Origin of the sequence: Clostridium chromiireducens, assembly GCF_002029255.1 — a bacterium.
Lineage (GTDB): Bacteria > Bacillota > Clostridia > Clostridiales > Clostridiaceae > Clostridium > Clostridium chromiireducens.
The window spans coordinates 1-53849 of the sequence record NZ_MZGT01000039.1 but is presented as its reverse complement, the minus strand read 5'-3'; the positions used below and the strand labels follow the sequence as shown (position 1 = coordinate 53849).

Genomic DNA, 53849 nt, shown 5'->3' with positions numbered 1-53849 from the left:
TAGAAATACTTATAACAGTATTGAAAAAGAATGACTTATTCCCCTAAGTAAGTCATTCTTTTTCGTTTTAAAGTATTTTATTATCAATATTAAAAACATAAATATAAATAAAGCACTAAATAAAATCAATCACCTTTATTGTCCTTAATTTTTTCTGAGACAAAGTCCAAAATTAACTGTCTATGCTGTGTCTTTATATCATTATATTTAAAAGCTATTCTATTATGTCTAGAATCATTAGTGTAATCTAACCTAACTTTTTCACATAGTGCCATAATTTTTTCATTCCTCAAAGATAGAGATACAACAGCGAATTTAGTGTCTATTTCATTCTTTGGAACTATGAAATAGACTCCACCTGCACTAATATCTACCGTATATGTTTTTCTAAATGCCCTAAGATATCTTGATTCTACATTGTTTAGTTTTAGATAACTTGTTTCTGGTGGAAGTATTGAATATTCAATATCAATAACAATTGGAAGCCTTTCGAATTCCCTTCTATCAATAGCTAGAATAAACTTCGGAATAGTAATTAAAACAGCTTGTTCAAAATCACTTTGGCTAGTTCCTATTACAATAGAAGCACATTTTATAGCTTGACGTGCATGAACTAAGATCAACTTAACCTGCTGGTCTTTACTTAGCCTTACAAAATTCTCTTGTCTCACATCAATGGTAAGACCTAAACAGTTTTCAGATACCTTTTTTACTTTTCCTTCAAACAAAGTTTTATTGGGTGTAATAAATTTAATCATGTCATTTTCATTTATAATACTCACATCTATTAGCCCCATATATAACCCTCTCCTTTTTCTCAAAATAAAATAAACGCTCTTATATTCATATACATATATAGATATCAAATACGAAAATAATCCTTTTTTTTATATTTTACCCATAGAAATTTATTCAACCTAATACAATAATAACATATTTTTGACATCAATTAAATTTATTATCATATATTTGTCTATTCATAAAATATTATAGATTTTATTTTATAATTTTAATTCCAGTTTGCGCTGGAATCATATCATGAATATATTTAGCATCATCTATGGAAAGTCGAACACACCCGTGGGATACCGCTTCACCTAAGCAATCATCAATAACTTCTCCTATTTCATTATATGGGACGCTATGAAATAGATAATTCCCGTTTATTTGTGTAAAATACTTTACATGTATCTCATTTATTCTTAATTCTTTCCCTTTTAAGCCACTATAAAAATTGCCTTCTATAGTTGGATTTTCTGGCGATCCTATACTACACGGAAATACTTTTATATTTACCCATGAATCTAACTCTTTATGATAAATATAAACTTCCCTTTTTGATTTACTTACAGCTATAAAGTAATTTGTATCTGAATTTATCTCTTTAGAATTCAATTGTGATTTTATCATTTCATTCACATTAATTACCTTTTCTGTTTGCTCATCATTCTTAATCTGTGATTTTATAATATTTGATTTAGGTTTAGCATCAATATTTAATAATTTTACTGCTGTCTCCTTACCCACAATACCATCCTGTTTTAAGCCATTTTTAGATTGATATTTAATTATGGCATTATAAGTTTCCGTCCCATATATACCATCCTCCTGAATATTATAGCCCTCAACAGTGTTCAGCAATCGCTGTATACTTTTTACAACGTCGCCCTGAGAACCTAGTGAAAGTATCTTACCACTATTTTGTAATGCCAATATTGTAGTAGAATTCTTTATGGTATCACTGGTGGTATTTATCGTTGCGGCATGAGCATTAGTTTTTATACTACATCCTATAATAATTTCTGCCACTGCCAAACTTAAAATTGTTTTCTTCATATTATTTATTCCCTTTTCTCTTTTGCTCTTTATTTTTCATTTTTATCTTATTTGTGAATTATAATCCTCTATATCCTTAAAATGCATAATAAGGACACACATTACTTTAATTCGTAATTCTATATAAAAATCTGACAAAAAAATTAATAATTCTGTTCAATAGATCCTTTGTCCATTATCTTGAAACTTGAACTTCTCTAGATAAATATATTTATTTAATCAAAAAACAAGACCAGGGCTTATTCTTAAACCCTGGTCTCATTGAGAAATTAGTGTACTTCTATTCAACTTTCTCTACCAAATTATTATCAATCAAAACCTTCAAAGAAAAACTTCGAAGCGTATTATCAAAGCTTATTGTTATTTTATCTTCCTTAAGTTCCTCTATCTCTCCCATTCCATAAGCCTTATGAGCTATCTTATTTCCTACTTCATAGCCATAAGTCTCCACAGGCATATCATTCAACTTCCCTTCGACTATAAACCTTGAAACTTCTTTAAATTGCCCTTTTCTGTTTCTTGGTGAAAATAAATAAAGGTTATCTATTGCCCGGGTTATTCCAACATAAAATAATCTTCGCTCTTCTTCAATGTTATCTTTTATGCTATTTGAATGAGGAATTGTTTCTTCTACGCAGTTTATAACATATACATTTTTAAACTCCATTCCTTTTACGCCGTGAATAGTGCTTAGAATAACTCCCTCTCTTTTTGTATTCTTCTTACTTGCCTCTATACTTTCTTTTACTTCTTCTACATGTTCTAAAAACTCAAAGATAGTCTTATAACCTTCTGCTGACAATTTAAATTCTTCAATTATATCTTCTAAATCTTCAATACTTTGACTAAATTTTTGAGCATAATCTCGTAAGTGATCTATGTATCCTAAATCCATAACAATATACGCAATCGCTGAGGATAATGATATCTTGTTTAAATAGAGTATATCTTTTCTTAAATCATCAAGTTTTTTCTTCTGAAAAGGTGGTGTATCACTTTTATTTATTAATATAGTGAAGGGACTTTCTTCTTCCCTGTAATTTCTTATATATGCAGAGTTACTTTTACTTATATATCTAAATGGTCTGTTAATTATTTGCAAGAAACTGTCCCTATCAAATTCATTAATTGATAATTTTAAATAACCTATTAAGTCTTTGCATATAAAATGTTCAAAAAAATTATATTCTCTATCTAATAGTGTAAAAGGAATCTTCCTCTTTGTTAAATTTTCAACAATCGTCATTGATTCCATATTAGTTCTATATAATATAGCATTATCTTCATATGAAATACCAAGATCTTTATTATTACTTATTATCTTTTCAATACTCTCTGCCTGCATTCTCTCATTATAAGGGCTGGACCATTTTATTATTCCTTCGCTATCCCTATTCCATTTTATTTCCTTATCATTTCTCTCTTTATTAAAGCTAATTACTGACTTCGATTTATCAACTATATTCATTTTGCTCCTATAATTAATTGATAAATAATACTTTTTGCCATTCTTAAACATTTTATCGAAACTCACCATATATTCTGGCTTAGATCCTCTAAATGAATAAATGCATTGATCCTCATCTCCAACAGCAAAAAGACAATTGTCTTCGCCCCCATTAATCAGCTTTAAAAAATCAATTTGCATTTCATCGCAATCTTGAAATTCATCAACAAGCACATATTTAAATAATTTCCTATAAGATAACAACATTTTCTCATCTTTTTTTAGTAACTCTAGCACTTCTATAGCCAGATCATCAAAATCTTTTTTATTATTTTCATGTTTATAAGCTTCATATTTTTCTAAAGATTCTTCAAAAATTTCTTTTGTAAGGGAAGGTTTAAATTCCTGCAAAGAAACTCTCGATGTTTTATATAAAGATATATTATTTATTGCTTCCTTTATTTTATCTTCATTAACTTCATCAAAGTATTTACTTAAAACATTACTTACAATTTTATGTACAACAGCTCCATCTACAATATCTATACTTTTTCCGCATCTTAAAAGTATCTTATAAAATAAGCCATGAAATGTCCCAAAAAACGGAGAAACATCTGCATTGAACATCTTAGCATATCTATTCTTCATGTTTTGAGCTGCAGCTTTTGTAAATGTAATTACAATTATATTTCCATTAGGTATTTTTCTATTTTTAACTAAATGATTAACCTTATTTATTATAACGGTTGTCTTTCCAGATCCTGGAGCCGCAACTATTAAGGTATTCTTTTCCTCAGCATTTACTGCATTCATTTGAAACTTATCAAGATTGTACCCCACAATTAAAATCCCTCTTTCTTTAAAATTAGACTCGCCTTTACTTTCGTTATTTCTATAATAAGTTATACCTCTTTTAGATTCTTACCAAATTTAATACACATATTTCAATTCTGTCTCAAAATCTCGAATATTAAATTTTTATATTCAAAAAATTATAATATCACTAAAATTAAGTTAATAGCAACTATATTGTAATCAAACGGTTATAGATGTACAATAGTTTTCTTATATCCTTATATCATAGTAAAATCAATACTTCCTAAGTTTAAATATTATATTTGTGTACTATAATCGTACTATTCATATAATTCATTTAATTTATTAGCTAATGCAATATCTTTGTTTGGGTACAAATGAGAATAAATGTTAAGAGTTGTTTGTACACTTTCATGACCTAATCTTTCAGATATTGCTAAAGGTGCAAATCCTAATTCAATCAATAGTGAAGCATGCGAGTGTCTAATGTCATGTATCCTAATTTGTTTCACTTTACTTAACTTACATATTCTAATTAGATGCTGTCTTAAAAAATCTGTTCCAAATGTAAATATTCTATCATTTTTGTTGTAGTCGTAAATAGAATTTATATATTCTTTTATGTCTTCTACTAATGAATCTGATATACTAATTATTCTCTTACTTTTTCGGGTCTTAGGAGGATTTATGACGTCTTTTTTTAGTAGCTTAGTATATGTTTTGTTTATGTTTATTGTTTTCTTTTCTAGGTCTATATCGTTAAATGTGAGCGCTAATAATTCTCCTCTTCTTATTCCTGTCCAAAAAAGTATTTTAAATGCTATTGTTACATTGGGATAATCGCTAAAATTAATAAATTTTTTAAATTCTTCTATTGTCCAAAATTTCATATCTTCTGCTTTATTCTTTCCCATTGAACCTGCTTTTAATGCTGGACTAGTACTTAATCCGTAGTATTTTATTGCAAAATTAAATATAGCTGATAATTGAATGTTAATTGATTTTAAATAAGTATTTGATAAACTTTTATTTTTTAATGCATTTTGCCATTTTCGTATATGGTTTGGTGTAATATCTGTAACGTTCATATTTTTGAAATAGGGTTTTATTTTATTATTTATTAAAATGCTTTTATTAGCAAATGTTGTAGTTCTCACATTAGTTTTTGCATGCTCAAGGTATAGCTCTGTAAGTTTTTCGAAAGACATATCACAATTATTTCTTTGTTTTGTTAAGAAATCTCTTTCAAATTCTTTTGCTTCACTTTGCTTTTTAAATCCTTCCTTCTTTTTCTTTTTTCTTTTGCCTGTCCAATCTGTATAATAAAATGAGCAATACCAGGTTCCCCTTTTTTCATCCTTATAAATTGGCATATTTAAATTAATCCTTTTCTTAATTTTTTATTTTTTATTAATCTATGAAACTCCCTTTGCTTTTCTATGATGCTTAATTCATTATTTAGAATTATTAAATTTTTACCGTTTATAAATGTCAATATCCCCTTAAAATTGTCACTAGAATTCATATATTTTACGAAGAAATCTTTCTTGTTATATTTTACTTTATTAGTTTTCATATATTTAACCTCCTTGAATTACTCCCAGAGGTATGTTAATCTAATAATTGCGATACCTTTGGGTATTATTGTTTTGCAATTCTGTATGCTTTGGACGGTATCAGGATTGCTTTTTACTTTTTATTCTTTTCTAATAAGTCATTCTTTATTAAATTTACAATATAATCTTGGATCGTTGTATCTTCTTGGACTGTTTTAAGTTTAATTTTCTTATGAAATTCATCTTCTAACCTTAAAGTTATTGTTTTCATTAATTCACCTCCTATAAATATATTAACTTTTTAAATGTTTAAAGTCAATACTTAAAACATTCAATAATGTTTTAAGTATATCTTTTTCCTTTGTAATTTTGTTTATATTTGTTTATTTGTATACGAACTTTCCTTTCTATTAGCTAATTAGTGTGTAGTGTCCTTGTGACCGCACGTGGTGTTTTATTTTGTGCATTGTGTGGTTGCTATCTTTATTGTTATGTAGCCTATGCGGCAACTGAGCATAGGAGCGTAGCGTGCTCTTTATACTGCTTTTTCTGTGCTAATACATTTTAATCACACTAAGTGCAATTTTATTGTGTCATTCGCCACTTTAGGGCGAATGACATTTGTTAACTCATTATTCATATATTCTCTATACAATAGATACTCTAAATATGGATAGTATTTAATCTTGTTTTAAAAGAAATGCTAATTTCTTAAATTCTGTATTAGTAAAATTAATCAGTTTTTTCTTCTTAAATTAGTCGCCTAAGCCTAGTATTACCTTAGGCGACTTCTGTATCATGTCGCAAATGTTTGGGAAATATAAAACGGTTATCCTATAATGGCTATATTAAAAGGTCTTAATGGTATTTGTTTCGGGAAATAAAGTTGTCGCAAAGTTGTCGCAACCTTCTGTCGCGAGGTAACTTCTGTCGCAAAAAGTGTGGTGATTGACTTTGGGGGTGTTCCTTTGTAGGGTGAATTATTTAGTTGTAAAGATAGTCCCTTCTATCACCTAATAAAATCGTACTAAAAACGTACTGAAATATTTTAAATTTAAAAATATTTTATTTAAAATTATGGAATTTGTGTAATATAAGTATGGAATATTAATGATTATCAATTCTTGTTTAAATCTTCATATAGATGTACAATAGTTTTAAGTATTTTAATTAATAATGAGATAATATACCAATTATTAAACAGAAATTATTTTATGTTTTTATTTAAAGGAGATTGTTATGGATAATAAACCCGATTTCAATGTAAAAGATGAAAGAAACTTAACAATGCTAGTTGATTTTTATGAACTAACTATGGGAAATGGCTATTTCGATAAAGGACTTAAAGATAGAATAGCTTACTTTGATATGTTTTTTAGAAGAGTTCCAGACGGTGGTGGATATTGCATAATGGCCGGCGTTGAACAATTAATTGATTACTTAAAATCTTTAAAATTCACACATGATGATATAACTTATCTAAGATCTAAACAGTTGTTTTCTGAAGAATTTCTCGAATATCTTGAAAACTTTAATTTTAGTTGCGATGTTTGGGCAGTTCCAGAAGGAAATCCTGTCTTTCCAAATGAACCACTTGTAACTGTTCGTGGTCCTGTAATTCAGGCACAATTTTTAGAGACAATGATTCTCTTAACAATAAATCATCAAACATTAATTGCAACAAAAGCTAATAGAATTTGTAGAGCTGCAGAAGGTCGTCCTGTAATGGAATTTGGCTCAAGAAGAGCTCAAGGGTATGATGGTGCTATTTATGGTGCTAGAGCTGCTATTATAGGTGGCTGTAGCTCAACTGCCTGCACTATGTCTGATAGAATGTTTAACATACCTGCTGTAGGTACAATGGCTCACAGCTGGGTTCAATTATATGATACAGAATACGATGCATTTAAAGCTTGGGCCGAAATTTATCCTGATGATTGTGTATTACTTATAGATACCTATAATGTTATAAAATCAGGTATTCCAAATTCAATAAAAGTATTCAACGAAATCTTGAAACCACTCGGCAAAAGACCTCGTGGAATCAGAATTGATTCTGGTGATATCACTTATTTGACAACAAAGTGCAGGCAAATGCTTGATGAAGCTGGTTATCCTGATTGTGGCATCGTAGTTTCCAATTCTCTTGATGAACATATTATAAAAGATGTATTAGACCAAGGCGCATGCATAAATTCATTTGGAGTTGGTGAACGTCTCATAACCGCAAAATCTGAGCCAGTTTTTGGAGGCGTATATAAATTAGTTGCTTTAGCTGGAGACAACTCAATTATTCCTAAAATAAAGATCAGCGAAAACGAAGAAAAAATCACTAATCCTGGATTTAAAAAGATCGTTAGAATATTTGACAAAAATTCTCATAAGGCTTTAGCCGATTTGATAGCTTTAAGAGATGAACATATTAATGAAAATGAACCTCTAGTAATATTTGACCCTATTCATACCTGGAAGAGAAAAAAGATCAGCAACTATTATACTAAAGACCTTCAAGTTCAAATCTTTAAATCTGGTCAGTGTATATATGAATCTCCAAGTGTTTTAGATATAAAAGAATTTTCTAAAACCGAAACTGATAAACTTTGGCCTGAAGTATTAAGATTTGAGAATCCTCATACTTACTATGTTGACTTATCGCAAAATCTATGGTCACTAAAGCACTCTTTACTTCATAAATATACTAATTCATATGAAACACAGGATTAATTTCTAGCTCAATAACTTTCTAGATATTTTTCTATAATAAGTTAAAAACTTATTTGTGCTCATATGTAAATAAGAAAGGATTAGAATATACCATCATATTCTAATCCTTTCTTATTTAATTTAATAGTTTACATTTATACTATTTTCCTCATCATATATAGATAAATTCAAAAAGCCATAATCTTCCTTTATAATCTCTTTAAAGTTTAAACTATTTGATTCAGTACACTCGTTAAAAATACATTGTGACACATCTTTTCCTTCAAACGCCTCACTTGTTATTATAGGGCACTCCTTATAACATTCAACTCTCTCTCTCGCTGTTGACCAAAATGGACACCTACTCATAATCCCCCGCCATCCTTTTCTCATCCTCGTAATCTCAAATTAATAAATTTATGAAATCATTATATTACAAATACTACAAAAAGTAAAGTTTTACAAATATTTTTATATATTTACTCCAGAAAGTTAATACTATTAAAAAAAGAGCATCTTTTATGTTAAAGATGCTCTTTTTATAAATTTTAATATTACCATTTATTTTTATTAACAGAAATATCTATTACTTCATTTTGAAATGCTCTAAGTAATGCCTTTTCTAAAACCTTTTCCTTATCAAAGTTTTCTATGTCTTTACATACTGCAAAAACCTTGTTTTTCTCGCCATTAACATTTTTATAAGTTAATGTTACGTTAGGTTTATCATATTCTACTTCTAATATCTTTATCCCCCATGATATCTGAGCAAAATCCCCATCCACTATCAAATTTGTTAATTCTTTCAACTTAGCATTGTCTTTATTTGGATCATTAACTATTATTAATTCTTCTCCAACTTTATATTTTCCCACAACAATACGCCTCCTTATTAATTCAAATATTATTTGTATTTTTATCATAGGCTATATAATTTCAAGTCTGTAATAAAAATTAGTATCTTTTCTGTGGTTTAATTTAATTGTATACTATTATTGTTCCAAAAGAATGTTAATAAATTAACATTCTTTTTCTTACTTTTATTTTAACAGACTTTTCCTAACTATACAATAAATTTTTATCATTTTTCATTTAATCTGTGTAATATTTAAGTTAAAATAATGTAAACTGAACATTAAAATCATTTTTATATATTATAGCTTAATAACACTCATTTATTTATAAATAATAATTGTTTCTAAATAACATTAATCAATATCGTTGACTATTTATTTATCTTCATGTTATAATTTCAACATAATCTTAATAAAAGTGAGGTATTAAAGATGGATTATATAGCTTCAATTTTTAAAGAAAAAAAGCTAAAGTTAACTCCTCAAAGACTTGCAGTATATAACTATTTAATTGGTACTACTACTCATCCTTCGGCCGATGTTATTTATACAGATATACATGTCCAATACCCAACTATGAGTTTAGCGACAGTTTATAAAGCCTTAAAAACATTAGTTGATGTTGGATTAATTCAAGAAATAAATGTTGGTGAAGGTAACTTTAGATATGATGGAAATTCTTCTCCCCATCCACATTTACAATGTTTAGGCTGTGGTAGGGTTGATGATTTTAAAGACTTATCTCTTGATAATCTTAACTCTTTAGCGGAAGAGCATACTGACTATAAAATTGTTTCCAATAAAGTTTATTTTTATGGGTATTGCAATAACTGTAAGTAATTTCTATTCTCGACTATAACGTTAAATAAAAGTATACTAAATGAAGTATACTTTTATTTAACGTTATAGTCTTTTTTTCTCTATATACCGTATATTATTAATATGCACCTCATTATTAACATATAATTTATTGAGGTGATACATAATGAAAATTATAATAATAAAGAAAAAACTTTTAGCAAACACAGTGCTATATTTGAGCTTATTTGCTGTAATTATAACTCTAATTTACTTTATATCAAATAATTTTGAATCTATCCAGACCATTTCCCCTATAAACATTTCCCAAGATGCACACTATGATTTAACAGGTGATGGTATAAAAGAGACCCTCGAAATGTTAAATTCACAGAATAAAATTGATTTTAACATAAAAAGTTCTAAATATGATTATTATCTTTCTAATGAAATTAAGGATAAAACACTTTTCACTATAAATAATCATTGGGAGCCTAAAGTTTTTATTCATGATATTTCAAGAGATAATATACCAGAAATAATTCTTATTGGTTCTAAAGATAATAAACCTACATCCTATATTTTTCATTGGAACAAAGATAAATTCAATCTAATATCTTCGAATCAAAATAACATATCTGGCATATTAGATTGCAAAAATTCAAGAACTCCTCAGTTCTATTCATTATTATCTTCAGAAGGACTTTCTTCATTAAAAAGTTTTATGCTTATTAATAATAAATCATTGGATACTAGCAAGGAAAATGTAACTCTTCCTTCTCTCGATTCTGCTACACAATTTATAAACTTAATTGAATTTCAATATTTGCCTGATGATCTTCCTGGCATATTTACATCTACCATTGACAAGAATAATTTATCTCTACTTTGGACTTTGGACAAAGAGAATTATTCATATACTTTCCAAAATGCTTTCTTCTATGATTATAGATGGAATGACTCTGGAGAACCATCTTCTATAAGATGGAGACTTTCTTTTGAAAAAAGTGATAAAAAAGGTTCCAATGCTGGTAAAAGTGAGCTTGTACTATTAATAGATTTAAATTTAGATCAAATTGACTCATCCTATAAAATTAATAGTATACAGAAAATTTCATAAAAATATGAAGGCCGCATTATGCGGCCTAAAGGGGGATGAGGGGTTACTTAATGAAATAAATAATTTATAATTCATTAAGTTTGTAAGAGAATGCTTTCTCTATTACATTAATATTATTGACATGTTTTTCTATTGTATACACATTTATAAAAAATATTTTTAAGATTTTTAAGCATCCTTAAGTTCCCCTCTTTTATAAGCTTCAATGATACTATCTATAAATTTTATTCTATCTGGATGAGCATAGCTTCTTAATGCCATTAGAAATTGCAAATTCACATCATTTTCACTAATATTTTTGCTTGCACTATGCCTTCTATTACTTTTGTCCCCATTTTGATTTTCAGTGCTCTTTGAGCTCACAGTATTTGCATTTGACGTACTTGAATGCTCCTTTGGTGTTTGATTAACATTCGGAAACATATTCCTACTAAAATCATTACTTTGAGTATTCATATTACCTTGGAAAAGGTTATTATCTAAGTTTAATCCCATCATTTGAGCTAACGAGCTTAAATTCCCCATATTGAATCCATTTGTATTCATTGAAGCTAACATATTCCCCATATTATTCATATCAACATTTCCTCCTAACAACCCCATCAGCTGCATAGGATCTATCCCAAAAGGAGTACTAGTATTATTTCTGCTGCTGGTATTGTTATCTGTTTCGTTCCTTATTGTATCTTGTTCTCTATGTTTACGCTTAGACATCTTAAATTCCTTTCAACTATAATTGCCTCTTTTTAATATATGTATATTATCATAAAAATGTTTATGTTTTTGGCATTTTTTTAGAGGGCTTGAAGCCCTCTATCCATTATCCTAGCAGCAACAATTAGATTCTTGATTTCCACCGAATCCTAAAAAGCTTCCACCGCCACATAATAAGAATAATAAAATAATTAAATATGATTTATTACAATTTAGCAATCCTGAACCACATGCTATTAATAAGAATATGATTGGTGTACAACCACTTCCACCTAATAGCCCTCCTCCAGAATAATTAGAAGATGTTGAGGTACAGCAGCACTCTTGTCGTCTCTTCTCACAGCAGCATTTATTCTTCTTTCTAGACATATTTATCTCTCCTTCCTAAATATTTCAAATTTTAACAAGTTGTAGCACAACCGTTATTGAAAGGACTTATTCCTCCGCCAAAACCTTGCCCACAACCAAAGCAATTATTTAATCCATTGCCAGCAAAGCTATTATTGCAAAGGAATAATATTACTAGTATAAACAAGTATGGTGAACAATTATTTAAGAATCCACTACCTCTGCCATTGTTTCCTTGATTACAGCAGCAATCATTTTTCTTCTCACAGCAACATTCCTTTTTCTCACAGCAACACTCACAACAATTATTCATTCCTCTGCCGTAGTTATTTCTTCCACAACCGCAATAGAATAATATTAATAAAATCCAAATCCAGCTACCAAATCCACCATTACATTGCCCTTGTCCAAAGCCACCCATTCCACCTGGAAATCCTCCGATTCCTGGCCCACCGAAGCTTGGACCGCAACTATAATTGTTAGACATTGAATCAGAACAATCATCATCACATGAATTTAAACCATTTAGGATATCATTCATCTCCATTTTTATTCCTCCTTGGAAATATTTTTTCTTTTTTATACTATATATTATTCCTACCCAAAACTTTTGACACTATTTTTTATAATTTATAATTTAAATTATTTGTACAGTTATTAAGAACAAATTATCAAATAATGTCTGAATTTTAGATAAAAATAACCTCCTACAAATATTATATTTGTAAGAGGTTATTTGTTTACTATTATATATACATATATCTAAAATTTTTTATTAATCTAAATCCGTCGCGAATTCCAAGAAAAGATTATCAATTAACTGGTCTCTTCCATCCTTATTTAAAGATGAGAAGAAATATAATTTATCTTCAGGATTTAACTTCAATGTTTCTTTTATTATCTTTTCGCTTTTTTTCAAATCATTTCTTGTAAGCTTATCACTTTTAGTAGCAACAACTCTAACGTCATATCCAAAGTGTTTACTCCATTCATACATCATTATATCATCACCTGTAGGCTTATGCCTTGAATCAACAAGCAGCACTACTCTCTTTAACTGTTCTCTATCAGTTAAATACATTTCAACAGTTTTTCCCCAGCTATCTTTTTCTGCTTTTGATACTTTAGCATATCCATACCCTGGTAAATCAACTAAATAGAAATCATCATTAATAAGAAAAAAGTTAACTAATCTTGTTTTTCCAGGGGTTTGACTTACTTTTGCCAGCTTCTTTCTGTTTGTTAAAGAGTTAATCAATGAACTCTTTCCAACATTAGACCTTCCAACAAAAGCAACTTCCACTCTATTATCAATTGGATATTGATCTCTTTTTACTGCCGATGTTATAAATTCAGATTTTTTAATTCTCATTAGTATCCTCTCCAATTAGCGCATTTTTCAATACCTCATTAACTTCCTTAGCAGAAATAATATTTAAACTATTTCTAATTGAATTTGGTATCTTATCTATATCTTTCTCATTTTCCTTAGGAATTATTATAGTATCCACTCCAGCTCTAAATGCTGCTAATGATTTTTCTTTTAAACCACCAATCGGAAGTACTCTGCCTGTTAATGTCACTTCTCCTGTCATTGCTACATTATGCTTAACCTTCTTACCTGATAATGCAGATACAAGTGCTGTTACCATTGTAACTCCTGCTGATGGGCCATCTTTAGGGACAGCTCCCTCTGGCGCATGAATATGAATATCTTTTTCCTTATAAAAGGCTTCATTAATTCCAAACTTAATTGCATTAGCTCTAACATAACTATATGCAGTTTTTGCTGATTCCCTCATGACATCTCCCAGTTTACCTGTAAGTTCAAGTTTTCCTGAACCTGTCATAACCATAGCCTCTATAGGAAGCGTATCTCCACCATAAGCTGTCCATGCCATTCCCGTTACTACTCCAATTTTGTCCACCTTGTCAATTTTATCAGAATCGAATGTTCTTTTTCCTAAAAGTTCTTGAACCACGTCATTTTCTATTATAAACTCATTCTCTTCTTTCTTTAACATTTCCGCTAATGCTTTTCTTATTAAGGAGCTTATCTTTCTCTCTAACCCACGCACTCCTGATTCTCTTGTATATCCCTCAATAACCATTCTAATAGACTCATCATCTATTTTAATCTTATCTTCAGGTATATCCAATTCTTTAAAAATCTTTGGAATCAAGTGATTCTTAGCTATATTGAATTTCTCTTCATAGGTATATCCTGATACTTCAATAACTTCCATTCTATCTAAAAGTGGTCTTGGAATTGTTTCTAAAGTATTAGCTGTTGCTATGAACATCACTTTTGATAAATCAATCGGTACTTCTAAATAGTTATCTCTAAAATCTTTATTTTGCTCACTATCTAATATTTCTAACAATGCATCTGATGGATCTCCTTTATAATTTGAACTTATTTTATCAATCTCATCAAATAACACAAGAGGATTCATTGATTTTGCCTCTTTCATTGCATAAACTATTCTACCTGGAATAGCTCCAATATAAGTTTTTCTATGACCTCTAATCTCAGCCTCATCCTTCATACCACCGAGAGAGATTCTAGTATACCTTCTATTAATAGCATGTGCTATAGATCTCGCGATAGATGTCTTTCCTACCCCTGGAGGTCCAACTAAACAAAGAATTGGGCCCTTTTGAGATTTACTAAATTGTCTTACTGCTAAATATTCAATTATTCTGTCTTTGACATCTTCCAATCCATAGTGTTCATTATCTAAAATTTCTCTAGCTTTAGTAACATTAATACTTTCCTTTGTATATTTACCCCATGAAATGTCCAGTATCCAATCTAAATATGCTTTAACAACATTCCCTTCAGATGAGGTAGCACTCATGCCTTTAAGTCTAGATAATTCATAATTAGCTTTATCTTTTACTTCTTTAGTTAATTTTGCCTTAGCTATTCTCTCCTCATATTTTGCTATCTCTTTTTTGTCTTCATCATCTTCGCCTAATTCTTCTTGAATAGCTCTTAGTTGTTCCCTTAGATAAAATTCCTTTTGTTCCTTTGCAACAGTATTCTTTACTTTGTTTGCTATTTTACGTTGAATTTTAGCTATAGAAATTTCTATCTTAACTCTTTCTAAGACTTTCTCTATTCTTTTCGTCAAATTTATAGTTTCTAATATATCTTGCTTTAACTTTTCGTCAGTTATAGCGTAGGAAGCCACCATATCAACAAACTGACTTGGCTTTTCTGATACATCAATTAGTTTTACTACATCTCCGTAATTATCCTCACTAAGTTTAAGTAATTTCAAAAATTCTTTATTTAAATATTTTATATAAGCATCTAATTCTTCATTTTTAACTACGTGATCGTCTAATTTCTCTGCTGAAACCTTTATATAATTTTCTTCTTCCTCTATATATTCAACTATTTTACCTCTTTCTTGTCCTTCCACAAGAACTCTAATAGTATTATCAGACATTTTTAGGATTTGTTTTATTTTGCATATAGTTCCAATTGAATAGATTTCATCCTGATTAGGCTCTTCTATTGCTGAATTTTTTTGACCTACAAGAAATATTTCTTGTTCATCTAGCATAGCTTGTTCGATAGCTGCAATAGATTTTTCTCTTCCCACATCAAAATGTACAACTACATTAGGAAAAACAGTCAATCCTCTTAAAGGAATTAGCGGAATCGTATATAACTTTTTCATAGTACTATTTCCCCCCATATCATAATCAAATTATTTATTTTGACTTATCTAGTATACACATAATAATTATTTTTTTCAATGATTCTTCATATAAAAACTTACTACTATCTTATGTTTTATACAGAATAAGTAAAACATAAAATAGTTTCATAGTTTCAAATAATTTATTCAACATAATTAGTTCGCATATTATTTAGTTATCTATTATAACATATATAGATTAATAAGCAATAGATGTGATCTAAAATAAAAAAGATTAATAAATAATATATAACATTTATTATAATATTATTTATTAATCTAAATTTTCTTCTAAATAAAATCTATAGAGCGCTATTCCCCTCAGCAGATAGTATTTCCCTATCTCCTTCACATATGACATCTTTATCCTCTATTGCAAATTTTATAACATCCTTGAAATTAGATACTGGAATTATATCTATTTCGCATATTTCATTTAATGAGTCATCATAGTTATCTTGTGGAATAATTACTTTTTGTGCTCCGCCCTTAAATGCTGCTGATATTTTTGCCTTTACACCTCCAATTGCTTTCACTGATCCCAATATACTTATTTCACCTGTCATTGCAACGAATCTATTCACTTCTTTCTTATTTATAGCACTATAAATTGCTGTTGCTATACTTATTCCTGCTGATGGCCCATCAACCGGCATACCCCCAGGTATATTTATGTGTATATCATATTTATCTGTGCATAGGTCAAACAAATTATCTAAAACTGTAAGTACATTTTGAATTGATGAATACGCTGTACTTTTCATTTTTATTTTTTTATTATTATTAGTTATCTCTTCCTCCTCAACTATACCTGATATTTTTAATTCTCCTCTTCTTCCATTTACCCTCTTGCAGCTAACTTCAAGAGGCATTAACATTCCTATATTAGCTCCATATACTGCTAATCCATTGACAACCCCGATTTTAGATTTAGTTGGAATTTTATTACTCACTATTTTATTATATTGGCCATTTTCTAATACCCATCTAATATCTTCTAATGTTATTTCTTTTCTATCCTCATTAATTGCAATTCCGGAAGCTAGTTGAATTAAATTTATTACCTCTCTTCCATTAGTGCAGTATTTACTTACTTCTTCAATGCCATCTTGCGTTATTTCTAATCCTACTTTATTAACACAATTAGCAGCTATTTTTTCTATTTCTTCTGGCAATAATGCTCTAAAAAATATTTCTACACATCTTGATCTTATGGCTGGTATTATTTCTTCTGGCGATCTTGTAGTTGCACCAATTAATCTGAAATCTGCTGGAAGTCCATTATCAAATACTTCCTTTATGTATTTGGGCATATTAGTATCTTCTGAACTATAATACGAGCTGTCTAAAAATACTTTTCTATCTTCTAAAACTTTCAAGAGTTTATTTAATTCAATCGGATGCAATTCTCCAATTTCATCTAAAAATAATACTCCCCCATGAGCTTTAGTAACTGCGCCAGCCTTAGGTTGTGGGATTCCTGCTACGCCCAATGCCCCTGCCCCTTGATATATTGGATCATGAACCGATCCAATAAGTGGATCTGCTATTCCTCTTTCATCGAATCTCAATGTTGTTGCATCTATTTCAACAAATTTTGATTTATCGGTAAAAGGTGATAAATTTGATTTTATAGCCTCCTCAAGTACTAATCTAGCTGCCGCGGTTTTTCCGACTCCAGGAGGCCCATATATAATAACGTGTTGTGGGTTAGGACCACATAATGCTGCCTTTAAAGCCTTTATGCCTTTCTCTTGGCCTATTATCTCATCAAAAGTTGAAGGTCTGCTCTTTTCTGTTAGAGGTTTCGATAAACTTATTTGCCTAAGCTTATTTAACTTATTCAACTCCTTAGTATTTTCTCTATCAATTACAATCTCTCTATTTTTTTGCGGTTTATTTATTGAATTGCATAATACATAAACCATAAGCACTAAAACTATTATTTGTAAAATCATTAATATATTTGCCATATCCTATTTATATATTTACAATCAATAATACAAAAACTATAACATCTAGTAATTAATACTATCTTAGTAAATATATTTCCTCCTTCTATTTTTATTAATAGTATTATTTGCTTAATATTACAAATATATTCTTATTTTATAAATATAATTAAAAATAACTTTTTTATTATATTTAAAAATAATATCGCAATTATATATTATCCTCAACTCTAAACCTTCTATACCTCTATAAAGAGTTTATAATTTTCGCTCGTCTATAAATACTCATGAATTTGTTCCTTATTTATCAATTCTTATACCTAGCTATATTTTCAAACTAATCACGACAATCAAAAAAACAAGTTGGTACACACTAAATATTGCATACCAACTTGTTTTTTAATATTATTTTCTAAGCAGATTCGATGTCTTTTTTAGCCCTAGCTTTTACTAACGTAGGTCTAATTTTTCCCTCTTCTACTCTTTCAATCTTAGGTTCTTTCTTATCTTTAATCGCATCTTCAGTTATTGTTACCTTTGTAATTCTATTATCCGAAGGTATTTCATACATAACTTCATTCATTATATCTTCAATTATAGCTCTTAATCCTCTTGCACCTGTTTGCCTACTTATAGCTTCATCTGCAATAGCATTTAAAGATTTTTCATCGAAGTCTAATTTAACATCATCTAATTCAAATAGCTTCTTATATTGTTTTACAAGAGCATTTTTAGGTTTAGTTAAAATTTGAATTAATGCATCTCTATCTAAAGACTCTAATGTAACAAGTATTGGAAGTCTTCCAACAAACTCAGGAATTAAACCAAACTTTAATAAGTCGGCAGGCATAATTTCCTTAAGTAAGCTTCCAACATCTTTTTCATTCTTAGCTTGAATTTCTGCGCCAAATCCCATTGAGCTTTTTCTTGTTCTATTTTCTATTATCTTATCAACACCATCAAAAGCTCCACCACAAATAAATAATATATTTGAAGTATTTATTTGTATGAATTCTTGATGTGGATGTTTTCTACCACCTTGAGGTGGAACTGATGCAACAGTTCCTTCTAATATTTTTAGAAGTGCTTGCTGAACACCTTCTCCAGACACATCACGAGTAATAGATGGATTTTCAGATTTTCTTGCAATCTTATCTATTTCATCAATATATATTATTCCTCTTTCAGCCTTCTCAACATCATAATCTGCATTTTGTATTAGCTTTAGAAGAATATTTTCAACGTCTTCTCCAACATACCCTGCTTCAGTCAATGTTGTTGCATCAGCTATTGCAAAAGGTACATTTAGAAATCTTGCTAAAGTTTGAGCAAGTAATGTTTTACCTGAACCTGTTGGTCCTAATAATAATATATTACTCTTTGATAATTCAACATCTATATCTTCTTTATTAGTATTTATTCTTTTATAATGATTATAAACTGCTACTGCTAAAGATTTTTTTGCTCTTTCTTGCCCAATAACATAAGAATCTAAATACTCTTTAATCTCATTTGGTTTTGGGACACTCTTAGGATCAAAGTCAACAGTTTCTTGAAATTCATCTGCAATAATTTCAGAACATAAGTCAATACATTCATCACAGATATATACTCCTGGACCAGCAATTAATCTTTTTACTTGTTCTTGAGTTTTACCACAGAAAGAACACTTTAACTGTTTCTTTTCATCGTATTTAGCCATATACTCACCTCACTTAAACGTATAAATAAAACTATTTTCTTATTTATCTTTTCCTATTTTATGTGTAGTTATTACGTCATCTATTAATCCATAAGCTTTAGCTTCTTCTGCAGTCATGAAATTATCTCTTTCAACATCTGCCTTAATAGTTTCTAAAGGCTTACCTGTATTCTCACTCAAAATTTTATTTAAAGATTCTTTCATCTTTAATATTCTCTTTGCGTGTATTTCAAAATCTGTTGCTTGACCTTGGAATCCACCTAATGGTTGATGTATCATAACTTCAGCATTTGGAAGTGCAAATCTTTTTCCTTTAGCTCCAGATGAAAGTAAAAATGCTCCCATAGAAGCAGCCATTCCTATGCATATTGTTGACACATCACACTTTATATACTGCATAGTATCATAAATTGCATTTCCTGCTGTTATTGATCCTCCTGGACTATTTATATATAAATAAATATCTTTATCTGGATCTTCACTTTCTAAGAATATTAATTGTGCTACTATTAAATTAGCGCTATCATCATTAACTTCACCACTTAACATGATTATTCTTTCTTTTAATAATCTAGAAAATATATCATAGGAGCGTTCTCCTCTACTTGTTTGTTCTACGACCATTGGTATTAGTGCCATGTAAATCCTCCTTCTACTCTTTATACTTTTCCCTAATTTTAATTATATATATTTTTTATTAGTTTGTTAATTATTATTTGAATAAATTGCCAGAAAATTTTATTTCTGGCAATTATAATTCATATACTTATTTTATATTATATCTCAAAAAAAATTATTTGCAATTTTCTTTTATAAATTTAAGAGTATTTTCTAATACTATATCTTTTTCAATCATATTCTTTTGAGACTTAACTAATATTTTAGCCATTTTTTCTGGGTCCTTAGGTCCATATATTTTTCCTAATTCAAGAGCTCTTGCATTTAATTCTTCTTCAGTAGCTTTAACATCTTCTGCCTTAGCAATTGCTTCAAGAACTAGATCAGCTTTAACTTTTCTTTCTGCATTTTCTTTCATGAACTCTCTCATTTTTTCAGTTGTATTTCCTGTGAATTCCATGTATTGATCTAGGCTTAAACCTTGATATTTTAATCTTTGTTCAAGATCTTGCATCATAGAATCAATTTCTTTATCTACCATTACTTCAGGAATATCCATTTTTGAAGTTTCGATTACTGATGTAATAACAGCTTCTTCAAATTCTCTTTCAGCCTTTTCATCGTTGTTCTTTTCTAATGTGTTTTTAAGATTTTCTTTTAATTCTGCAAATGTATCAACTGCAGCTACATCTTTAGCGAATTCATCATCTAATTCTGGTAATTCTTTAACTTTAATTGATTTAATTTCAACTTCAAACATTGCAGGTTTTCCATTTAATTCTTCTTTACCATAGCTTTCAGGGAAAGCAACGTTAACTTCTTTTTTATCTCCTATAGCTAATCCGATTAATTGCTCTTCGAAGTTATCTATAAAAGTACCTGAACCTATTTCTAAAGAATAATCAGTTCCTTCTCCACCTTCAAAAGCAACACCATCTATGTATCCTTTAAAATCTATAACAGCTATATCGCCTTTTTCAACGTTTCCTTCTTTTTTAACTTCTACTCTAGCATTCTTTTCTTGCATTTCTTTGATTTGCTTATCTATTTCACTATCTTCTACTTCGTATTTAGGTTTCTTTATATCTAAACCTTTATATTCTCCTAATTCCACTTCTGGATAAGTACTAACTGTTGCAGTATAAACTAGTTCTTTACCTTCTCCTAATTCAACAACATCAATTTGTGGATAATCTACTGGTCTAATATTTTCATCATTTAATGCTGCAGAATATGATTCTTCAATTGCAAAGTTAACAGCATCATCATAAAAAACTTCTACTCCGTAGAATTTCTTAACCATTGCCATTGGAACTTTTCCTTTTCTAAATCCTGGTATGTTATATTTGCTCTTATTCTTATTATAAGCTTTAGTTAATGCCGCATCAAATTTTTCAGCTTCAACCCTTATTTCTAATTTAATCACATTTGTTTCTATCTTTTCCACTTTAGCTTTCATTTTATTCTTTCCTCCTAAATAGTGTGCATCTAATTTAACTAAGTCATTATACCATAAACCCTTAAATCTTATCAAATAATTTATTAATATTATCTTTATTGAATATAATTTCCATTTACATCTATATAATATATCTTGCCATCAACTGTAACTTTTATTCCTTTTTCTTCTTTTTCTCCAATTTGTATGCTTACTCCAGCTAATTCCCATAGTATTTTATCTTCATTTGTTTTCACATCTGTTATCCATAGATATTGCTTCGTTGCTGATTTCCCAAAATAAGGTCTATTGGTCACAAATATTATCTTATCTTCATTAACAAATTTAGGGCTAAAATTCCATAAATATTCTGGTTGCGCTTTCAATGTTGCTTCTTTTGTAAAAACACTACCACTAGTAGAAATATATTGATCTTTAGATACTACTCTACTAGTACCGTCATCTACATTATATAAGGTAATTATTGAATTAGTATCTGTTACAATCATTTGCTTCCCAGATTGACTAATATCAAAGCTTACCCCGCTATCAGTTGTATCTAAAGTTTTAAATGCCTTTCCAATTTTACTATCATTTATATAAATAGCTTTTGCAGCATTTCCACTAATTAGAGTAACATTTATATATTCTTCTACAGGCTTTTGCGGCTCTTCTTTTATTGGTTCCTTATTTATAGTATCATCATTAGTTATTTCCTTTTTTTCCGCTTCAGTCTTTTCTGAAGTATTAGTAGTATCACTATCAATCCATGCTTGTATATTCTTTTTTATGTTTGTATAATCTATAGGATTATATGCAAATTTAATCGCTATTCCAGACATAGCTAATACTACAACCAAAAAAAATATAATAATATTTCTTCTTCTTCTCTTCATTCTTTTTTCATATTCTCTACTAAAAATACTTGGTCTTCCCAAAAATGGCCCCTCCAACTCTTTTTAATTTACTGCAAAATAATAAACATATTTATTATATATTATTCCTTCCCTTAAATCTACAATATATTTAAGATTTTAATATTAAATTTATTATCTAAGTTTAAGAAGATTATTTTTTACAGCTATTCTTGCTTTTGCAATTAGTGCATTTATCCTTTTTCTTATCTCCTTTTAAACAACATCCACCGCACTGCAGTAATCCCTCTTCTTTTAATTCTTCCAATGTAAGTTTACAAACATTTTCTGAGTATTCTTCATAATCTATTGTATTTTTTAGTAATTCTTCTTTATAAATTTTAATCATAATTTTTCTCCTATACTCGATATTTTATTCTTATGTTTATTATAGTATACACTACTTTTTGTTCATAAAAACGCCTCAAATATTTTTTTGCTCAATATCTAATTCTATTATTTAAATAATTCGCTTAAATATATATGTATCTTTATAAAGATTTTTTACATTAACTTTTTAAATTTTGCATAATTATTTTATAAAATCAAATTTTTCTCTTGATTTCACCAAAAAATACATACTTTTCTTACTATAATGCTTGTCGTATTATAAAAAATTATTGTTTTTTTATCTGTTTATTGTATAATAAAATTAGTAGGTATTAATTACGCCCATACACTTTTCAGCATACCGCTGTAAAGTTTATAAACCCATATAACATGTTCGTTTTCCCTTTCTCAAATGAACATGCGAAAACCTGTATTATGAAAATACAGGTTTTCTTTTTTGCACAATGTTGCGAAATAATTTCTTCACCACTATATTATATACTTAAACTTATTATACTTCTGTTATAGGTTTTCTTTCACCTTTAAAATTATTTATTTTATTTCTTCTCTTTTCTAGCTCTGATGATACTTCCTCTACTGATATATTCATTTGGGCCATTAATACTAACAAATGATAAGTAAGATCACAAATCTCGTTTATTTGTTCTTCTTTATTATCTTCTTTACAGCTTATTATAACTTCCGTACATTCCTCTCCAACTTTTTTTAATATCTTATTAGTACCTTTTTCAAAAAGATAATTTGTATAAGAACCTTCCCCACCTTCAATTTTTCTCTTTAGTATTGTATTATACAAAGCACTTATATTTTCATTCATATTCAATCCTCCAAGCTCCTCAGCTGATATATTATAAATCTCTGTAGAAACAGCTCATATTTCCTGTATGACATGCTGCACCTATCTGTTCAACCAAAATTAAAATAGTATCATTATCACAATCTACTTTTATTTCCTTAACATACTGAAAGTGTCCAGAAGTTGCCCCCTTATTCCAAAGTTGATCTCTGCTTCTGCTGTAAAACCAAGTAGTGTTTTTTTCTAATGTTTTACTCAAACTTTCTTTTGACATATAAGCAAGCATTAAAACCTCTTTAGTTTTGTAATCTTGAACTATAGCTGGAACTAGTCCATTACCTTTTTCAAAATCAACTTGCTCTACTCTTTTGCAAATTTCCATATAAAGTTCTCCTTCCAAGACTCTAGCAATATAAGATGTATTATAACTTAAATTAACATATCATTTTTCTATTTAAATACGAACTGGAATATTCCTATCATTTAAGTATTTTTTCACTTCATCAACAGTTAGCTCTCCATAGTGAAAAAGTGAAGCTGCAAGAGCTGCATCTGCTACATTGTTCTTAAATACATCATAAAAATCTTCTAGACATCCACATCCACCAGATGCAATTACTGGAACATTAGTTATATCACTTACTGCTTTTGTTAATTCTAAATCAAATCCTTTTTTAGTCCCATCTGCATCCATAGAAGTTAAAAGTATTTCTCCAGCACCAAGCTGCGTTGCTTCTTCAATCCATTTTAACAAATCAATTCCTGTATCTATTCGTCCTCCATTTATAACAACATTCCATCCTGTATTATCTGCTCTCTTCTTTGCGTCAGCAGCTAGCACTATACATTGACTGCCAAAATAAAACGCACCTTCTTTTATAAGGTTTTTATTTCTAACGGCTGCTGAATTTAAACTTATCTTATCTGCACCTGCTCTAAGTATTGATTTTATATCATCTACAGTTTGAAGTCCTCCACCTACTGTAAAAGGAATAAAGATCTTCTCAGCTACACTTTGTACAACCTTTTCCATTATCCCCCGCTTTTCATGGGTTGCAGTTATATCCAAAAAAACAAGTTCATCTGCTCCCTGCTTATTATAATGTTCCGCAAGTGCAACCGGATCACCCACATCTACTAAACCTTCAAAGTTAATTCCTTTAACAACTCTTCCTTCTTTTACGTCAAGACACGGAATAATTCTTTTTGTATGCATGATCCTATCTCCCTTCTTTAGAAATTTCTATTGCTTCTTCTAAAGATAATGTTTTAGCATATATTGCTTTACCAGTTATTGCCCCATACAAATCTATATCAATTAATTCCTTAATATTTTCAATATCTTTAATTCCACCTGAAGCTGTGATATCTATGCTTACTGTCTCTTTTAATTTTCTAAGCATTTCAACATTAGGTCCCTCTAAAGTTCCATCTTTACTTATATCTGTCACAATAATATTCTTAACACCAAGACTCTCCATTTTTTGTGCAAAATCTATGTAGTCTAAATCACTGCCAGCTAGCCAGCCTCTTCCATATACTTTACCATCTTTACAATCTATTCCAACAGCAATTTTATCACCGTATGTTTCTATTGCTTTTTTTAATAGCTCCTCATCTTCCATCGCAATTGTTCCAAGGATTACTCTTGATACTCCATTATCCAATAAATATTTAATAGTTTCAAAAGATCTTATTCCTCCACCTAATTCCACAGGAATTTTAAGTTCTTTAGCAATTTTTATTACCAATTCATGATTTTCGTTACTGCCACTTTTTGCACCATCTAAATCAACTAAGTGCACATATTCCGCACCCATATCTTCAAATGATTTTGCTGTTTGAAATACATCCTCGGCAACTATCTCTTTCTTATTATAATCTCCTTGATACAATCTCACTGGCTTGCCATCAATTATATCAATCGCTGGTAAAATTATCATTTAATCAACTCCCCAAAATTTTTTAAAATGGCTAACCCTACAGTACCACTTTTCTCTGGGTGAAATTGAGCCCCCATAATATTATTACACCTAACCACACCCGGAATTTTATTTTCTCCATACTCACTATAAGCCACTAAATCTTCATTATTATAGTTTTGTGCAAAATAAGAATGTACATAATAAACAAACTTGCCCTCTTCTATATTATTAAACAGTTCATCTTTTCTATTATATATCAAATCATTCCACCCAATATGAGGAATTTTAATGTTATTTTCCTTATCATCTTTCATTTTAACTATATTGCCTTTTAATAATCCAAGGCCATTTCTCTCGATACCTTCAAAACCACTTTCAAATAACAGCTGCATACCAAGACATATTCCAAGAAGAGGCTTATTCTTATTAACTTCTTCCTTTATTACTTTATCTAAAGACAATTTTTCAATAGTATCCATAGCATCAGGAAAAGCACCAACTCCTGGTAATATTAATGCCTTTGAGCTTTTTATATCTTCTAATTCAGATGATATTTTGCTTTCAAGTCCAAGAAAATCTAGTGCATTCTTTACACTTTTTAAATTACCCATACCATAATCTATTATAACTATCATTAGAGCACCCCTTTCATAAGTTATTTTCTATAAGCTGCCTTTTGTGGATGGAACTCCATTTTCAGCGCTTCTAAATTTAGCTTCTTTAATAGCTCTTCCAAAAGCTTTAAATAGAGCTTCTATTTTATGATGATCATTTTCTCCATACAATATCTTTAAATGAAGTGTTATACCAGCATTAAAAGCAAATGCTCTAAAAAATTCAATTACCATTTCAGTAGACATTTCCCCTACTTTTTCTCTCTTGAATTCACAATCAAAAACCACGAAAGGCCTGTTACTTATATCCAGAGATACTAATGCTAAAGTTTCATCCATAGGCACATAAAATGTTCCATATCTATTTATTCCTGACTTATCCCCAATAGCTTCTTTGAATGCCTCACCAAGAGTTATTCCAATATCCTCAATTGTGTGGTGATCACAAACCTCTATGTCTCCTTTAGCAATTACATTTAAATCTACTTTACCGTTAAAGGCAAACAAGTTTAACATATGATCAAAAAAACCAATCCCTGTACTTATTTCGCTCTTTCCAGTTCCATCTAAGTTAAGTTCTAAATTTATACTAGTTTCTTTAGTTATTCTCTCTCTTTTTGAGCATCTATCTAACATATTAGCCCCCTCTTATAACTGCTGTGCAGCTTAATAATAATTTAATAATATAATAAACTTCTTCTATTAGTTGGCAATGCTTTGTTGATATATAAATATCTTCTTTATTCCATCTACCACTTTTCTATTCTGCATAGGAGATCCAACTGTAATTCTAAAGGTATCATCATTAAAATTTCTAATCACAATACCGTTATTTTCAAGCCCCTTTATTAAAGCTTCCTTATGTGGTGTTCTTCCATATATAAAATTACCTTTGGATGGATAAAATTCTATTTTCATCGCGGCATTTTTTTCAATCTCTTTAAGGCTTTTATACAACTCTTCTCTTTGCTCTATTACCTGTTTTGCATTATTCACAACATTTTCTGGATATCTCAAAGCAATAGAAGCCAAATTTTGTGAGAAAGAGCTTATTGAATATGGCACCTTATAGTTTAATAATTCAGGTATATTATCTTCATGAGTTATTAAAAAACCAACTCTTAGTGAGGCAAGCCCCCATGCCTTTGAAAGGGTTCTTGTTACAATCAAATTCTTGTATTTGCTTATGTAAGGAATCATTGATTTTCCATAAAACTCATAGTAAGCTTCATCAACAACAACTTTTATATCTTGAAACGCTTCTAATATAGCGATAATATCTTCTACATCAATAGCAATTCCAGTAGGATTATTGGGATTCGAAAAAACAATTAAATCTACACATTCCTTTTTCCCAAGTTCAATAAATTCTTGTACTTTAAAGCTCATTGATTTATCTATATCGTAAGTTTTAAGTTCACCACCAGATCTAGAAACAAAAAAATTATACATTACAAAGTCAGGTCCCAAACTCAATGCCTTCTTGCCATGTCTAATCTCTTTACTAATGACAAGTTCTAGCACTTCGTCTGATCCATTTCCTACAATAATATTTTTACCTTCTGTGTTCGCATATTTTGCATATAGCTCTTTTATTATCTTAAGTTCATTAGTGGGATATTTATGAAGTTCTATGTTTGTTAAGCATGACTTCATTTTCATAAGAATATTTTTATCCATTTCTAAATAGATCTCGTTGCTATCTAGCGTTATTATATATTCATCATAAGCATTTATATATTCATTATAAACTCCCATTGTTTAACCTCACTTTTACTGAATTAGCATGAGCTGTCAAACCTTCCTTATTAGCTAATGTTATAATTTTTTCTCCATTCTCTATAATTGCTTCTTGTGAATAATAAATAAATGATGATTTTTTTATAAAACTATCAACTGATAACGCCGAGAAAAATCTTGCTGTACCACTTGTAGGTAATACGTGGTTTGTTCCACCAAAATAATCGCCTATCGGTTCTGGGCAATATCTTCCTAAAAATACTGAACCTGCATTTTTAACCATACCTAAATATTTCATCGGATCATCTACCATAATTTCTAAATGCTCAGGTGCAATTGCGTTAGAAACATCAATACACTCTTCAATAGATTTGCAAATTATTGCACTTCCGAAATCTTTAAGAGAAGCCCTTATTATTTCTTCCCTTTCAAGAGTTTTGACTTGTCTCTCTAATTCAATCTCAACTTTCTCATATAATTCTTTAGATGTAGTAATTAATATGGATGATGCCAATTTATCATGTTCTGCTTGTGACATTAAGTCTGCTGCCACAAAACTCGGGTCAGATTTTTCATCTGCTATAACCAAAATCTCACTAGGACCGGCTATCATGTCTATATCAACTTCTCCAAATACAAGTTTCTTTGCAGTTGCAACAAAAATATTTCCTGGTCCTACTATTTTGTCAACTTTTTTAATACTTTCTGTACCATAAGCTAAAGCCCCAACCGCTTGTGCTCCACCAACTTTGTATATCTTGTCTATTCCTGAAATTCTTGCTGCTACCCCTATATATGGATTGATTCCCCCATTTTTATCTGGTGGTGTTACCATTATAATTTCATCAACGCCAGCAACCTTAGCAGGAATTACATTCATAAGCACAGATGATGGATAGGCTGCAGTGCCTCCCGGAACATATACCCCTACCCTTTCTAATGGAAGAACTCTTTGTCCTAAGAAAACACCTTTATCCTTAGTCATTAAGAAACCATTTGACTTTTGTTTATTATGATATTCTTCAATATTTACCTTGGCTTCTTCTAATGCCTTAATAAACTCTTCCTCAACTTCACTGAAACACTCATCAATCTCTTTGCTTGAAACTTCTAGGTTTGTAAGTTCTACTCTATCAAATGATTTAGTAAATTCAAATAGAGCTTTATCTCCATCTTTTTTTACTTTTGATAGAATCTCATTTACACTTAAAAGTATTTCTTGTTCTGTTTCTGTAACTCTACTTTTAAGTTCATTAATTAATATTTTCTTATTGCTCTCCGTAATCTCCATCAAATTTAACATATAACAATGGCCCCCCTTTAATTTGATATCAAAACAATTTACTAAAAAATCTGTTTAATTTTCATAGCAATTTATTATCATTTGTTTAAAATATATTACTTATAATTATCAACATTTCACGAATAATGTCAATTATTAATCACTTTTTTAATTCTATCTATAAATTCCCAAATCTCAGCTTGCTTCATTTTAAAACTGGCCTTATTTACAATTAATCTTGCGCTAATTTCACAAATTCTATCCAAAACTACTAATCCATTTTCTTTTAATGTTGTTCCAGTTTCCATAATATCGACTATACCATCACATAACCCTAGTATTGGTGCTAGCTCTACTGATCCTTCTATCTTTATAACTTCAACATCCATTCCTTTATTCTTAAAATAATCTTTTGCTACTTTAGGATATTTACTTCCTATCTTTATATGGCCAACTTTTTTAAAAATATCATTTTCAGGTAATGAAGCTACTATGAAACCACACTTTCCAAATCCCAAGTCTAATACTTCATAACAATTATTATCACTTTCTAGAATCGTGTCCTTTCCTACAACCCCAAGATCGGCCACCCCATGTTCAACATAAGTTATAGAATCGGCTGCCTTTACTAAAAAATACTTTATATCTTGTGTTTTGTCTTCAAACACAAGTTTTCTTCCTTTATTTTTTAATTCTGAAGGATCAAAATTAGCTTTGTCTAAAATTTTAATTGTTTCTTGTTCCAATCTTCCTTTTGTTAATGCTATGCTTATGCTCATTATTAAAATCCCCCACCCTTAACAATTTTAATTTCTTCTATATCATCCTTTGTAAACAAATCAACTATATATCCTTGGTTTCTAAGTTCTTGACTTTTCTTAATAGCCTCTATTCTATCCTTTTGACTGTAGTATATCTTATATACCTCTTCACTCGAATTATTAAATTTAACATTTGGTATTACAGAATCAATATCTATTGAGAATCCTATTGCTGGAACAGAACTTTTTGAAAAATGAATTAAATTATCATATCTTCCTCCACGTAAAAGCGTATTACCTACACCTTCACCATATCCTCTAAATATGATCCCTGTATAATAATTAAGTCTTGGAATCATTCCTAAATCAAATGTTACATTTTCTCCGTAGCCTAATGCTTCCAATTCTATATATAACTTCTCTAAATATTCGAGAGTTTCTTTTATATCGTCATTAAATGCTAGCTTTTTTGCATCCTCTAAAACTTGTTTGCTTCCAAACAACCAAGGCAGCTTATTAAAAAATATTCTGTATTCTTCTTTAATATCTAAATTTGCCAAATAATCCTCTAAACTTTTTAAATTCTTATCTTCTATAAATTTAGCGATAATTTCTTTATACTCTTCATCAATTTCTAAATTTTTAAATGCTCCATTAAAGAAACCGATATTACCTATTTCAAGCTTAAAGTCATTTAACCCCAATTTTTTCAGTGCTTCCAATGCCAATACTAAAACTTCTAAATCTGACTTTTTATCCTCTAGGCCTATAAATTCAACTCCGCAGTCTGTATATTCATTTCTTTTACCTCCAAGACTTTCATGAACTCTAAATACATTAGACGTATATCTAAGTTTTATCGGTAATTCAACATCTTTTAATTTAGTCTCCACTACTCTAGCTATTGGAATAGTCATATCTGGTCTTAAAATCAATATACGTCCCCTATTATCGAAGAACTTGTACATATCTTCTTCTCTTAAAGTTTGAGAATTATGATTAAATGTTTCATAAAATTCTAAAGTTGGTGTTATAACTTCTTTGTATCCCCATTTTTCAAAAAGTTTATCTATATCTCTTTCTAAGGCCCTTTTCACAATACATTCGTCTAATACTAAATCTCTTGTTCCCTCTGGGAGTATATTTTTTTTGCTCATTGCCCATCCACCTATCTTTTATCGCTATGCTATTGCGTTGTTTTAACATTTTACCAATTTAGCACGCTAAATTATTGTTAAATTTATCATATATTATTTCTAACTCCATGTCAACAATTCAAATCTATTTTCCACTTCTGTTTATTATACAGAAAACTTATTCATTGGCTAATTCCTTATATATTATTAACATAAATAAAAAAATACATTACATATAATAAAATAAAAACCAACATAATCACTAATTCTCCTTAGTAATTGTATTGATTTTTATTTCTTAATTATTTATTATATAAAATAGTTAGTTAAGAATATTTAAACTTAAGTAATATTTAGTATAAACTTAATTATCCCATAATATTCTTAAGAAAATTATAGTGAAAGGAGATATTTTATATTGATTACAAAAGATATTAACAATAGTGCCCCCCAAAAAACTCAAATCTACACAAAAACTTCTGAATCAGTCCAACTTGGATTTCTTCTTGCAATAGTAGGCGGTTTTTTAGATGCATATACATTTATTTGTAGGGGGGAAGTCTTTGCTAATGCTCAGACCGGTAATATTGTTTTAGTTGGAATAGAACTTACTAAAGGTGATTTTGTACAAGCTCTTACGGCTTTTTTCCCTATTTTAGCTTTTATAGTTGGTGTGCTTGTCGCCGAGAGACTCAGGGATGTTAATTTCTCATCACCATCTTTTATTACAGGTGCAGAACGTATAATTTTGATTATAGAGATCATTGTACTTATTATTATAGGATTTATCCCAAATACAGTGCCACATATATTTACAACTGTTCCTATTTCCTTTGTCTCTTCAGTCCAAATATCTTGCTTTAGGAAATTGGTTGATTCTCCTTACTGTACGACTATGTGCACTGGAAATTTAAGGTCAGCCTGTCAATCAGCCTATATAGCTTTTACAAGAAAGGATAAAAAATCTATTACAACTACTATTCGTTATGGAATAATAATATTTTCGTTTTTAGCAGGTGCATGTATTGGAGGGATACTAACCTTACAAGTTGGTGTTAAATCTATATGGTTTGCTGCATTGATACTTATTTTTTCTTTATGCTTGTATATTATAGATGAGCGTAGATTTTCTAATAACACTTCAGTTAATTAATTTGGGAATAATACTCTCTTGGAGTGAAAATAACTTTATATCAATAAAAAAACTAGACCCACATTTGTGAAATAGACATAAAATAATTTCTATTTACAAATATGGATCTAATTATTAAATTGAATACTGATATATGATTTTAATTTGATTTTTTTACATAATTTCAATACTCTGTTTATTATTGCGCAGCAACACTAAAGAACAGTGCTTTTCCGATGTTAGTTTCTTTTATTGCTTGCTTTATTATCCCAGCAGATTTTTGATCATCTCCAAGAGAAGATTCAAAAATGATCTTAAGCCCTTCTTTTTTCACATACTTAAAAACTTTTTCATTTTCTACTTGAATGTTTTCAACAATTTCAACAATATCATCTTGTCTTAATGCACAGTTAACTACTATCATTACTTTCCCTCATTTCTATTAATCTTCTGCAAAGATAATATGTACTAGTAAGAACTTATCACATATAATCATTCTTGCAAAATAACTAATCATATTTTTTCTTTATACATATAAAACTTTTAAATAATTAGTTATATCATTTAATAAATTAAATATATCATATTTAATTTACTTTTTCAATTTTTTTATGTAAAATTAATAAAATTTAAAAATAAAAATTTATTCCATTGTCTCTAAACATAACTTATTGCTGTAACCATCTTCCTCTTTACCATTTTAATACTAAAAGATTAAATCCCCCAAGAAACTTCTTGGGGGATTTAATTAGAATGTTACAACTTCAATATTTTCAATTGATTTTTTAACTAACTCATCTATATCTAATTTTTCCTCTTCTTTTCTTATAGCATCAAGCTTTGGATTAGTCTTTGGATGTTTTGGAACAAATATTGTACAACAGTCTTCATAAGGAAGAATTGAAGTTTCATACGTTCCTATTTTTCTTGCTATTTCCATAATATCTGTCTTATCCATAGCGATTAATGGTCTAAATGCAGGTCTATCGGAGCAATCATCACTTACAACAAGACCATCCATAGTTTGACTTGCTACTTGACCAATACTTTCTCCGGTACTTACTGAATTTATTCCATACTTATCCGCAAGGGCACAAGCTATTCTCATCATAAATCTTCTCATTATAATAGTTAGCTCATCTTCTCTACATTTATTTATGATTTCCATCTGTATATCAGTAAAAGGAACTATGTATAAGTTTATTTTCTCTGTATATTGGGCTAATATTTTTGCCAAATCCTTAACTTTATCCTTTGCTCTTTCTGATGTATATGGATGGCTGTGATAATATACGCAGCTTACTTCAACTCCTCTTTTAGCCATAAGGTATCCAGCAACTGGCGAATCTATCCCACCTGATAACATAAGCATTGTGCTTCCATTCATTCCATAAGGAAGACCTGCTACAGCCTTTGTGGCATCTTGAGTTGACCAGACGTAAGCATAATTATTTCTAATTTCGATATTTATTAAAATATCAGGCTTTTTAACATCAACTGATATATCGCCTTCGAAATTAGTAAGAACGTATGCGCCAACTTTTTGTGAAACTTCCATGGAGTTTAACTCAAATTTTTTATTTGCTCTATTAGTAATAATCTTAAAAGTTTTTCCTGTTGCGCTCTTTGCTTTTTCTAAAGCTACTTCTTTTATACTATTAAAATCAATTTCAACTTCTCTAACTCGGCACACTTCAAGAACCCCAAATACTTTGCTTATTCTTTTAATACTTTCTTCTATTTCTTCAGTTCTTATAAAGTATCTTCCACTATCATGTATAAATTCAGCTTGTATTCCCTCAAGTTTTTTACCTATATTATCTCTTAATTTTCTTTCAAATTTTCCTCTATTCAATCCTTTTAGAAATATTTCTGGTGCATATTTCACTAAAATAAGTTCTTTCATTATTTTTTAATCCTCCTTAAAAACGTAAGTCCTTTGCTTAAAATTTCTATTACATAATCAACTTCTTCTTCTTTATTTTCCTCTGAAAAAGAGAATCTGATTCCTCCTGATATCTCATCTTGAGTTAACCCTAAAGATTTTAGTACATAACTTCCTCCAATTTTTTCTCTTTCTTTAGAAGAACACGCTGATCCAGTAGATATATATATTCCTGATTCTTCTAAGAAATGAAGCAGCACTTCACCTCTAACGCCTCTAAATGAAACATTTAATATATAGGGTGAAAATTTTTCATTTAATGGGCTATTTATTTTAATATTATCTATCCCTTTTAGTTTCTCTATAAATTTCTTCTTTATTTCAAAAACTTTTTCATAATTTTCTTCTATAAGAGCATTAACTATTTTAGCCGCTATACCCATTCCCATAATACCAGGTATATTTTGTGTACCAGCTCTTACGCCAAATTCCTGTGATCCACCTTCTATAAGTGGACTTAGTGTATTAGGCTTCTTTATGTATATAAATCCTACACCCTTTGGTCCATGGAACTTATGAGCACTTACTGTTAAGAAATCAATATTTAATTTTTTAACATCTATTTGAAACTTCCCATAACTTTGTACTGCATCAACATGAAATTTAGCTCTATTACTATTTTCTTTTATTATTTGGCTAATTGCACCTAAATCCTGAACAACTCCTATTTCATTATTCACATGCATTACTGAAACAAGCACAGTTTCTTTGGTTATAGATTCTTTTAAATGCTCTAAATCAACTTTCCCATCTTCATTTATCTTTAAATATGTAACTTTAACATTGCTCTCTTCTAATTTTTTTATGGTATTTAAAATAGATGCGTGTTCAAAAGGCGTTGTAATTAAATGAGATCCACTTTTTAAAACACCCTTAAGAACTAAATTATTACCTTCGCTTCCACCTGAATTAAAATATATTTCACTTTCGACAGCATTTATAGTCTTAGCTAACATCTCTCTGCATTCTTTTAATTTTCTTTCACTTTTCAATCCCAAATTATGCAAAGAAGAAGGATTTCCATAAAATTCTTTCATACCTAAAGCCACTTCATCTATTACTTCATCAAAAGGCCTTGTTGTTGAACTATTATCGAAATAAACTTCCATCTAATATCTCTTCCTTTCAAGCATAAATATAAATCAACATATATTATATTATTTATATTTTTAACTTTTCTTATAAACTTACTATACAAATACATGTTTTATTATAACAAAAATTTTATATCTGCATAGTATTATTTTATATACACGAAAAATAAAGCAGTAAATAAGCTATTCTTATTTACTGCTTTAGAGAGAGAGAAAATTGTTAAGGGGTAATTAATTAGTATTTATTAGGGTAATTCTATTATATCATATTTTGACAAAAAGCAACATAATTATTTGATGTGTATTTATATTTTTCTTCTTTTTTAACTTTTTTCAAAGCCAATAATAAGTATACGAAAATTATATGATAAAACCTCTGATAACTCTTATTTCTTGCACCCATTATTTATTTCTTAAGCTAATAAGTATTCTTTTTAATTTTTTAATTAAATAACCGTAATCTATCCCTAGTATTACAATATTTTTCAGATCAAAATTACTTAGAATGTCTAGAATTTCTTCATTATCTCCTAATGTCTTTATAACAGACCTAAATTGCATAATTGTTCTCTATTCAATCCTAGTTCTGACCCTATTGCTATTGATATAACTGTAACACTCAATGAATGTAGATAAGTATTTTCGTCATATGATTGTAAATCTTAAATTCCTATATTAAATTTTACTTTTCAATTTATTTATTTCGACTTGTTGATTTTCTATTATCTTTCTATAGTTTACTTCCTTCTCTCCCCATTCCTTGCTCAGGTTATTAATTAGTGATGCCATTTCATCTGCACTCCCTACAATTCTATTGAATAACAATAGATTAGACTGGAGAATTTCAGGGATTTCCCTATGTGAATATCTTAATCTATGATCTATTTCTCCATAACCTTCTTCAAAAATTGTTCTGACTTGTATTTCAGCTATGACCTTCTCATTAGTGGGATAAAACTCCACAAGATAATGAACCGATCTGTATCCTGAAGCTTTTGATCGTACCTCTATATTCGTATCGTCAAAAACATCAATATTGTCCCCATCTCTCACATTAGCAGTTATTTCAATAACTCTCCAAGTTTTCACGATAAAATTATGTATCTCTTGCCATTGATCTTTAAATATATGTATTACTCTAATGCCTATCAAATCATTTATTTCATTTTTGTAATTATTTACAGTGAATTCAAAATCATCTCCATATTTACTTCTTCTATCTTCTGTCTTTCTTATAACTTTTTCAATTAATCCACTTGGGTCCTTTATTCTTGATTTAACTGAATGCACCATTCTCTTTGCCCTTAATATATTAGCTATAAATTCTGCTTGATTATCATATGAACTTTTATAATCTATGTAATCTTCATAAATTTCTTTAAGATTATTAATATCTATGTTATTCTTTGATATTGTTTCTTTAGCATAAGGATATTTCTTTAAAAATTCATCTATACTAAAACTTTTTTTCATTTTCTTCACTTCCTTTATTAAATTCTGTTAAACTTCCTATTATCAAAATTATACTATATCAGGCAACAATTATTTAGGATTTAACCATTCTCTTCAATAATTTCTTAATAAAATTAAATAGCTATCTTAAAATTTTATAATCATTTTAAGATAGCTTATTTAAGCCATACACTCTAAAATAATGGCCTAAAACATTTCTAAACTAATTAAATTTAATATGACAATATCCTGTTGGATTTTTTTCTAAATAATCTTGATGATATTCTTCAGCCGAATAATATTTTTCTAGTGGTCTAACCTCTGTTACCACTGGATTTTCATATTGTTCTTGTACCTTCATTTTACTTTTATTTATCATATCTAAATCCGACTCATCAATATAATAAATTCCGCTTCTATACTGAGTACCAATATCTCCAGCTTGCTTATTCAATGTCGTAGGATCAATTATGTTCCAAAACTTATCAAGCAGTGTATCTAAGGAAACAATTTTTTCATCATAGGTTATGTAACATACCTCAACGAAATCTGTATCATTTTTACATACTTCTTCGTAAGTAGGATTTTCTGTTTTTCCGTTTGCATATCCCACTTCTGTTTCTAATACTCCTGGTATCATAGCAAAATATTTCTCTACTCCCCAGAAGCAGCCTCCACCTAAAACTATTTTCTTCATATTTAACACATCCTTTAACAGCATTATAAATCCAAGCAATAACATTTTGCAATTATATTTTATCTAAAATCTATTTTTAATAAAGCACCACTATATTTTTTCTGTTTTAGAATTATTCATCCAACTTAGAATATCCTTGTATACTTCTAGTTTATTTACTTCATGTAATATATCATGATATTTATTTAAATATGTTTTTGATTCTATATTTCTGTAACCAATTCGATTTAAGAATTTTATTAATTCACAAAACTTTTTCTGGCTTATTACTACAATATCATCTTCTCCTGCAATTATTAGTATAGGAAGATTTAAGTTTTTTTTAATCCAATTTTTCTTACTATATACATTAATTATTAATGTACAAATGTTATCAAATCCATTTATCGTGAATATAAATCCACAACCTTCATCATTAGTAAATTTCTCTATTTCATTTTCTGAATTAGTCAGCCAGTTATCGTCTATTCCTCGAATTATTTTATGTATAAAAGATGATCTAAAATGATCCCCCTTTATTTTCTCTATGACCTTACACAACTTTTTAATAATTGGTATAGCACTGTTCTGAACTGGCGGCCCACATAAAATAAGTCCATCCAGCTCGTAATCATATTTCTTTAAATACGCCCTTGCTATTAACGCCCCCATACTAAACCCTAACAGATAAAATTTATAATCTCCACACCTCTTCTTCATGTACAAAGTTATTTGGTGCAAGTCTTCAACAAGATTTATATCGCCGTTCTCATAAAAATACCCATAATCATCTTTAGATTTTACACTTTCACCATGGCCTATATGATCATGCACTACACATATATATCCACAGCTCCCTAAATAATTCATAAATTCTATATAGCGCTTTCTATGCTCCATCATACCATGGCTAATCTGTAAAATCCCTTTAATTTCACCTCGTGGCACATAAAGGGTAACTCCCAAATCCACTTTATCTTTAATTGATTTAATTTTAAAATCCTCAAATTTTTTTGAATAATCAACTATCCCTTTTTCGTATAATGTTATTTTCACACAATACCTCGCAAAATCCGTAACTAATTTTTTATATCTTTCCCAATTTTTCATTATTTAAATAAAAAGATATTTATATTTATAGTTTTAATCAAAATTATGCAAAACAAAATTACCCTGAAGGCTCAACTATAACCTCCAAGGTATTTCATTACTTTAAAATTCTATACATTATAGATTTAATTAAATTTTTAGCAACTGCATTTATCTAATTGGTTCTGTTTATCTTAACATCTATTTCCGAAAAAATTCTCGATATAATGTTCTCGCCTCTTTTATTAATCAAAACTTCCCCTAACTGTTTACTTAATAATTGGATTTCATTAATTAAGCTACTAATTTCTTTATCCTTTTCAATAATACTTGTATCCTTAAGTGCCAATTGCTCCTTAAGGATTTCCACTTCCTTATTAAAGGTTTCTATATTATTATATTGAATACTCTGTAGATGATTACTTGGAATCCCAATCTCAACTTCCTTATATAATTTATGTTTTATTGAATCGAATATTTTATCCTTATAACCATATTCATTATATGATATTAATTTTCTATCAATTTCTCTTATCCCATTTGACACCCTACAAATAATATTATTCAACATATTATTTAATTCAATCCCTGTGCCATAAGTCTTATTATTTTTTTCACAAACTATAAAAGTATTAATTTTATCTTTAATATTAGACGGAATACTTAAGTTTGTATTTCTTTCATAATATACATTAAAGAAGTTTTGTTGCATTATGCAGCTAGATCTCTCATTTCTAGCTTCCATAATCACTCCACCCGATTCTCCATTTTTCCTTATAACAAATGAATAGAATTTTTTTAATAACCTCCTAGTTACTAAAGAATATGAATCATTTGTTTTATTGCTATCATGTTTTGCAGAGCTCGATATTATTGTAAACTTTAAGTTTTTTAATAATGCTGGTAGATGATTAACAAATCTCTTTTTCTCGATAATATCAATATTCTTATAGACATTTTTATCAAAAACCATATCATCTAGAAATAACTTACAGTTCATCTCACTAAGAATCCCTTTTTTATATTCTTTTAGCTTTGATTTTAACTCACACTCTTTATTTTTTGAATTTACACAATAATCATATTCAAATATTACACCAATCATAGTGATATTATCATTAATGTTCTTACTTAAGAAACCCCTTTCATCAACAAACATTAAATATTTTTTACCCATACAACTCTCCCCTTTAACAATTATTCCGTAACCTGAATATCCATTTTATCAATTAGTATATTTAGTACTTAATAAGAATATAAAATATACTTATGTACACATTTTCATAGACATACGTCTAAATTTTTCATGTTAACGTTATTATACAAAGGCAATTAGTTCATGTTAAAATTCTGTCAAGCTATCCTATCTCATATAATTCCTCCTCATTTTAATTCTCCATATAATCACTTTGTATATTAATTCTACATAAGGTATATTTTTCCTTTTTTATTAACATTAATCACAATAATAAATACAATTGTAAAATATATAAAAGATCATCTTACAATTGTATTTATTCAATTCTAAATTAGTATATGTTATGTAAATACTAACTTAGAACAATTATTAAAATTTTATATATCTAAATAGTTAATTAAGTAACCCAATATAAATAAAGATAGAGTAATTTACTTTATAAATCACCCTATCTTTTAATTTACACTCTTTTCTTTTCTTAATGGATAGTGATAAGTGAATTAGTTATTCTTTCCTTTACCTTTATTTTCTGAACTCGAATTACCATTTCCGCTTTTCTCTGACTTAGATGAATTCCCATTTCCATGTGAACTATCACTATTTTTTTCTGATGCTGCTCCAGACTTTTCTTCTTTCTTTGCAGCGTTTTCTTCCTTCTTAACACTACCGTTATTACTATTCTCCTCTTTCTTAACACTGCCAGTAGTGCTGTTCTCTTCTTTTTTAATTATGCCATTGCTTGTTTTCTCACTAGAAGAGTTCTTATTTTTTCCTGGTACAGCAATTGCAGCAGAGTCCACTGATGGTTTAGCTACTACTGCTTCTTCTTGTTCAGTATTTCCATCAGTTGTAACATCAGTGTTAGTAGATGTAGCATTTGCATCTGTATTAGTGTCAGTTGTTATATCTGTAACTGCATTACTATCAGTAGTTGTTTCACTGCTTGTCTTCATTTTTCTTAATTCTTTAGTTTTCTTTTGAATATCTTTTACGGAACTAGATTTATAATCTTCAACTTTAATTTCTGGATCTAGTGCTTGAAGCTTTTGTATAAGGTTTAGCTTCCCAGGTGTTATTCCAAGTTGTCTTGCTTCATCTCTTCTTGCAAGTGCCACTTTATTAGTTTCAACTTCTGCATCTACATTATTATTTTCTAGTGTCTGATCAGCAGTTTCTTTTAGAGATTCATTTAGTTTATCTGCAATACCATCCTTATCCGTAGATACTGTAATTTCAACTGCTGCAGATGTAGTTGCAGTTTCATCAGTTGTAATTGCATCATCTTCTTCTATATATCCATCAGAAATTGCATTTGTTATCACAGCACTTACTGCATCATCAACATTTGTATTTATTAGATCGGTACCTTCTAATACTTTTTCACCGTCTTCATTATAAGCCTCAACTGATACTACTTGATCAAAAGCATTTACTCCTAATTCAACGCTTGGATTAATATCCACACTTACATATGCTACTGGAGTTTTTGCGTATGCGTATCCGCCTCCTCCTAATCCTAAAACTGCTACAGCTGATAATGCTAGCGCTATCTTTCTTTTCATATAAATTCCCCCTAAATAATCATTTATTCTTCCTGAAAGTGTATTGGTTGAGGCATAAAATCCCGCCTTTTTCTTTACTGATCTCTCTATACGTTTTCTAGTAAGAGTGTCTAACGATAAATTCATCTCTTCATTTAATAATAAATCAGTATCAGCTATACCTAGTTTCTCTAATTCCTCAAATAACTTATCATCCAATTATAATATCCCTCCCAACACATTTTTTAATTTTTGTATACATCTCGATACTTTTTTATCAATAGTATTAACTTTAATTCCCAAATCACTAGAAATATCTTTTGAACTTTGATATAAGTAATATTTTCTTATAACTATTTCACTATCAGGTTCTCCTAATGATTTTATTGCGTTGATTAATACTGACTTGCTCTCCTTTAGCAGAAGCGAATTAGCTACGTCATCAACCATACTATATAAATCTTCTGGTAAGTCCTCTATAGGAATATGATTATTATTCTTATTTTTTCTGTACATATCTATTGCTTTTCTTTTTGCTACGACTGCCAAAAACGCTTTTATTGATCCCTTTTCCAAATCAATCCTATTTTTATAGTGGAATACTTGAAAAAACACATCGCTTACACATTCCTCAATATCCTCTTTTGAATATGTTCCTGAAAGTTTATTGAATATAATAGTATAAATAAGTGCCATATAGCTGTCCATCATCACTTTGAGGCCTTCCTCTGGTTTATCATGCAAAAGCTTAAGTAGTTCTATATCTGAAATCAAAGTGCACCTTCTTTCCCTCAAATTTCCTCTATATTATTTAATTCGCAATAACCTAACGAAATCTGACACAAGATTTCAAAAAACATATTATTTATTATTTACATAATCTTTTCTAAATAATTATATTTTCTTCTCTAAAAATACATCATGTATTAGATTCTTAAGTATTATTAACTAGACTTTAAATTTGAGTTAAAATATTAAATTTAATTTAGACAAAGTAATAGAGCAGCTAATACTAAATTCAATACTAGCTACTCCTCTCTTATATCACTCAATTAATATTCTTATTTTTTATCCTTGTTATTTCCCTTATTTTCTGTATTTGCATTGTCACTTCCATTTTGTTTTTCAGATTTAGCCGCATTATCTTTTACATTTGTAGTCTTAGCGTCATCTTTCTTAACTTCTGGATTTTTCTTTTCTTCCTTATTAGCATTCTCATTTGCTTTTGAGGCGTTATTATCTTTGTCTTTGTCTTGAGTAGTTACATCTTTATTTGTGTTTGTTTCTACATTAACATCTGTGTTAGTATTTTCTTCATTAGTAACTTCATTGTTCTTATTTTCTTTTCTTAATTCTTTAGTTTTCTTTTGAATGTCTTTTACAGAGCTATCTTTATAATCCTCAATTTTTATGTCTGGATCTAATGCTTGTAGTTTTTGTATAAGATTTAACTTTCCAGGTGTTATTCCAAGTTCCCTTGCTTCATCTCTTCTTGCAAGAGCTACATTATCAGTCTCAACAGTCGCCTCTGTATCATTTTCTTCTAATGTTTTATCAACTGCATCTTTTAAAGCTCCTTCTAATTCAACTGCCACATTATCCTTATCTGTAGATATTGTGATTTCAACTGCCGCAGATGTAGTTGTATCAGCTAATTCATCAGTTGTCGCTGTATCCTCTTCTTTTATATACCCATCAGAAATTGCATTTGAGACTACTGTACTTACTGCAACATCAATATCAGTACTTATTAAGTTAGTTCCCTCTAAGACTTTCTTACCATCTTCATTATAAGCTTCAGCTGAAACTACTTCATTAAAAGTATTTACTCCTAATTCTATACTTGGATTAATATCTAAACTAACATATGCTACTGGAGTGGTTTTTGCATGTGCATATACTCCTCCACCTAAACTTGAAACTGCGACAACCGCTAATGCTAATGCTATTTTTCTTTTCATAATAAATCCCCCTAAAATATTATTTATCTTTTGTTTGAATACATTATTTTCACTATAATAACCAGTTTTTCTTCTTATAGATTTCTCAATTCTTTTTATAGTTAGATCATCTAATGATAGATTAATATTTTTATCTAATAGTAAATTTGTCTCTCTTATATTTAGGTCATCTAACTTTTCGAACAATTTTTCTTTCAAATTATCAAATCCCTCCTAACAATTATTATTAATCGTATCTAGATACTTTCAACTGCATTTATTTCTTAACCATGGTTTGGATAAATACTCTTTTTAACTTTTATAAGCTTAATTTTGTTTTATATAATATAGTTCGCTAGAGCAATTTCAAATCTGACAAAACGAGCAGATAATTTTATTATTTTTTTAATTTAATATAATTAATATTTAAAAAAGAGCCCTTTATTTAGGCTCTCTTCTCACTGGTTTATATTTTGAATCTTTATCATTAGGATTTATATAATCATAATCTCCATTTTCAGTTTTTTTCAATCCTAATGAGGCCATTTGCTTTTTAGTAACTTTACGCTTATTCGTCATGATTATTCCTCCAATATTTCAAATTTAAAACAAAAATAATATTTATATATATATTTATATTTCCACCTTAACTCAAATTATAATTTGAGTTTGACTTGGCACATATCGTCTATATGGAATACGTACACTCACTCCAGAATCATCAAAGGTATAATCTGTTTCTTCAAGAGGTTTTTTATTTGCAATCAAATTCATTCCAATTCTATATACAGCATTTGCTATGCCTCGAGCGTCTTGAATAACAGTTCCCGTCATGTATCCCTTCTTAATGAAATCTATAGCTTCAGGTATCGCATCAACTCCAACCACTGAAATAGTTTTATTTTTATCTCCAGCATTGTATCCAAAAGATTGAAGTGCTTTAATTGCACCTATTGCCATTGCATCATTATTGGCAATTATAGCTTCAATTCTATCACCATATCGTAAAAAAATTGAAGTCATAAGTTTTTTTGCCTGTTCCTCATCCCAATTCGCAATCTGAGATGTAAGCTCTTGTGTATTTATACCAGCATCGATAATTGTTAGAATTGAATACTTTGTTCTATAATCAGTATCTAAACTCTCTTCCCTTCCCTTTAACATTACATATTCCATTATGTCATCATTATTTCTATCGATTAACTCTTTATTTTTATTCCACTCATCAATGAGAATTTCACCTTGAAATATACCTGCATCTTCTAAAGTACTTCCTACGAAGACGGCTTTCCCATAAGATTGAATTGCATCTTTTTTATACGGTTCCCTATTAAAGAAAATTACAGGAATATTATATTGCTTAATTCTAGCAACGACTTCCTGCACTGAATTTATATCAACTAATGCTAATAACAACAAATCATATTCGCTGCTCTCTAGTACTGTTTTAATAATTTCATTTTCAGTTTCCTGACTTTCATTGGCCGAAAAGGTTGTAATCTGTACATTTCCGCCATTTTCCTTCGTAATCTCTGCTAAGTTCTTAAAAATTTCATTTATAAATGGTGCATTAATGTCGTAAACTATCATTGCTACTTTAATTGTTTTTACTGTCGAATCACCTGAATTAATCATTTTTGCATATGCACAGTTACTTTCTATTGCTGTGGAAAAAACAAAAATTACAGCTATGATAGATATAATTCTTATGCCTAATTGCTTCATATTTTCATTTTCCTCCATGTAACTGTAATATACAAATTATATACTTACAATTAGTTTCAGTCATATAAAACTTATTTGTTCCATTCATTTGCAGTTTTCACTATATAAACACATATAGTTTTGTTTTTTAATCTCACTTTCTATTTTAGTATTTACTTTAGTAAAAAGTTTATTCTACGCAATTATTGATTCAACGTATAACTAAATTTTATTTTAAAATTATTAAAGCAAAAAATAGAGCTCGTTAATCAAGCCCTATTAGGTATATAATTTCCAAACATTAATTATACTTAGTTTTAACAAATTTTCAAATTATAAAAAAATTATATTTTAAATCTATAACCAGCTCCCCATACAGTTTCAATTAACTTTATATTATTATTTTCTCCCTCAATCTTCTCTCTTATTCTATTGATATGAACAGTTACTGTCGCAACATCTGCATAAGAATCAAATCCCCATATTCTGTCCAATAGAGCTGTTTTTGAAAATACTATATTGGGATTAGTTGCTAAAAATAATAATAATTCAAATTCCTTATTCGTAAATTTTACTTCTTTTTCATCAACATATACCCTCCAAGCTTTTGTTAAAATCTTCAATCTTCCAAATGTTATGGTTCCAAGCTCTGACGATTCATTCTTTTTATCTATTGATGTTAATCTATCATAACGTGAAAGGTGAGCATTTACTCTAGCTACTAGCTCACTTGGATCAAACGGCTTAACTATATAATCATCTGCTCCAAGTCCAAGCCCTCTTATTTTATCTATTGATTCCTTTTTTGCTGTGACCATTAAAATAGGTATTTCTTTGCTATTTCTTATTTCTCTGCAAAGTTGAAATCCATCCTTAATAGGCAGCATTAAATCTAAAAGAATTAAATCAAATTCCTTATTTAACGCAAGTTCTAACCCCTTATCTCCATTTTCTGCAATTTCAGTTTCAAATCCATTTATCTCCAAATAGTCTCTCTCTAATTCTGCAATAAGCCTATCATCTTCAATAATTAAAATTTTTCTCATTTTCTCTTCCCCCATCACGGTATTTACTCCAAATTATTTACTAACTTTCGTAAATAGATCCTTCATAGTTACTTATTGGTAGTGTTATAACAATTGCTAATCCATTCATATTTTCAGCTGATATTGTACCGCCATGTGCTCTTACTATATACTCTGATATAGACAGTCCAAGACCGCTGCCTTCACCTGGATTAGTTCTAGCAGAGTCCTCCCTGTAGAAGCTGACAAATAAACGATTAAGATTTTCTTCTAAAACCCCTGGCCCATCATCCTTAATTTTCAAGATAATATTCTCTTCTTTCTGGTCTATTATAATATTCACATTCCCACATTCCTTCGTTTTATACCGCACGCTATTTTCAAGTATATTAACTAGCACTCTATTCATTTCTTCAATATCAATACTGATTAAAATATTATTGTCACAACTATTTTCATAAGATAAATTAAGTCCTTTCCCTTTAAATTCGTCTACAGCATTAACAAAGAAACTTTGAAAGAAGTCGATACAGTTTACTATTTCAAAATGAAATGGAAATTTTCCTGTATCTAGCTTAGAAAATAGAAATAATTTATCTACCAACATATCCATATCACAAGCTTTATTATATATAATTTCATGATATCTTTCACGTTTTTCAGGTGTATTCGCCACTCCATCTTTTAACCCTTTTATATACCCCTTAATTGTTGTTAACGGTGTACGCAAATCATGGGATATTCCTGCCACTAACTCTTTTCTATTTTCTTCATATTTTAGCTGCATATGAACAGATTCCTGTAATCTAATCCGCATTTTATCAAAATCTGAACAAACTTTTGCAAATTCATCATTTCCTTCGTAATTCATTTTAAAATCGAGATTACCCTCTTCTATTTGCCCCGCGCCATAACTTAATAATTCTAAAGGTTTAATCACACTTTTAGCTACGCGAGATGATAAAATACCATTTGTAAATATAATGATAAGTAATGCTATAATAAATACAATTCCCATATAACTAACAAAGAAAGATCTTACTTCAGTTCTCATATGATCTTTATTGATAATATTACTTGACTTAACAGCAAGTAAAGTAATGCTTTTATTATTTTTGGTAATAGTATTTTTAATTAAACTTACCGAATTTACTTCAAGTACCATTGAATCTGATGAAGAAAGTATATCACTTTGTAATTTAGAAATAGAATCTCTATCTTCATCAGTCAAATTTGAGAAGATAGTATTTTCATTGCTTGTAACTAATAAATTATACCCCGCATCATTTAAGGTTTCTCCAAACTTTTCAAAACTTTCCTCTCTCATATCAATATTTTTTAAACTTTTGCTATATGAATTTATAGCCCTTTGTACAAAATAAGTTCCGTTTTCATCATTTAATCCCCTTATCTTCTTTCCATATATCTCTGTAAATCCTTCTAGGACACCTCCGGCAATTACTACAATTAATATCGCTGGAACTATCAACATTAAAATATTGGAGATAATAAGACGTTTTTTTATCATCATAACAAGATACCCCCTAATTTATCTTATGACACTTCACTTTCTGTTTGTTTTTCCTTAATTCTTTCAAAATCAAGAAGTAACCTATAACTATCTAGTATTCCCTTTTTTCAAACAATGCATATGCACCTGAAAAGAAAATTAAGGAGTATCCTGATAATAATCCAATAACTGTCAGTATCGACTTCACTGACATTTGAGATCCAATAAAAAACTTATATAAATTTGTGTATGAAGTAAATGCAACGGAAGATATTGATGGAAATATTAACCCCAAAGCCATTATTATGATATAAATTAATACTGAAAGCATTACTGAAGAAGTACTGCTTTTTGACAATTGAGATATTAATATTGAAAGAAAGATTATTGGAATTGATGGTAGTATGGAAATTATATACGCTGCAAAAATCCCTGGAATATTTATCACCTGCGTTCTTCCGAATAATACTCCAATGACTGAACTTATAATAAATGTTATCATTAATACGCATATTACGTAAATCAGAATCGATATCATCTTAGACACAAGAATTTCATATCTACTTATAGGCCTTGTTATTACAGCTTTAATAGTTCCATTTTCTTGTTCTGCTGCAAATAAATCTGCAACTGCCATAAAAACAATTAATGGGATTAATATATTAGTGAATATTGATAATATGTTTAATTCAAAACTAGATAATGAAACATTAATATGTCCTTCTGTAAAATTACTTATAATTCCTATAAATATAACTAATAATTCAATACAGATTAGTAATACTTTATACTTAGTTCTCTTAAATAACTTAGTGCTTTCGCTAATTATACCTGCTTTCACTGAACTCATACATCCTCCTCCTTTTCTACAACTTGACTAAGAAAATATTTTTCTAAAGTTTCGCATTCACTAAGTGCGTCCTTCATTAATGATATATTTAATAACTTTCCTTCTTTAGTTATACCAACTTTATTACACATTAACTCTATCTCGTGAGCAATATGACTAGAAACTAAGAATGTTATTCCTAACTTTGATTGCTTAATTATTATTTCCCTAATTTCTACAGTTCCTTCAATATCTAATCCATTAGTAGGTTCATCTAAGATTACTAGCTTAGGTCTAGCTAACAGTGCTAGTGCAACACCTAATCTCTGCTTCATCCCAAGAGAAAAATTTTTCACTTTCTCATTTGCATATTTAATTAGTCCAGTCTGTGTAAGAATATCATCTATTCTCGGATCTTTTATTCCTGAATAATAATTTGCTGCCAATTTAAAATTTTCCTTAGCCGTAAGATACTCATATATAGCTGGGGCTTCAATAAGACACCCTACCTCTTTTGAACTTTCCTCCATAATATCTTTTCCTAATATTTGAACACTGCCTTTATCTGCATATGACAAGCCAGTGATAATTTTCATAGTAGTTGTTTTTCCTGATCCATTTGGACCCAGTAACCCAAAAATATCTCCCTTTTCAATTTTAAAGGATATATCACTAATTCCGCGGCCATTTTTATAGTTCTTCGTTAAATTATTAACTTCAAGTATCGGCTCCATAATAATTCCTCCTCATTTTAGGATTTACTGTCTCAAAATCAAGCTATATTCCCAAAAAACTTTAAGAATATAAAGTATTTTCTCTTACAACATTAATTTTAAGACAGAATTATAACTTTAAAATATTTGTCATACAACAAAAGTACCAAATAGTAAATTTAAGATATATGATTAAAATATATCATTTATATTCTATATTTATTTTTATTTCAATCGTTTATTTTCCATTGTTTGAACTTGTTTACCTGTTGTATCAATTGAATCAGCTTTTGTAGAATTTACATTGCTAACTGCAGTATTAACAGATAGTTCAAATTCATGTGAAACTCCTTTTTCATCTTCTCCAGTAATTACGATTTTCACATCATTTTCAGATAGTGTATTTCCATCTACTTTTGCAGTCAAACTTAATGATTTTATATCTACATTTTTTAAAGTTGGTATATCACTTATTGCTTTTCTTAGTTCATCGTTTGCAAATTCACCCTTGTTATTACTTTTTTTATCATTCTGCTCCTCGACAGCAGCTGAGATTGCTAGTTTAGCAAGTTCAGGAATTTGTGCACCCTCTAGTTTTACACTAATTTCATCTCCATCTACAACAAATTGATTTTTAACATCTCCAACTAATGTATCTAGAACCATTTCTCCTAGTTTTGCCCTACTAGATGAAGCATCAATTTTTCTGTTTCCTCTTCCAATATTACCCTTGGCACTGTTCCCCATAGAATAATAATTATCCCCTTCTTTAATAACAGTCTTGCCATCTACTCTACTTGTTTCAGTATCCTTAGTGACATCACCAATTTTTACAATAATATTTGAAGAACTGTTGGTACCTTCAAGTTTTTCTACACTATTTCCTGAAATATCAGTATTTCCGTTATCCTTTACCTCAAAAGAAGTTGAAAATGTAGCATTTCTAGTCGTAACTAATTCTCTTACTGCACTTTTATAAGTTTCATACCCTGATGCTCCACTTGCAGATGCTGATACAGTAACTGCTAATAACATACATCCTGTTAATGCAGTTATAACTATGGTCTTTATTTTCTTACTTTTCATAGTTTACATCTCCCTTTATTTTTTCAGCTATTAACCATGTCGAATGTCAAAAAAAGTTTATTAACTAATAGCTTAATTGCATTATAAATAGTAGGTGTAATCTTTTTATAAAAGAAATATAAACAATTTATAAACTCTCCCACAGTAATCAATACTTTTTTTAAGTTAATAAAAAACTATAAGCAAGTTTTCACACACATGTTCAACCTTGCTTATAGTTTCATTATTGATATTCTTATTCATTTTTACTTTACAACATCTACTAATCAATCATCGAATCAAGTCTATCAAAAATTTTTTAAAACTTATAGAGAAATTATCTTATTTGACAGTCCTAACCTAAGAACTAATATACTTCTTCAGCCATAAATTAGCAACAACATCTGGACCTACGACATTTTCTCATGCATATACCTTTTAAGATTTCTTGCTTTGCTAAAACATACCCAGCTTTTACACCTTGAGTATAACATTCATTGCAACCTCTAACTCTTCCGTCGTTAAATCCTTCACTATACCCATCTCTATATCCTTGATCATAAGTGTCTGCTAATGTATCTGAAAAAGGTCCATTTCCCCTACAATAAGGTCCTCTAGCAGCTCCGGCTGTATTTGCAATTTGATTTGGATTGCCTGGTCTGTATCTTCTGATACGAGTTCTATTTTGCATTTTTTTACTCCTTTGTATTTTGATACATTTCTAATAGTATATTATGATAATTTATGTTATTTGTTATTAATAAATAGCACATGAGCTTAACTTTTTCATGTGTACGTTAATTGATTATCACAAACTTTACCAATCATAAATGTATATTATATTGTTTTAACATTCTTCCTATCTCAAAAATAACTCCCAATTCAAAATTTTTCACTCTATATAAAATTTCATTCGTCTTAATCTCTCGATAGTACGTTCCATCAAATTTAATTTCATCATATTTATTACCCATATCAAAAACATAGTCAGACTTTATTTTACCTTCTTTTTTTTAAATCCCTGCTAATAACGAGTGATTTCCATAATAAATTATGGCTATATTAATAGGTAGAAATAAGTGTGCCTTGTAATTATTGTGGTTATAAAAAAATGAACTGCTATTTCCTCTCGTATCCTTAGCTAATCTCTTTGCAAATCTTTTTCTATCCCCTGCAATAGGGATAGCCATATCATTATCTAAAGATATATCTATCATTTTCTCTTCTTCATTTAAAAGATCTTTATCAAAATATTTTCTTAATCTAAATCCTAAATCATTAAATATACTTTCTATAAAATCAACTTCTTCTCCTAAATACATTTTCATAATAAGTCTATCTCTCACTATTTGTCCTAGTGAATTAATATATAATTTTATAGGTACGTAATTTGTTCCTCCTTCTGCAATTATAATTTCCGCTAACTCTAAGAGTTCTTCTAATTTGATCATATTTCTTAATTCTTCCTCTAATTTAGGCACCTCTGAATTCGTCCTTGCTAACTTATGTATTTTTTTCTAAAATCGATAGACATCTCATCGCCTCTACCAAATTTATATTAGAAAATCTTAAAAAATATGTTACTAATGAGATTCTATACATAAATATATAGGGTTAATAATCACTATTTATTCGATTACTTTTCTACGCAAAAAGGTGCTGTTGAAAAACTAACAAAGTTGTTTTTCAACAGCACCCTTTTTATTAATATACCTAAATATATATAATTTCTCTTTCTTCTTAACTTAAATTCTCTAATATTAATAACATATGTATGCTTGTCCAACTTATACGACTTACGTTTCCTTAATTATATGACATAATTGTACTATCTATTCTTTATTACTCAATTCCTCCGCAAAATCAAAAAACTCCTTCATACTTTTTAAATGATTAGTTTCATTTATTCTATTTTTCAATTCATTTATATAGTTAACTCCATATACAATCGTGGGAGGTCTCTCCTTAGAGTAACTTATTCCACCTTCTTTAAACATTTTTTGTAAGTATTTCACATGGTACTTTGCATTAGTTGATGCTCTATGCCCTACTGGCTTATTCATCTCTTCTGGATCGTACTCGCTTATATCATAATTTAAAACATAACTTTCAAACTCGCTACTGTATGCCTCCGGAAACATGCTATTATTCCCTAGTAACCATGTCTCAATACATTTATTTTGAACAATAATTTTATAATTAAAAGATCTTTCACTACTATATCTTTTTATATTTGCTTCAACCGTTTCTTTTCGTTTTTCTACCCCATCATCATCGCCATCTAGAAATAAAACTAGGTAATCAATATTTTTATAGGAATTAATGGTATCAATAGTATCTCCTAAAACATTTTTTTCTTGAGAATCAGGATTTATCCCAATTACCCTTGGATATCCGTGTCCACTATTTATAACATAAGAGTTCGTATCTACATTCGCTATAGTTCTTTTTCTTGTTAAGTTAGGTAATAGAACGTTCATCCATCTTCTTATTATTTCCTGACCAGATTTACCATCTTCTACCAAAATATAAAGATTCACTTTTACTCCTCCTCCTCAAACTCCAATACATTTATAAGTTGAAAGAAAGAATCATGTTTCGTTTCACCGATACCTAAATCTTTTGCTGGTCTAGTTATTATATTTGAACATTTACGCGAAACAACTTTCCAATAATCTGGATGTATATTGTTTATTATATACGGATGATGGCTAGTTATTATAAATTGAATGTCATTTTCTGTATCAACAATTTTCTCTGTTATCATATCCAAACAATTGATACCTAATCCATTTTCAAACTCATCAATTAGAACAACTGAACCTTCAGGTAATGTTTTTAGCAATATTAGGTGTGCTAATGACTTTATCATTCCTTGAGATATTTGAATTTGCTCAATCCATTCACAATTTTTTTCCTTAATAAATAGACAATAAAAATCATCTTCGTTAAATTCAAATTTTATATCTTCTACTTTATTAAATATATTAATATACTCGTCTTTTATCTCATTAAATTTATCAGGAAAAATTCTGTAAATTAAAGCAAACCTCATAACAATAGGAAAATGGCTACTGCATAAATCCTCATACTTGGTGTACTTTGGTTCGTACCATGCTAATCTCATTCTATTAAATGATTTATTTCTAATATCATTTAATTCTCCAATATTATGTATTTTATTAATATTTTTTATAATTAATTTTGACAACTCTTCCTCTGCAAATAACTTTAAGAGACTTCCACTACGTTCTGTTTTGGGTATAGTATATTCCATAAACTTATGTTTATCTGATGACTGTATGAGAAGAATTTTGCCTTCAGTTGACAAACATTCATATATCATATTATATGTTACATTTCCTACAGACTCTTCTTCCTTTAAGCATTCTCCAAAATGTGCCTCATATTCATAATTAACGTTATCAATTTCAAAAGATATCTTATATTCACTATTCTCCATAAAACGTAATCTGTTATTAATATTTTTTTCTCTTACTATTGTATAAATTAAGCTAACAGCCTTAAGTATTTGACTCTTTCCAGCTCCTGAGACACCTACCATTAATGATAAATCATTAAAATAAGTTCTTTCTATCTTAAGCTTAGTTTTTTTGCTTTCAAATTCAACCCAATTAATTTTCATCGTTACACATCCTTTATATTATTAAAGCGAATTTAATTTATATTATTAAATTCAACTACTTCAATACTAGAAACTAGCTTTTCTTAAGACCAAACAAATACTAATTAAACCTATTTTATTATACCACATTTATGAAATAATATATAAGTTTATAAT

General features: G+C 29.1%; 54 protein-coding genes and 1 pseudogene. 4 read left to right on the top strand and 51 right to left on the bottom strand.

The annotated features are described in order from the left end of the window. Positions 1-125: 125 nt before the first annotated feature. The 6 genes from CLCHR_RS14650 to CLCHR_RS24455 form a co-directional block, all read right to left on the bottom strand. The gene (locus CLCHR_RS14650) at positions 126-797 is read right to left on the bottom strand and encodes a PilZ domain-containing protein (RefSeq protein WP_079440584.1); all 672 of its coding nucleotides are present in this window, start codon (positions 795-797) and stop codon (positions 126-128) included. Positions 798-996: 199 nt separating this feature from the next. After that, positions 997-1836 (bottom strand): L,D-transpeptidase family protein, encoded by an 840-nt coding sequence (locus tag CLCHR_RS14645; protein ID WP_079440583.1) that lies wholly within the window; start codon positions 1834-1836, stop codon positions 997-999. A 280-nt stretch (positions 1837-2116) separates the two neighbouring features. Continuing rightward, on the bottom strand, positions 2117-4123 hold the full coding sequence (locus CLCHR_RS14640; RefSeq protein WP_079440582.1) for an ATP-dependent helicase: 2007 nt from the start codon (positions 4121-4123) through the stop codon (positions 2117-2119). Positions 4124-4419: 296 nt separating this feature from the next. Next, positions 4420-5472: a tyrosine-type recombinase/integrase gene (locus CLCHR_RS14635; RefSeq protein WP_079440581.1), complete on the bottom strand. Its 1053-nt coding sequence runs from the start codon at positions 5470-5472 to the stop codon at positions 4420-4422. A gap of 2 nt (positions 5473-5474) precedes the next feature. Next, on the bottom strand, positions 5475-5675 hold the full coding sequence (locus tag CLCHR_RS14630) for a hypothetical protein (RefSeq protein WP_079440580.1): 201 nt from the start codon (positions 5673-5675) through the stop codon (positions 5475-5477). Positions 5676-5788: 113 nt separating this feature from the next. Then, complete coding sequence (locus tag CLCHR_RS24455) at positions 5789-5926, bottom strand: CopG family transcriptional regulator (RefSeq protein ID WP_139376242.1); 138 nt, start codon at positions 5924-5926, stop codon at positions 5789-5791. 968 nt (positions 5927-6894) lie between these two features. Here CLCHR_RS24455 and CLCHR_RS14625 point away from each other — a divergent pair. Continuing rightward, positions 6895-8379, top strand: coding sequence for a nicotinate phosphoribosyltransferase (locus CLCHR_RS14625; protein WP_079440579.1), 1485 nt, complete (start codon positions 6895-6897; stop codon positions 8377-8379). Between the two features lie 120 nt (positions 8380-8499). Here CLCHR_RS14625 and CLCHR_RS14620 read toward each other — a convergent pair whose 3' ends face one another. Together CLCHR_RS14620 and CLCHR_RS14615 are read right to left on the bottom strand one after the other, a co-directional pair. Continuing rightward, a complete protein-coding gene (locus CLCHR_RS14620) occupies positions 8500-8751 on the bottom strand; it encodes a hypothetical protein (RefSeq protein ID WP_312291952.1) in 252 nt (83 codons plus the stop codon). A gap of 161 nt (positions 8752-8912) precedes the next feature. After that, on the bottom strand, positions 8913-9233 hold the full coding sequence (locus CLCHR_RS14615; protein ID WP_079440577.1) for a hypothetical protein: 321 nt from the start codon (positions 9231-9233) through the stop codon (positions 8913-8915). 411 nt (positions 9234-9644) lie between these two features. On the opposite strand from CLCHR_RS14615, the gene perR reads away from it, so the two are divergent. Both perR and CLCHR_RS14605 read left to right on the top strand, forming a co-directional pair. Next, positions 9645-10052 carry a transcriptional regulator PerR gene (gene perR / locus CLCHR_RS14610; protein WP_079440576.1) on the top strand — a complete coding sequence of 136 codons (408 nt, stop codon included), beginning with the start codon at positions 9645-9647 and terminating at the stop codon, positions 10050-10052. A 145-nt stretch (positions 10053-10197) separates the two neighbouring features. Next, complete coding sequence (locus CLCHR_RS14605) at positions 10198-11130, top strand: hypothetical protein (protein WP_079440575.1); 933 nt, start codon at positions 10198-10200, stop codon at positions 11128-11130. Positions 11131-11298: 168 nt separating this feature from the next. On the opposite strand, the gene CLCHR_RS14600 is transcribed toward CLCHR_RS14605, so the two are convergent. The 21 genes from CLCHR_RS14600 to hisZ form a co-directional block, all read right to left on the bottom strand. Further along, positions 11299-11844, bottom strand: a complete 546-nt coding sequence (locus tag CLCHR_RS14600; protein WP_079440574.1) for a hypothetical protein — start codon at positions 11842-11844, stop codon at positions 11299-11301. A 111-nt stretch (positions 11845-11955) separates the two neighbouring features. After that, positions 11956-12213 carry a hypothetical protein gene (locus CLCHR_RS14595; RefSeq protein ID WP_079440573.1) on the bottom strand — a complete coding sequence of 86 codons (258 nt, stop codon included), beginning with the start codon at positions 12211-12213 and terminating at the stop codon, positions 11956-11958. Positions 12214-12244: 31 nt separating this feature from the next. Further along, the gene (locus CLCHR_RS14590) at positions 12245-12739 is read right to left on the bottom strand and encodes a hypothetical protein (protein ID WP_079440572.1); all 495 of its coding nucleotides are present in this window, start codon (positions 12737-12739) and stop codon (positions 12245-12247) included. 228 nt (positions 12740-12967) lie between these two features. Next, the gene (gene yihA / locus CLCHR_RS14585; protein ID WP_079440571.1) at positions 12968-13564 is read right to left on the bottom strand and encodes a ribosome biogenesis GTP-binding protein YihA/YsxC; all 597 of its coding nucleotides are present in this window, start codon (positions 13562-13564) and stop codon (positions 12968-12970) included. Then, positions 13554-15884, bottom strand: coding sequence for an endopeptidase La (gene lon / locus CLCHR_RS14580; protein WP_079440570.1), 2331 nt, complete (start codon positions 15882-15884; stop codon positions 13554-13556). Before lon ends, yihA begins: the two co-directional genes overlap by 11 nt. A gap of 323 nt (positions 15885-16207) precedes the next feature. Beyond that, positions 16208-17878, bottom strand: a complete 1671-nt coding sequence (gene lonB, locus CLCHR_RS14575) for an ATP-dependent protease LonB (protein ID WP_079440569.1) — start codon at positions 17876-17878, stop codon at positions 16208-16210. 391 nt (positions 17879-18269) lie between these two features. After that, on the bottom strand, positions 18270-19559 hold the full coding sequence (gene clpX, locus CLCHR_RS14570) for an ATP-dependent Clp protease ATP-binding subunit ClpX (protein WP_079440568.1): 1290 nt from the start codon (positions 19557-19559) through the stop codon (positions 18270-18272). A 39-nt stretch (positions 19560-19598) separates the two neighbouring features. Beyond that, positions 19599-20198 carry an ATP-dependent Clp endopeptidase proteolytic subunit ClpP gene (gene clpP / locus CLCHR_RS14565; RefSeq protein WP_079440567.1) on the bottom strand — a complete coding sequence of 200 codons (600 nt, stop codon included), beginning with the start codon at positions 20196-20198 and terminating at the stop codon, positions 19599-19601. A gap of 154 nt (positions 20199-20352) precedes the next feature. Then, entirely contained in the window at positions 20353-21636 is a 1284-nt protein-coding gene (tig, locus tag CLCHR_RS14560; protein WP_079440566.1) for a trigger factor, read from the bottom strand. A gap of 95 nt (positions 21637-21731) precedes the next feature. Then, the gene (locus tag CLCHR_RS14555) at positions 21732-22553 is read right to left on the bottom strand and encodes a hypothetical protein (RefSeq protein ID WP_079440565.1); all 822 of its coding nucleotides are present in this window, start codon (positions 22551-22553) and stop codon (positions 21732-21734) included. Positions 22554-22683: 130 nt separating this feature from the next. Next, positions 22684-22878, bottom strand: coding sequence for a hypothetical protein (locus tag CLCHR_RS14550; RefSeq protein WP_079440564.1), 195 nt, complete (start codon positions 22876-22878; stop codon positions 22684-22686). Between the two features lie 492 nt (positions 22879-23370). Then, positions 23371-23697 carry a phosphoribosyl-ATP diphosphatase gene (gene hisE / locus CLCHR_RS14545; protein WP_079440563.1) on the bottom strand — a complete coding sequence of 109 codons (327 nt, stop codon included), beginning with the start codon at positions 23695-23697 and terminating at the stop codon, positions 23371-23373. A 31-nt stretch (positions 23698-23728) separates the two neighbouring features. Next, on the bottom strand, positions 23729-24058 hold the full coding sequence (hisI, locus tag CLCHR_RS14540) for a phosphoribosyl-AMP cyclohydrolase (protein WP_079440562.1): 330 nt from the start codon (positions 24056-24058) through the stop codon (positions 23729-23731). A gap of 72 nt (positions 24059-24130) precedes the next feature. Then, positions 24131-24892: an imidazole glycerol phosphate synthase subunit HisF gene (gene hisF / locus CLCHR_RS14535; protein ID WP_079440561.1), complete on the bottom strand. Its 762-nt coding sequence runs from the start codon at positions 24890-24892 to the stop codon at positions 24131-24133. Positions 24893-24896: 4 nt separating this feature from the next. Next, positions 24897-25619, bottom strand: coding sequence for a 1-(5-phosphoribosyl)-5-[(5-phosphoribosylamino)methylideneamino]imidazole-4-carboxamide isomerase (gene hisA / locus CLCHR_RS14530; protein ID WP_079440560.1), 723 nt, complete (start codon positions 25617-25619; stop codon positions 24897-24899). Continuing rightward, complete coding sequence (gene hisH, locus CLCHR_RS14525; RefSeq protein WP_079440559.1) at positions 25616-26236, bottom strand: imidazole glycerol phosphate synthase subunit HisH; 621 nt, start codon at positions 26234-26236, stop codon at positions 25616-25618. Before hisH ends, hisA begins: the two co-directional genes overlap by 4 nt. Before the next feature lie 27 nt (positions 26237-26263). After that, complete coding sequence (hisB, locus tag CLCHR_RS14520) at positions 26264-26851, bottom strand: imidazoleglycerol-phosphate dehydratase HisB (protein WP_079440558.1); 588 nt, start codon at positions 26849-26851, stop codon at positions 26264-26266. 66 nt (positions 26852-26917) lie between these two features. Then, positions 26918-27973 (bottom strand): pyridoxal phosphate-dependent aminotransferase, encoded by a 1056-nt coding sequence (locus CLCHR_RS14515; RefSeq protein WP_079440557.1) that lies wholly within the window; start codon positions 27971-27973, stop codon positions 26918-26920. After that, on the bottom strand, positions 27960-29258 hold the full coding sequence (hisD, locus tag CLCHR_RS14510; protein ID WP_079440556.1) for a histidinol dehydrogenase: 1299 nt from the start codon (positions 29256-29258) through the stop codon (positions 27960-27962). Before hisD ends, CLCHR_RS14515 begins: the two co-directional genes overlap by 14 nt. Before the next feature lie 128 nt (positions 29259-29386). After that, a complete protein-coding gene (hisG, locus tag CLCHR_RS14505; RefSeq protein ID WP_079440555.1) occupies positions 29387-30016 on the bottom strand; it encodes an ATP phosphoribosyltransferase in 630 nt (209 codons plus the stop codon). A 2-nt stretch (positions 30017-30018) separates the two neighbouring features. Then, positions 30019-31155 (bottom strand): ATP phosphoribosyltransferase regulatory subunit, encoded by a 1137-nt coding sequence (gene hisZ, locus CLCHR_RS14500; RefSeq protein ID WP_079440554.1) that lies wholly within the window; start codon positions 31153-31155, stop codon positions 30019-30021. Between the two features lie 397 nt (positions 31156-31552). Here hisZ and CLCHR_RS14495 point away from each other — a divergent pair, with 397 nt between their 5' ends. After that, complete coding sequence (locus tag CLCHR_RS14495) at positions 31553-32287, top strand: YoaK family protein (RefSeq protein WP_079440553.1); 735 nt, start codon at positions 31553-31555, stop codon at positions 32285-32287. A gap of 178 nt (positions 32288-32465) precedes the next feature. Here the strand turns inward: CLCHR_RS14495 and CLCHR_RS14490 are convergent, their stop codons facing one another. The 22 genes and pseudogenes from CLCHR_RS14490 to CLCHR_RS14395 form a co-directional block, all read right to left on the bottom strand. Next, positions 32466-32690 carry a hypothetical protein gene (locus tag CLCHR_RS14490; RefSeq protein WP_079440552.1) on the bottom strand — a complete coding sequence of 75 codons (225 nt, stop codon included), beginning with the start codon at positions 32688-32690 and terminating at the stop codon, positions 32466-32468. Between the two features lie 324 nt (positions 32691-33014). Continuing rightward, positions 33015-34172, bottom strand: a complete 1158-nt coding sequence (thiI, locus tag CLCHR_RS14485; protein ID WP_079440551.1) for a tRNA uracil 4-sulfurtransferase ThiI — start codon at positions 34170-34172, stop codon at positions 33015-33017. Continuing rightward, positions 34172-35320: a cysteine desulfurase family protein gene (locus tag CLCHR_RS14480; protein ID WP_079440550.1), complete on the bottom strand. Its 1149-nt coding sequence runs from the start codon at positions 35318-35320 to the stop codon at positions 34172-34174. The genes thiI and CLCHR_RS14480 overlap by 1 nt, the downstream gene beginning before the upstream one ends. Positions 35321-35707: 387 nt before the next feature. Continuing rightward, a complete protein-coding gene (locus CLCHR_RS24835; RefSeq protein ID WP_169896807.1) occupies positions 35708-35866 on the bottom strand; it encodes a hypothetical protein in 159 nt (52 codons plus the stop codon). 114 nt (positions 35867-35980) lie between these two features. After that, positions 35981-36778 carry a RelA/SpoT domain-containing protein gene (locus CLCHR_RS14475; RefSeq protein ID WP_079440549.1) on the bottom strand — a complete coding sequence of 266 codons (798 nt, stop codon included), beginning with the start codon at positions 36776-36778 and terminating at the stop codon, positions 35981-35983. Between the two features lie 202 nt (positions 36779-36980). Then, positions 36981-37454, bottom strand: a complete 474-nt coding sequence (gene msrA, locus CLCHR_RS14470; protein WP_169896806.1) for a peptide-methionine (S)-S-oxide reductase MsrA — start codon at positions 37452-37454, stop codon at positions 36981-36983. Between the two features lie 90 nt (positions 37455-37544). Further along, positions 37545-38489: an alpha/beta fold hydrolase gene (locus CLCHR_RS14465; RefSeq protein ID WP_242966066.1), complete on the bottom strand. Its 945-nt coding sequence runs from the start codon at positions 38487-38489 to the stop codon at positions 37545-37547. A gap of 208 nt (positions 38490-38697) precedes the next feature. Next, positions 38698-39699, bottom strand: coding sequence for a DUF3800 domain-containing protein (locus CLCHR_RS14460; RefSeq protein ID WP_079440546.1), 1002 nt, complete (start codon positions 39697-39699; stop codon positions 38698-38700). 521 nt (positions 39700-40220) lie between these two features. Continuing rightward, positions 40221-41480, bottom strand: coding sequence for an anti-sigma-I factor RsgI family protein (locus CLCHR_RS14455; RefSeq protein WP_079440545.1), 1260 nt, complete (start codon positions 41478-41480; stop codon positions 40221-40223). Beyond that, positions 41481-42035, bottom strand: a complete 555-nt coding sequence (locus CLCHR_RS14450) for a sigma-70 family RNA polymerase sigma factor (protein ID WP_079440544.1) — start codon at positions 42033-42035, stop codon at positions 41481-41483. A gap of 287 nt (positions 42036-42322) precedes the next feature. Continuing rightward, complete coding sequence (locus CLCHR_RS14445) at positions 42323-43420, bottom strand: anti-sigma-I factor RsgI family protein (RefSeq protein WP_079440543.1); 1098 nt, start codon at positions 43418-43420, stop codon at positions 42323-42325. 222 nt (positions 43421-43642) lie between these two features. Continuing rightward, positions 43643-43780 carry a hypothetical protein gene (locus CLCHR_RS24830; protein WP_169896805.1) on the bottom strand — a complete coding sequence of 46 codons (138 nt, stop codon included), beginning with the start codon at positions 43778-43780 and terminating at the stop codon, positions 43643-43645. 72 nt (positions 43781-43852) lie between these two features. Beyond that, positions 43853-44926: a galactose ABC transporter substrate-binding protein gene (locus CLCHR_RS14440; RefSeq protein WP_079440542.1), complete on the bottom strand. Its 1074-nt coding sequence runs from the start codon at positions 44924-44926 to the stop codon at positions 43853-43855. Positions 44927-45249: 323 nt separating this feature from the next. Further along, a complete protein-coding gene (locus CLCHR_RS14435; protein WP_079440541.1) occupies positions 45250-45951 on the bottom strand; it encodes a response regulator transcription factor in 702 nt (233 codons plus the stop codon). A 40-nt stretch (positions 45952-45991) separates the two neighbouring features. After that, positions 45992-47461, bottom strand: a complete 1470-nt coding sequence (locus CLCHR_RS14430) for a sensor histidine kinase (protein WP_079440540.1) — start codon at positions 47459-47461, stop codon at positions 45992-45994. A 91-nt stretch (positions 47462-47552) separates the two neighbouring features. Continuing rightward, positions 47553-48290, bottom strand: a complete 738-nt coding sequence (locus CLCHR_RS14425; RefSeq protein WP_079440539.1) for an ABC transporter permease — start codon at positions 48288-48290, stop codon at positions 47553-47555. Beyond that, positions 48287-49003 (bottom strand): ABC transporter ATP-binding protein, encoded by a 717-nt coding sequence (locus CLCHR_RS14420; RefSeq protein WP_079440538.1) that lies wholly within the window; start codon positions 49001-49003, stop codon positions 48287-48289. The genes CLCHR_RS14425 and CLCHR_RS14420 overlap by 4 nt, the downstream gene beginning before the upstream one ends. A gap of 204 nt (positions 49004-49207) precedes the next feature. Further along, positions 49208-50068, bottom strand: coding sequence for a hypothetical protein (locus tag CLCHR_RS14415; RefSeq protein ID WP_079440537.1), 861 nt, complete (start codon positions 50066-50068; stop codon positions 49208-49210). A 370-nt stretch (positions 50069-50438) separates the two neighbouring features. Further along, a complete protein-coding gene (locus CLCHR_RS14410; RefSeq protein WP_079440536.1) occupies positions 50439-50738 on the bottom strand; it encodes a FliH/SctL family protein in 300 nt (99 codons plus the stop codon). 133 nt (positions 50739-50871) lie between these two features. Beyond that, positions 50872-51528: pseudogene (locus CLCHR_RS14405) on the bottom strand (DUF6710 family protein). 351 nt (positions 51529-51879) lie between these two features. Beyond that, positions 51880-52587: a hypothetical protein gene (locus tag CLCHR_RS14400; protein WP_079440534.1), complete on the bottom strand. Its 708-nt coding sequence runs from the start codon at positions 52585-52587 to the stop codon at positions 51880-51882. 2 nt (positions 52588-52589) lie between these two features. Further along, a complete protein-coding gene (locus tag CLCHR_RS14395) occupies positions 52590-53693 on the bottom strand; it encodes an ATP-binding protein (RefSeq protein ID WP_079440533.1) in 1104 nt (367 codons plus the stop codon). Positions 53694-53849 lie beyond the last annotated feature (156 nt).

What these genes read in the sequence shown, in the direction of transcription:
- lonB (WP_079440569.1), bottom strand. Translation starts at nt 17,878, where the DNA reads ATGGCAAATATATTAATGATTTTACAAATAATAGTTTTAGTGCTTATG.
- CLCHR_RS14625 (WP_079440579.1), top strand. Translation starts at nt 6,895, where the DNA reads ATGGATAATAAACCCGATTTCAATGTAAAAGATGAAAGAAACTTAACA.
- CLCHR_RS14420 (WP_079440538.1), bottom strand. Translation starts at nt 49,003, where the DNA reads ATGGAGCCGATACTTGAAGTTAATAATTTAACGAAGAACTATAAAAAT.
- CLCHR_RS14435 (WP_079440541.1), bottom strand. Translation starts at nt 45,951, where the DNA reads ATGAGAAAAATTTTAATTATTGAAGATGATAGGCTTATTGCAGAATTA.
- hisE (WP_079440563.1), bottom strand. Translation starts at nt 23,697, where the DNA reads ATGAATGAAAATATAAGTGCTTTGTATAATACAATACTAAAGAGAAAA.
- CLCHR_RS14650 (WP_079440584.1), bottom strand. Translation starts at nt 797, where the DNA reads ATGGGGCTAATAGATGTGAGTATTATAAATGAAAATGACATGATTAAA.
- CLCHR_RS24455 (WP_139376242.1), bottom strand. Translation starts at nt 5,926, where the DNA reads ATGAAAACAATAACTTTAAGGTTAGAAGATGAATTTCATAAGAAAATT.
- CLCHR_RS14620 (WP_312291952.1), bottom strand. Translation starts at nt 8,751, where the DNA reads ATGAGAAAAGGATGGCGGGGGATTATGAGTAGGTGTCCATTTTGGTCA.
- CLCHR_RS14480 (WP_079440550.1), bottom strand. Translation starts at nt 35,320, where the DNA reads ATGGAAGTTTATTTCGATAATAGTTCAACAACAAGGCCTTTTGATGAA.
- CLCHR_RS14440 (WP_079440542.1), bottom strand. Translation starts at nt 44,926, where the DNA reads ATGAAGCAATTAGGCATAAGAATTATATCTATCATAGCTGTAATTTTT.
- msrA (WP_169896806.1), bottom strand. Translation starts at nt 37,454, where the DNA reads ATGAAGAAAATAGTTTTAGGTGGAGGCTGCTTCTGGGGAGTAGAGAAA.
- CLCHR_RS14605 (WP_079440575.1), top strand. Translation starts at nt 10,198, where the DNA reads ATGAAAATTATAATAATAAAGAAAAAACTTTTAGCAAACACAGTGCTA.
- CLCHR_RS14410 (WP_079440536.1), bottom strand. Translation starts at nt 50,738, where the DNA reads ATGCAAAATAGAACTCGTATCAGAAGATACAGACCAGGCAATCCAAAT.
- CLCHR_RS14490 (WP_079440552.1), bottom strand. Translation starts at nt 32,690, where the DNA reads ATGATAGTAGTTAACTGTGCATTAAGACAAGATGATATTGTTGAAATT.
- hisA (WP_079440560.1), bottom strand. Translation starts at nt 25,619, where the DNA reads ATGATAATTTTACCAGCGATTGATATAATTGATGGCAAGCCAGTGAGA.
- CLCHR_RS14645 (WP_079440583.1), bottom strand. Translation starts at nt 1,836, where the DNA reads ATGAAGAAAACAATTTTAAGTTTGGCAGTGGCAGAAATTATTATAGGA.
- CLCHR_RS14515 (WP_079440557.1), bottom strand. Translation starts at nt 27,973, where the DNA reads ATGGGAGTTTATAATGAATATATAAATGCTTATGATGAATATATAATA.
- CLCHR_RS24835 (WP_169896807.1), bottom strand. Translation starts at nt 35,866, where the DNA reads ATGCAATTTAGGTCTGTTATAAAGACATTAGGAGATAATGAAGAAATT.
- CLCHR_RS14600 (WP_079440574.1), bottom strand. Translation starts at nt 11,844, where the DNA reads ATGTCTAAGCGTAAACATAGAGAACAAGATACAATAAGGAACGAAACA.
- lon (WP_079440570.1), bottom strand. Translation starts at nt 15,884, where the DNA reads ATGAAAAAGTTATATACGATTCCGCTAATTCCTTTAAGAGGATTGACT.
- CLCHR_RS14415 (WP_079440537.1), bottom strand. Translation starts at nt 50,068, where the DNA reads ATGAAAAGTAAGAAAATAAAGACCATAGTTATAACTGCATTAACAGGA.
- clpP (WP_079440567.1), bottom strand. Translation starts at nt 20,198, where the DNA reads ATGGCACTAATACCAATGGTCGTAGAACAAACAAGTAGAGGAGAACGC.
- CLCHR_RS14425 (WP_079440539.1), bottom strand. Translation starts at nt 48,290, where the DNA reads ATGAGTTCAGTGAAAGCAGGTATAATTAGCGAAAGCACTAAGTTATTT.
- clpX (WP_079440568.1), bottom strand. Translation starts at nt 19,559, where the DNA reads ATGGCTAAATACGATGAAAAGAAACAGTTAAAGTGTTCTTTCTGTGGT.
- hisF (WP_079440561.1), bottom strand. Translation starts at nt 24,892, where the DNA reads ATGCATACAAAAAGAATTATTCCGTGTCTTGACGTAAAAGAAGGAAGA.
- CLCHR_RS14590 (WP_079440572.1), bottom strand. Translation starts at nt 12,739, where the DNA reads ATGGAGATGAATGATATCCTAAATGGTTTAAATTCATGTGATGATGAT.
- CLCHR_RS14635 (WP_079440581.1), bottom strand. Translation starts at nt 5,472, where the DNA reads ATGCCAATTTATAAGGATGAAAAAAGGGGAACCTGGTATTGCTCATTT.
- hisI (WP_079440562.1), bottom strand. Translation starts at nt 24,058, where the DNA reads ATGGAAATTTGCAAAAGAGTAGAGCAAGTTGATTTTGAAAAAGGTAAT.
- hisB (WP_079440558.1), bottom strand. Translation starts at nt 26,851, where the DNA reads ATGTTAGATAGATGCTCAAAAAGAGAGAGAATAACTAAAGAAACTAGT.
- CLCHR_RS24830 (WP_169896805.1), bottom strand. Translation starts at nt 43,780, where the DNA reads ATGACGAATAAGCGTAAAGTTACTAAAAAGCAAATGGCCTCATTAGGA.
- CLCHR_RS14550 (WP_079440564.1), bottom strand. Translation starts at nt 22,878, where the DNA reads ATGATTAAAATTTATAAAGAAGAATTACTAAAAAATACAATAGATTAT.
- CLCHR_RS14395 (WP_079440533.1), bottom strand. Translation starts at nt 53,693, where the DNA reads ATGAAAATTAATTGGGTTGAATTTGAAAGCAAAAAAACTAAGCTTAAG.
- hisZ (WP_079440554.1), bottom strand. Translation starts at nt 31,155, where the DNA reads ATGAGCAAAAAAAATATACTCCCAGAGGGAACAAGAGATTTAGTATTA.
- hisH (WP_079440559.1), bottom strand. Translation starts at nt 26,236, where the DNA reads ATGATAGTTATAATAGATTATGGTATGGGTAATTTAAAAAGTGTAAAG.
- CLCHR_RS14595 (WP_079440573.1), bottom strand. Translation starts at nt 12,213, where the DNA reads ATGTCTAGAAAGAAGAATAAATGCTGCTGTGAGAAGAGACGACAAGAG.
- CLCHR_RS14475 (WP_079440549.1), bottom strand. Translation starts at nt 36,778, where the DNA reads ATGAAAAAAAGTTTTAGTATAGATGAATTTTTAAAGAAATATCCTTAT.
- CLCHR_RS14430 (WP_079440540.1), bottom strand. Translation starts at nt 47,461, where the DNA reads ATGATGATAAAAAAACGTCTTATTATCTCCAATATTTTAATGTTGATA.
- hisD (WP_079440556.1), bottom strand. Translation starts at nt 29,258, where the DNA reads ATGTTAAATTTGATGGAGATTACGGAGAGCAATAAGAAAATATTAATT.
- tig (WP_079440566.1), bottom strand. Translation starts at nt 21,636, where the DNA reads ATGAAAGCTAAAGTGGAAAAGATAGAAACAAATGTGATTAAATTAGAA.
- CLCHR_RS14630 (WP_079440580.1), bottom strand. Translation starts at nt 5,675, where the DNA reads ATGAAAACTAATAAAGTAAAATATAACAAGAAAGATTTCTTCGTAAAA.
- hisG (WP_079440555.1), bottom strand. Translation starts at nt 30,016, where the DNA reads ATGAGCATAAGCATAGCATTAACAAAAGGAAGATTGGAACAAGAAACA.
- CLCHR_RS14460 (WP_079440546.1), bottom strand. Translation starts at nt 39,699, where the DNA reads ATGGGTAAAAAATATTTAATGTTTGTTGATGAAAGGGGTTTCTTAAGT.
- perR (WP_079440576.1), top strand. Translation starts at nt 9,645, where the DNA reads ATGGATTATATAGCTTCAATTTTTAAAGAAAAAAAGCTAAAGTTAACT.
- thiI (WP_079440551.1), bottom strand. Translation starts at nt 34,172, where the DNA reads ATGAAAGAACTTATTTTAGTGAAATATGCACCAGAAATATTTCTAAAA.
- yihA (WP_079440571.1), bottom strand. Translation starts at nt 13,564, where the DNA reads ATGAGAATTAAAAAATCTGAATTTATAACATCGGCAGTAAAAAGAGAT.